We start from the raw sequence: 57,671 nt of genomic DNA on the forward strand, positions 1-57,671 counted from the left end.
AGGCTAATTGCAGTGTTCCTTTAAACTCTACCTTATGACTAATATCAACTCCCGAGGTAATAAGACTTTTGACAATTTCCGCCCGCATCCCGGTGAGGATCGTTTTACAGCCCATCATCGAAAAGCCTTGGATGATTTGGACAAAGTTCCGGGCGGCTTCTTTTTCCATCGATGCCACACCTGAAAGGTCAATAATTAAAGTTTGAATTTGCCGATATTCAATTTCAGCCAGCACTTTATTCTGAATCGTTGAAATACGCAGATCATCAAGTGTTCCAATTAAGGGCAAAATGCAAATCTCTTTATTAATTGGAATAATCGGAACAGACAGGTTTTCGACAAGCTTTCTTTGGTTCTCCAGCAACTCATCCTTATATTTTGTGTACGTGATAAAAAAGTGTGTCAGGAACTGATCAATTAATTCATTAATACTTTTTTCCATTGAAAAAAATGTGATCCTATCAGTCTCCAATTTATTTAAGGCATCAAAGTTATAGAGAAAATCCCACAGTGTTCGGCGGATTGCCTGAATCCATTCCAACTTAAACGCAAGGGTCAAGGAATGCATCGCCCAAGCCATGCCCTCCTGCTTGGCAAATGAGATTAGTTCATGTTCCCTACCTTCAACGACATATAGTACTAACTTATGGGCATTGTTAAGTAAATTAATTCCAACATTATGTATATCATCAATTTTGTCACTTACAGTCGTCGCCTCAGCCAGCAAACGGTCCTCAAATAATTTTTGATTTCCCAAAAAGTATTCCTTTATTGAATATTTATCGTCAAACATAACATCCAATTTTCTCACACCCCGTTGTGTTTTTTGCTGCTGCTGCGGAAGCCTTATCGTAAAAGAGGTTCCTTGATTTTTCTTGCTGTCAACCAAAATCATGCCGCCATGTTGATAAATGACCGAGAACACCTGAGCAAGTCCCATCCCTGTCCCCTGATCCTTGGTCGTAAAAAAGGGCGTGCCTAATAGCGAAAGCTTCTCCTCGGGGATACCAACTCCTGTATCTTGAATCGTCACAATGACTTCATTATTCTTTGTGTAATGTGTCAGAGTAATGGCGCCTTCCCCGTCAATCGCTTCAATTGCATTTTTAATTAAATTAAAGAAAGCCTTTTTAAACTGATTTTTCCTACCATAAATAGCAGCACCAGTATTTTGAAAATCAGTTTGGATGGTAATCTCATACATCTTGTCCTGGAATAAGTTAATGATGGATTCCAATTCGACTGACAAATAAATAGTTTGGAATTCTTCGTCCTCCAGATCAGGCTTAGAAACCTGAAGGAGATTATTTAAAGTTTTCAGGGCGTTATCAAGTTCGGAATGAGCAATTTCTAGGTATTCATTTTTTTGATCCTGCTGCAAAAGCTGTAAAAACCCTTTGACCGCTGTTAATGGATTTCGCACTTCATGGGCAATTCCTGCAGCGATTTGGCCAATCGAAGCCAGCTGGCTTAAATGATTTGTCATTCCACTCTCGGCGTAAACCTTTTCTTCGGTGTTCATCTTTTATAAACTCCTTTCTAACAAAAGGTACATAAGGGTTTATTTAAATAGTTTGAATATTCCCACTCCCTAAATATTAGTTTACTAGAAAAATTTCCAAGGTAAATACTAAGAATTATGCATTCTTTTCCATTTTATATAGTAAAAAAGTATTAATATCCAAAAATAAAAAGCCTTTCTAGGAAGAAAGACTGGTTATTTTAACTGCTCTTTTATTCCTTCTATGATGTCCAAGGGCATGACTCCGTAATGAGAGAGAACTTTTGCTTTTTCTTGTCCGGCCCTTGCATGAAGGTAACTTGCGGCTATCATGGCGTGTAAGGGTTCGGCACCCTGGGCAAGAAATGAAGCAATCAGACCAGTAAGAACGTCCCCGCTGCCTCCTTTTCCAAGGGCATCATGACCGAGTGGATTTATATTGACCTGTCCATCCGGTGCTGCCATAATTGACCGGTGTCCTTTTAACAGTAAGTACACATTGTTTGACTTCGCATATTCCCGGGCGATTTCGATGCGATTTTCCTCCACCTCTTTAACGGTCTTATGGACTAACCTTGCCATTTCACCCGGATGCGGAGTGAAAATGATAGGCCCATTATACTGGTGAACCAAGTCCATCAAGTCGCGAATGAAATAAAGTCCATCCGCATCAATAATCAAAGGCTGATCGCTCAAGGACCCAATCAACGATTTAAGCCACTCCTCCCCTCCAGGAAACCGCCCCATCCCAGGACCAACTGCTATACAGTCAAACTGCTGAAGCTGCGGAATAATTTCATGAACCGCCCTGGCCGCAAAATGACCATGCTCATCAGATAAAGGCATAAATAATGATTCCGGGTTTTGCGCCGCCGCCATCGGATAAATCCCTTCCGGAACTGCCAGCGTTACCAGACCTGCACCGGAATGTAAGGCTGCCTTCGCTGAGAAGATCGGAGCGCCAACATATGGGCGTGATCCTCCGACTATCAAAGCATGACCGAAAGTCCCTTTATGACCGTGCCTTGGCCGTTTTGGCAGCACCTCCCGCACAAAAGGCCCTGTTATCACCCTTGGCATGTCCAGTCCTAATTCGGCCGCGGCCGAGGGCGGTACAGAAATATCAACCGCCTTCCAGTCACCGATATATTTTGGTCCGTCATGTAAAAAGAAGCCTTTTTTCGGAAAAACAAATGTTATCGTCTTATCAGCCCTTATCGCTTCTCCTGCTGCCTTCCCGGTATCACTGCTGACACCTGAAGGGATATCAACAGACAAGACCAATTTCTTTCCGGAAAATTCATTGACCAGTGAAATCACCTTGCTGATGGGTTCCCTGACAGGGCCATTTACCCCAGTCCCCAAAATGGCATCAACAATCACATCCGAAGTGTTCAATTCATTTTTCAAACCCTTAAGTGAATGTTCTTGAAGGTTAAAGACAGGCAGCCCGCGATTCATATACACATCAAAGTGGATTTTTGCATCTCCCTTTAAACGGTCAGGATTGACGAGCAGACACAACAACGCCTTGACTCCTGCATCAATCAGCCTGCGGGCAATGACAAAACCGTCGCCGCCATTATTCCCGCCGCCTGCAAGAACGATGACCCGTGGATTAGGGCAAGGTAAGTCCGCGATAATTTCCTCAACTACCCTTGCACCGGCATTTTCCATTAGGACCACACCCGGTAAACCAATCCTTTCCATCGTATACTGATCCATCCGTTGCATATCCCTTTGCCCTGCCGCAAACATGTCAAACCAGCCCCCTCATCGATTATATCTAGTTTCATTTTACATCTTTTCCTCTAAAAAGAGCCCAATTGACTCGGGACGCCTTTTTAAAAATTTATTCAGACTGAAGTTCTGATTTGTTTACGTACATGATAAAATCAATCATTTCGTCTCCACTATGAAAGGAATTTCCGTTCGTAGTGGCCTTGATGGCCGCTTCTTCCCCAGAGCTTTTATAGGGCGTCCATCCAAAAAACACGTCTCTTGCAGGAAATACATTTTGAAAGAAATTCAGCTGCTTTGCCTTGTTTATTTCATCAAAAGAATCGATAACGGAGCTCCATTCATCCGGAATTCTTAGAACACCATAGGATTTACCGTTAAGGGACGCCGTTGCTTCTAGCTGGATGCCCGGATGATAGGTCTCTATCCCATCCCTTATTAGATAATTCCTGTCTTTCTTTAAATAAAACTTCATATAGCTGACGGCATCATCCGGGTGGATGTTCCAGACAATCGTGTAGATTGAAGAATTCTTTGGGTTAACTCTCCAAACCTTGGGTTCACCGGCATTATCAATATATACAGCCTTCCATTGATGATTTTTCCATGCCCAATAGCTTAATCCATAACGGTTATCCTTTGTTACAAACGGGATAACTTTATGATGTTCATCCACGTGGATTATATCTTGAATGGTGTCAGCTGCCACTTCGGGAAAAACATGATTAATTTTCTCAACCAATTGCTGATTCGTTAAAAATCTATCCGGGTTGGAATAATAAAACCAATATACTGTTACCGAGGACAAGAGCAGAATTACTATTCCGAAAATCATCATCTTTTTTCTCATGTCATTGTCCGCCCTTTAATATCGATTCTTCCGAGCGAAAATAATGCTGCTTTTCCGGTGTCGAAATCAATAACCCTTTTCCTTCGTTTTCAACGTAAACAATAACATTAAGGCCACTACCAAACTTGGGTATGGAACCAATAAGCTGATAAGGGAATCGTTCACTTTTTTTATCGATCTCTTCCTCTGACTCATGGAACCATTCCGTGCTGTGGATGGATTCTTCCATCATTTTTGGGAGCTGTTCTTGCAATGATTTTTTATCCAGGGTGAGGTTTTGTGCAGTAGGGAAGGTACTAATAATAGAGGCTCTCTCGATGTTTGAAATATAGACGTCTGCCTGGTTTTCCGGATAAACAACATGATATAGCGGCATATAAACTAAGGTTGTCACTAGAAAAATATAATTGGCAAAAAAGCCAAGCCAAGCAAAGTGCCGATAAATCTGCCACTGTTCTGTCCTGCCTCTTAACCAGAACAAGAACCAAACTCCTAATGGCAAAATGGCAAGCTTAATGGTCGTTTCAGACATCCTCCAATCGAAGGAAAAAGAAAAAACACCAACGAATAAAATGACAATCACTTTCCATACAGTTATTTTAATAGTCTGTTTTTTATAAATTCGATAGGCGAAATAACCGGTCATTCCCCATCCCAAAATCCTCAGTAAAACAGCGATGAGATTTACATTCTCCATAGAAACTCATCCCTTTTATGTTTCCTTAATTTAACAATAAAGCATAACTCAGAATTTGCACATCCTAACTTAAATAATATTTCACATTTTTGGATATATAGTTTAATTCATGGATCATAAGAAATTTTTTAAGAATTTAAAATATTTATATCTCATCCTCAATGGCATCACTGACTGAGAACAAATTCCCCTAATATTGGGAAAATTATCTAAAAAGAAGAGCCCTCCTTATAAAGAAAGACTCCTTACCTGCAATATTTTTTTAAACGCTGGGAAATTGGATTGTGAAGATGGTCCCCTTATCTATTTTACTTTCTACAAAAATTCTTCCCTTCATTGCTTGGACAATTTGATATGAAATCGTCAGACCAACGCCCGTACCCTTCTCCTTGGTTGTATAAAAAGGCGTTCCCAACTTTTTCAACTGGGCTTTTGTCATGCCCTTTCCACTATCAATCACTTCAATAGAAATAACACTATCCTTTTCATACGCTTTAATTGTAAGATTCCCACCGGTATTCATTGCTTCAATGCCATTCTTGATAATATTGACTAAAACCTGCTTTATTTCGCTCTTGTTACCTCTTATATATAGTGAATCTTGGATGCTTGGCTGAATTGTTATATTTTGAATATTAGAGTAAGAGGTCATAAGGGCAACTGTTTTCATCACTTCATCAGAAATATTGATTGTAGATAACTCTTCAGTATTTGGTTTAGCTAATGAGAGATAGTCATTAATGATTGATTGAGCATGGTCCAATTCACTAAGGGCAATCTTAATATACGATCTTTGAGCCTGTTTCAGATTATCATCATCGGTCATTAGTTGTAAAAATCCGCGGACAGATGTGAGCGGATTCCGAACTTCATGAGCTACCGAAGCGGCTAGCTGGCTGACGACGTTTAATTTTTCATCCTTCTGAAGTCTTTCGCGAATTTCGATTTGCTGATTGACGTTTTCGATGACAAATACAACCATCATTAAGCAAATCCAGGTAATGAAATAGAAGACAAACATAAAATAAAGTTGATTATTTTGGTTATGTGTGAAAAGTGTAAGCATAATCATGAGCGTGTTCGCCCAAAAAACAATACTGACAAATATAAGATTTCTCTTCTTTTGAAAGCGCTGGATTTTTTCGCCCATAAAAATAAGGACTATGCAGGTGATCAAATAGCTGATGAAAACGACATAAAAGCCGTCACCACCGATTATAAACCGGTAAGTCAGCAAAACAGCCCCAGTTATTAAACCTGGTATAGTTCCCCCATATACAAATGAGATAATAAAAGGTATGAGGCGAAAATCATAAATGTACCCTTCGGAAAACTGTACTGGAAAAGACATTGCCAGAACTAAGATGAGTATCAGAATGAAGGTTAGTTTTGAAAGAGGTTTTCGACGGTCACTCGTCTTCTCGTAAAAAAATAAATGATAGACAAAAATCGGAAAGAGAACGATCAGCACTTGATATAAAATAATTTCAATGTCAATAGACATACTAACTCCTCTGAAGGATAGGACCCTCCTTAAAATGATTTTACTGTCAATTTTCCACCTAAAAGCGAAAAAGGACACAAAAAATAAGGAATTTTCTGTATTATTCCCACACATTATATTAAAACGTTTTCTCTTCTAAATCAATTAATATTTAAAGGAAAAATCCCCCATCTGTTAAGATGGGGGATAATCAAAGCTTCTAGTTTATTCGTGTTCTTCCTTTAGTTCATCTATTAGCTGTTTCGTTCTTTTCGCATTTCCTTCCGCAAAGTTTTCAAGGCGTTCCTTTAATTCGTCATCGTCATGAATTCGCTCAGCAGTAACTAAATATGTACGCATTAAATCTTCTTCAATTTCTAGGGAGTTTTTTAAGACTGTTTCGATATTTTCCTTTTCTTCTTTTCCATTAAAAAAACCCATCTGAAATCCTCCTTTTTTTCATAGGATTCCCATTAGGTTATTGTATATCCAACATAAAAAAGGATATGGAGTTAAATCCATATCCTCTACTTCAAAAATTATTTTTTCATCCAAGATGGTTTTCCAAAACCCTTGAATTGGTCATCAATCACTTTTTCAAAATCTGCAGATTCGACAACAGCTTTAATATCTTTTGATAACTGTGAATCTTTGTTGGAAGTTTTTACTGCTACAATATTACGGTAATTGTCTGCCATGTCTTCTAGAGTTAAAGCATCTAACAGATTCATTTTTGCAGCAAGTGCAAAGTTTCCAGGTACTGCAGCTAAATCTGCACTCTCAACAGAGCGTGGAAGCTGGCCTGCTTCGATTGGTTGGAACTTCAAGTTCTTATTGTTTTCGTCGATGTCCTTCTCAGACACTTTTAGCGGATCGGCATCCTTTTTAATCGTGATCAAACCTGCATCACGAAGAGTGTTTAAGGCACGAGCAGCGTTAGTCGGGTCGTTAGGAAGTGTAACAGTAGCACCGTCTTTTACATCGTCAATCGATTTGAATTTGTTCGAATAAATTCCCATTGGTGCTGTTGGCACAGAAATAAGTGCTGTTAAATCCATGTTGTTTTCTTTCGCGAAATTTTGAAGGTAAATCGTGTGCTGGAAAAGGTTTGCATCGATATCGCCATTGTTTAATGCTTTGTTTGGCTGGATGTAGTCACTAAATTCAACAAGCTCAACCTTGTAGCCCTTTTTTTCTAAGCCTGGTTTAATCGCTTTTGTTACCATGTCGCTATATGGGCCGGCGGTCGCGCCTATTTTAATATCTTTTGATTCTGCTGCTTTTTCCTTGCCGCTAGCTGCTTTTTCTTCGGAGTTTCCGCAAGCTGCCAACGCGAATACTACGCATAGTAATATAATGCTTGTTAACCATTTTTTCATTGTAATTTTCCCCTTTTCCTGTTTATCTTTTATCTACAACTTTGGCGATGTAATCGCCAAGAAGCTGAATGACCTGAACTAAAATAATTAAGATTAAAACTGTTGAAATCATGATGGTATTGTCGTACCGGTAATAACCGAAGCGAATCGCCAAGTCTCCAATACCGCCGCCGCCGACTGTTCCGGCCATGGCGGAAAATCCTACTAAACTTATTAATGTTAAGGTTACACCTGAGATGATTCCGGATCTTGCTTCAAGTAATAGGACATCTTTGATAATCATCCAAGGTGTTGCCCCAGCAGCAATGGCCGCTTCGATTACGCCTTTATCGATTTCTCTTAGAGCATTTTCTACGATTCTTGCGAAAAAAGGAATTGCCGCTACTGATAATGAAACACTAGCTGCAGTTGGACCGATGGTTGTGCTGACAAGTAAGTTCGTTAGTGGGAGCAATGCCACCAACAATATAATGAAAGGAATCGACCGGACCATGTTGACGACAAAACCCAAGATATTTTGGACCATACGATTTTCTAGAAATAATCCTTTGTCGGTTATGTAAAGCAGGATCCCAACAGGAAGTCCGATAACTGTTGAAACAACCAACGAGATAGCAATCATATAGATGGTTTGAAAAAATGCTTTATTGATATCCGGAATAAGCTCCATTAGATGTGCAAAATCAAAGCCCATTGCGTAACACCTCCACTTGTGCGGCCCGGTTTTCAATGTATTGAAGGGCTTTTTCGATTTCTTGTTTTTGTCCTTTTAGCTCCATAATAAATATGCCAAGCGGTAATTCTTGAATATATTCAATAGATCCATGTAGGAAATTACCCTTAAGGTTAAATTGTTGAAGGGTATCAGAAATGACTCCTTCTCCAGCAACCTTCCCTCTAAAAGTAACCTTAACGATTGGCCCTTCACAGCCATTTAAAATTACTTCTGGGATTTCAAGGGTTACGACACTCTCAATAAATTCTTTGGTGAGTGCTGCCTGTGGATTAGCAAAAATATCGTATACTGAACCATCTTCTATGACTTTTCCATCCTGCATAATCGCCATACGGCTGCAGATTTCTTTAACAACATCCATCTCGTGCGTGATTAAAACGATAGTGATGTTGAGTTCTTTATTGATTTTTTTCAGCAGATTGAGTATCGACTTTGTTGTCGTAGGGTCAAGTGCTGATGTTGCTTCGTCACATAAAAGCACCTTCGGATTATTTGCAAGAGCCCTTGCAATACCGACCCGCTGTTTTTGACCGCCACTTAGCTGTGACGGATAGACATCACGCTTATCGGAAAGACCAACCATTTTGAGTAGTTCCTCTACTCTCTGCTTTACCTGGTCTTTAGGGTAGTTCGCTGCCTTTAAAGAGAAAGAAATATTTTCATAGACTGTTTTTTGGCTGATTAGGTAAAAGTGTTGAAAAATCATGCCTATTTTTAAACGTGAAGATCGTAATTGCTCGCCTTTTAGGGATGTCAGGTCAGTGCCATCGACCGTTATACTGCCAGAGGTTGGCCGCTCTAAAAGATTGATACAACGAAGCAGCGAGCTTTTTCCAGCACCGGAATAGCCAACAATGCCAAAGATTTCGCCTTCTTTTACGGTGAGTGAAACGTTATCCACACCTTTTACTTCACCTTTTTTTGTTTTGTAAACTTTAGTAAGGTTTTTTATTTCAATCATACTGATTACCTCATTTTTCCGATATCTAAACTAGACTTTATACCCAAATAAAAAGCCCCTTTCATTCTGAAAGGAGCATCGAAATAAACATCTCGGTAGCTTATCTTTCAGAATGAAATCATTCTGCAGGAATTGGCACCTTCCCAATCGGGGGTTGCCGGACGTCATCGGGCCATGTCCCTCGGTCGCTCTGGATAAGAAAATTAAATTAACAAATAATTAAGTTATATTAAGATACTACAAATCTATTCTTATTTTGTCAATCATCTAAATTATAATGCAATTTATCCGACAGCGTTTTCAATATTGCCATATCAACATATTATTTAAAAAAATAATTTTTTTATTAGACTAGAAAAGAGCTTTTCGCATGAAAAGCTCTTTGTATTATTTAACATTACGTTAATGCACCAGCAACACTATAGTTAATTAAATCAATCTCCGTCTGTTTATCAAGTGCTAATTTAGCTAGTTCAGCTCCTAGATAAGGTCCGCTAGTTAGCCCGGAAGAACCTAGGCCATTTGCCACTAACATCCCTTCAAAACTAGGCAATCCACCTATTATGGGAAGAAAACCTGGTGTAAAAGGCCTGAAACCTACCCTAGTTTCCAAAATTGTTCCACCGGCAAGACCTGGTGCAATCGCTAAAGCTTTATTTAAGATTTCTTGGACTCCTCCAGCCGTTACTCGATTATCAAATCCTGCATCATTTTCGTGTGTAGCTCCTATTACTACACGACCATCTGCAAATGAGAGTATATATTGGTCAGATGGCGGCATGACAACCGGCCATGAGTTAGTATCCATGTCTGACAACTGTAAATGAATTATTTGCGCCTTTTGTGGCCTTACCAAAAATTCAACTCCCAGTGGTCCCAAAAGTTCTTTTGCCCATGCTCCTGCTGTGACGATAACTTGATCAGCAAAAAATAATTTTTCAGACACTTTAACCCCTTGGACTTTATTATCGTTACTAATTAATGAGGCATCCCCTTTAATAACTTGGGCCCCATGCTTTACTGCAGCGTTTACAAGTGCATTACGTAAAGCACGGCCATTTACACGTGCCCCGCCACTAACATAAACTGCACCAAATTCCTCGGACAAAGCTGGAAACAGTCGATTCGTTTCGGTTGGAGACAAGATAGTAATCTCACCTATTTCAGGAGCATCCTCCCGGCGGACTCGCGCACGTTCCGCCATTTGTTCTAACTTTTTAGTATCAGAATGAATACTTAATGCCCCAACTCCTTTATAACCCGTATCTTTTTCCCCATCTGCTTCTAACTGTGTAATTAATTCTGGGTAATACCGCGCCCCGCCTTTAACCAACTGATACCAAGCTTTATTACGTCGTTGGGACAACCATGGGCAAACAATCCCTGCAGCTGCGTCAGTGGCTTGCCCATGGTCTTGCCGGTCCACTATGATAACTTCTGCCCCCCATTTGGCAAGGTGATAAGCAGTGGATGCCCCGAGTATTCCTGCACCAATTACAATTACCTTTTGCATAACTCACCTCAAAACAAAAACTCAGTCGTATAGACTGAGCAAAATAGATACTATATATTTTACAACAAATACACTACTGCTTTAAAGTTTCCTTGTGCGCAGCCTTCTCTCCATTACTTGCTCACACACCATATTATACATAACCTCAACACCTTTTTCAGATGCCTCAAAGTTAAAGGCATTTTCAACGTCTATTCCTAAGCTATCCGCTTCCTTCGCAGCATCTATGTTTGCTCCTAAAAAGATAAACTCCCAATTGTATTTCTCCTGCTGATGTCTTAATAGCTCTTTCACTTTTTCATAGGTGAATTCAGAGCTTGCATTCTCCATTCCGTCAGTCGTGATAACAAATATCACCTTGCCAGGCCGCTTATTCTCATCTTTTTTGGATAATCGATATCCTACATCTAGAATTGTTTTCCCCACTGCATCCAACAATGCTGTCATACCTCTTACATAGTAATCCTGATCCGTAAGTTTAGCCTTCTTTGCCTCAATTCCATTCCAAAGTATTTCATATTGGTCATCAAATAACACGGCTGTAACCAACGTGTCACCCTTTAGCTTCCTATGTTTTTCAATAAACCCGTTAAATCCGCCAATTGTGTCACTTTCAAGTCCTGCCATTGACCCGCTACGGTCAAGCAGGAAAATAATTTCAGTCAAATTCGTGTTCATCTCTATCATCCTTTCCATATTGTTTATAAAATAATAATAGAAATTTTCATTTGAAAATTGGTCGCCTTGAAAGCGACATTTCAAGGGAGAGAGAAATATGCTGAATAAACAACTATTAATTGAATTGCAGGAATATGTTGAAAGAAACTTAAACTTCCTTACTTACTCAATGATGGAGTCTAATGAAAAACATAGTATTGGGTTAGAAGATTTTATTAAAAATAAGCGCCAGCCGACCTTCAACCAAACTCTATTCAAATTGATAGATAAAAAAGGAACTGCCGACACAGAAATCTACAAAAAAGCCGGATTGGATCGCAGGCATTTTTCTAAAATCCGCTCGAATCCAGAATACCGCCCACGAAAAAATACAGTAGTAGCCTTGGCGCTTGCCCTTGAATTAAACAAAAAAGAAACCGACAAACTGTTAAGTTCGGCCGGCTATTCTTTATCTGACAGCGATACTTTCGATTTAGTTATTCAATTCTGTTTGGAGAAAAAAATTTATAATGTTCACGATGTCAATCAGGCGCTGGACTATTTCAGCCTGAAGCCGTTTATGGGGGTCCTAGATTAGGTTCACTAAATCAAAAAAACACCCAGTCCAAAAGACTGGGTTTACCCAATATTTAATGTGATACTTTTTCTCCTCTTCTTGAACGAATTCCATGGATTATAAACGTAACCACAAACGCCAAGATAAGGACAACGATAAAGATTTCATTTGCAATATGAATATCAATCAATGTCAATCCCATTTTTACAGCAATAAAGGTAATCAGTACATAAGCCGTTGTTTCAAGCTCCGGCACTCTGTTCATCAGCGAAATGAAGAATGTCGCAACCCCTCGCATCATTAGAATCCCAATCATCCCTCCAAGCAGGATCACCCAAACCTCATCGGAAACCGCAAGTGCGGTAAGGATACTATCAACGGAAAAGGCCAAATCCATGAGCTCAACGCTGATAACAGTCGCCCAGAAGACTCCGAAAGTTTTCATTAACCAGCCTTTTGGCTCCCGTGCTTTTTCCTCGTCTCCATCCTCACTGCTCTTAAATTTGTCAATAAAGAACTTAACCGCAAGCCAAAGCAAATACAACGCACCAATTAATTTAATAAACCAAAGCTTTATCAAAAAAGTTCCCAAACCGATGAAAATAAAGCGGAATAAATACGCTCCCCAAAGACCGTATACTAATGCTTTCTTTTGCTGTTTTTTCGGCAAAGGTTTTACGAACGCCGACAACACTAGCGCATTATCCGCCGATAAGATACATTCCAGTACAGCCAATGAGAGAATCAGCCCCCATGCCTTTGGCGAAGTTAATACTTCTGCCCACATATGCCAATCCAGCATCGAAGCATATGTCGCTAAAATATTTTCTACCATTCAACATTACTCCTTTGTGTTTCTATAGCTAATGTTACTACTATTCCAGATTATTTAAAAATATTTTGCCACGATAATGAAATTGTTACTCGACTTGAATACTTAAGATGATGATAAAAAAAGCATCAGACATAATTGATGATTATGAATGATGCTTTTTTCCTTCTATTCAGTTCTTTGTTCATGGACAATATTGCGCCAGTCTATGTCGCCTCGTTCTAAACCATGAATAAGTATTTCCGCCGTTCCCATGTTGGTGGCTAACGGAATGGAGTACACATCACACAAACGGATTAATGCTGAAATGTCAGGCTCATGCGGCTGCGCTGTCAATGGGTCACGGAAGAAGAACACAATATCCATTTGGTTCTTAGCGATTAGGGAACCTATTTCCTGGTCTCCCCCAAGAGGACCCGAATTAAATCGGTGAATTTTCAGGTTGGTTTTTTCCATGATTCTGCTGCCAGTTGTGCCAGTCGAGTATAATTCATGCTTGCAAAAGATCGGCTCATATGCCACAGCAAAATTCACTATGTCGTTTTTCTTTTGGTCATGTGCTATAAATGCAATTTTCAAAACATACACCTCGTTCTTATTTCAATACACTCTATTTTATATCTTAAACCTTTTCCTACCTTTAAGTCGATAATCTATGTGATTCCCCTCTTATTTTTTTAATATTAAGATGATTTTAAGAAAAATTTAAGATTGGTCCTTTAGAATGAGGGAAATACTAAATTTAAAAGGGAGGGCCAAATGCAAAAGAATATTAAGGTTTATATTCCTATTATCATTACTGTTCTAATTTGCCTAATATTAATCGGATTATTTCTATATTATCAAATTACAACTCCCCACGATGGTCCGGAAAAATTGGCTGGCAAGCCCCGGGAGCGCGAGGACGAAGGCGGAATTTTTAAGCTAATGGGGAACGGCGCGATTTTGGCAGGGGCGTTGAGTTTTTCATGGTTTCTTTTGAAAAAGAAATTGAAATCTCCGTTTCCGATTGTTAAAGTAGGTGCTCGGAAAGCTCACAGCATTCATACGTATACCGGCTGGGCGGCATTGGCCCTTGTTGCCATCCATGGCGGATACTACTTAATTAAGGAATTCACAAAAACAGACAATTTAACGGGCGCTTCTGCCTTTTTATTGCTGCTTTGTTTGGCTATATACGGATATGTACTGGACCGGAAGAAGAAAAAACCGATTCGCTCGGCTCACTTTATTCTAAGTATCCTATGGATTGGCGCTGTTCTTGTTCATGGCGGCGGGTTTGTTATCGGGACCGGAGTGACCATGGCAGTATTATATATTGGTTTAACATGGCTTGAGAAGAAGAACTTAAAGCCTGCAGATGCACGGTAAGAACAAAAGCACAAGCGCCCTGGTCAGCGGCGTATGGCCTGGAGCTCTCCAACCTGAGATAAAGGTAACACGAAGAGCGCAAGCGCATTCGTGCTTGACTTATCGTAGGGCGGAGAGCGAAGGTCACTAGCCGCTAGAGCGTTGGAGCTGGACGTGTCTATCCAGGTAACAAGTTATCAATGACTTAATCTGTAATTCCCTAGACCATAATAAAATGGATCGTCTATCGAAGACGGTCCATTTTTTTTGAGTTAATTTAGCAAAGCTTTGACCATAGTCTGCTGCTGACAGCTTCTGTGCTTCTTTCGATGATCGAGTAGGCTGCATTAGTAATCGCCTGAGCCAATGTTTCCCCAGTTCCCGTTACATCATTGAAGCAAACCTCTGATGGCCCTTTGTTTGTATAGGTAAATCCTAAATTCTCTAATCTGTCAACAATCATCATCGCATGATCAAGGTTGTGCTCAGGTTGAAAGTCTGCGTCATGGATGAACATTCCCTTTTCATAATCGTACCAACGATCCCACCTATTTAACTTCCAACCAAGAATTCTCCGTGCAATTGAATCTACCTTGTTCATCATTTTTTCCCCTTTCGTTCAAATTGTTATATAACAACTTTGGTATTTACAAAGAATTATATAACAGTATTTTTGGAAATGCCACTGTCTTTTTTTAAAAATTTTCTCTACTTTTTTGATTTTTTCCCAACATCAAAATGAAAACCTTTTCTTTTTCATGGCTATTTTTGATAGTAAAATGAATTCACGACCTATCGAGGTAATATGATAGTTTTAAAAATTAATATGTTTTCCAAGGAGGAGTTTTAGTGAAGAAAAAGGTTTTAGCTTTCGGATTGTCAATCGGTCTCGCTGCCAGTGCCATTGCCCCAGCATCATCATTTGCCGCACCGAAAAATGTCCTGTCCAACTACAAATACAATGAGCTAGTTGGATCCCCAGAGTTTATTTCAGGCAAGCTTACAAACCCCTCAGGTAAAAGTGCAGAAGCTATTGTTCTTGATTATGTAAACGCTAACAAAGACAAATTTAAACTTGGTTCCAAATCCGCATTGGAATCGTTCAAAATCACCTCCAGCAATAAAGACAAGCTTGGCGGAACGGCGCTGAGACTCCAACAATTGTACAACGGTGTTCCTGTTTGGGGCGCTGCACAGGCAGCGTTTGTCGCGGAGGACGGAACTCTGAATGTATTCTCCGGAACAGTCACTCCAGACTTGGAAACGAAAAAAGGGCTGAACAAGGAGAAAAAGGTCAATGCCAATCAAGCAATAAAAATTGCGGAAGCAGATCTTGGGCTTTCTCCTGAATACGAGAAAAAGCCATCTGCTGATCTGGTTGTTTTCACACAAGGTAATGATGCTAACTATGCATATCTAGTAAACTTAAATTTCCTAGAACCAAAACCAGGAAACTATAATTATTTTATTGATGCGGCCACTGGGGAAATTTTAAATAAATACAATGACCTTCATGAAGCAAAAACCGGCCCAGGCGTAACAGGTACAAATACAACGGGCAGCGGAGTTGGTGTTTTAGGAGATACGAAGGCCTTAAACATGCTTTTATCCAGTTCAACTTATTATCTGCAGGATAATACAAGAGGAAACGGTGTAATCACATATGATGCGTCCAACCGTTCCCGTACGCCAGGGACACTTTGGACAAGTGTTGACAACCTGTTAAATAGTTCTTATGAGAGTCCTGCGGTTGATGCCCACTATTATGCAGGCAAAACCTTTGATTACTATAAAAATTTCTTTGCCCGCAATTCCTATGATAATAAGGGAGGAGCCTTAAAATCGACGGTCCACTATGGCCGAAACTACAACAACGCCTTCTGGAATGGCAGTCAAATGGTGTATGGGGATGGAGACGGAACTACCTTTATCCCGTTATCAGGTGGTATTGATGTTGTTGCCCACGAGCTGACCCATGCGGTTACAGACACTAGTTCAGATTTAGTCTACCAAAATGAGTCCGGAGCATTAAATGAAGCCATTTCTGATATTTTTGGTACACTTGTTGAATTTTATAATGGGAAAAATCCAGATTATGAGATTGGCGAGGACGTTTATACTCCAGCAAAGGCAAATGATGCCCTTCGTTCGATGAGTGATCCAACGAAATACGGCGATCCGGATCATTATTCAAAACGTTATACTGGAACAAGTGATAACGGCGGCGTTCATACGAACAGCGGCATTATCAATAAAGCTGCCTACCTGCTGGCTGTCGGTGGAACTCATTATGGTGTAACGGTTCAGGGGATCGGCAATGATAAAGTGGGGGCAATTTATTATCGTGCAAATACCGTCTACTTAACAGCCTCCTCTACCTTCAGCCAGGCACGCGCTGCTCTGGTACAAGCTGCTGCGGATCTTTATGGGGCTAGCTCTGCGGAGGTTACTGCAGTTAATAAATCATTTGATGCGGTAGGAGTATATTAAATTTTTTTCATAAAATAAAAAGAAGCTCCAGCCTGGGTTGGAGCTTCTTTTTCAATTCAAATTTCACTGCGCTCATTACATAAAAATAGGAACTCACGACATAATTTTGCTTCTTAACTACAAAATTCAGGAGTCTCACGACAAACTTAGGAATAAAACGGAAACCGACGAAGTTTTCCTTTCCTAATCATGTACCGCAATAAGTTCTGTATGGTTTGTTCGTAACTGCAGGAATTGTACAGTATTCTTCCTGTTCTGGTACGTAGGCAAAAGGGTGCGACAGAGCACTTAGGAGGTTCATCATTACGCTGAAGTCGCCTTGACTGACTGCTGCATCAAGAGCTTCCTCCACTCGGTGGTTGCGCGGGATGACAGAGGGATTGGAATTCCGCATTAACTTTTGGGATTCCTCTGTTGCTTCCTGCTGCATGCCGAGTCTTGCCTGCCAACGCTTATGCCATTCGGAAAATTCCGGTGCATTATACAGCTCCGCTCCCTCCAAACGATTCAATGTTAAAGCTCGGAAGGTATTGGTGTAGTCAGCACGATTTTTTTGCATTAGGCTAAGCAGGTCTTCCACAAGCGATTCATCTTCTGCCTCTTCATTAATAAGACCCAGCTTTGCCCGCATTCCGGCAAGCCAATTTTGGCGGTATAACCCGTCATATTCTGAAATAGCCTCTTGGGCCAATTTAACTGCTTCCTCCTCGTTTTCATGAAGCAGCGGCAATAAGCTTTCCGCAAATCGGGCCAGATTCCACCCGCCAATAAACGGCTGATTGCCATAGGCATAACGTCCCTCCCTGTCGATAGAACTGAATACCGTTGCCGGATCATAGGTGTCCATAAAGGCACAAGGGCCATAATCGATGGTCTCTCCGCTAATAGTCATATTGTCCGTATTCATGACCCCGTGAATAAAACCGACGAGCTGCCATTTGGCAATCAGTGAGGCCTGACGTTTTATGACCTCCTTAAGAAATGACAGGTACTTTTTATTATCATCAGCGACTTCAGGATAATGGCGTTTTATTGTATAGTCAGCCAGAATCCTTAATTCATCCACATTGCCTTTCCCGGCAGCATATTGAAAGGTTCCAACCCTAATATGACTGGACGCAACGCGTGTCAAAATGGCACCAGGAAGCTCGGTTTCACGATAAATGGCTTCCCCTGTAGTCACCACGGCCAGACTGCGGGTAGTCGGAATACCTAGAGCATGCATGGCTTCACTAATGATATATTCTCGAAGCATCGGTCCAAGCGCCGCCCGTCCATCCCCTCCGCGGGAAAACGGTGTTCTGCCTGAGCCCTTTAGTTGAATATCATACCGTTTTCCGTCCGGAGTGATTTGCTCCCCCAGCAGCACTGCCCGTCCATCCCCCAGCATTGTAAAATAGCCAAATTGATGCCCGGCATAGGCTTGCGCAAGCGGCGCAGCACCTTCGGGTATTTTGTTTCCAGCAAACACCTCAACAGCTTCTTCACCCTGAAGAACCTCTGGATTCAACCCCAAAGCAGATGCCAAATGACCGTTAAGAATAACCAATTTTGGTGAATCAACTGGAGCAGGTTTCGTATCAGTAAAAAAAGCTTTCGGGAGTTGTGCATAACTATTATCAAAATTCCAGCCTGGATTACTCATATTTTCTTTATCCCTTCTTTGAAGCATGGGGACGGTTCTTTTGCTTCTGAAGCAAAAGAACCGTCCCTATGCTCTAATTTATATTCAGTTTATCCTAAGATGGTTTAAATTAGCACTTATTTTATACTATGAAAATCTAGTAAATTATTAATGATTAATTAAGCATATTGTTGTAGACTAAAAGGGAGTTATGGGATTAAAGTCGGTGGAAATTATACCGATGTTATTAGGCATTTATGGGGGAAGATTAATGAGTAACACAGAAGTGAATTTGGCTGGCGAAATCCAGAGCAGACGAGGCAAATCGGTCAAACAGCATAAAAGTTGGAAGTTTATCACAGCAGGCAGCACCGTCATTATCGTACTCATTATTGCAGGAGTCAGTTATTACCAGGCAACCCGATTCAATTCGCAGACTACGATTAATGATATAAAAGTCGGTGGGATGACGGCTGATCAAGCATTAAAAAAATTACAAACCACTGTCCTACAAAATAGGGTCTTTGTCGGACAGCAGCAAATTTTAGATGAAGAAGATACAAAGATGGGTTTTGCGGACCAGGATTTGCCTGAGGTTAAGAAAATACTAAAAAGCCAGTGGACATTTTTTCCATCTACAAAGGCAAAAAATTATCATCTGATACCTGAAAAGGCAGACCAATTCCGAAGCGAAACAATGAAAAAACTTGTGGAAGAAAAGCTCCTATCCATGAATAAAAGTTTAAAAGCACCCCAAGATGCAGAGGCGAAGCTTGCGCAGGGCAGTATTGTTATCACCAAAAGCAAGGATGGAGAGCAGTATGACGTCTCAAGCCTATTGAAGGAATACGACAAGCAGCATTATCAGAGTGACATTCATCTTAATCCTTTATACATACAGCCAATCAAAGAAAATAGCGCCATTGTAAAAAATGAACAGAAAAAGCTGCAAGAACTTCTTGGGCAGACTGTTGAGTATAAGGTTCAGGATCAAGTCTTTTCTTTAAAAGCTAGTGAAGTAATTAAAAATGCCTCTGTGACTAAGGATTTGAAAGTTACAATTGACCCGAATGACATAAAAAACAAAGTTGCGGAAATAAATGAGACAAAATCCACATTAAATAAAGACTTCTCATTTAAGACCCACTCGGGTTCGGTCATATCTGTAAAAGGAAAAGGCTACGGCTGGGCATTAGATGTTGACAAAGAAACTGCTCAAATTCAAGCAGCTTTTGAAAAGGGAGAGAATTCCATTGCAGCATCCAATGTTATTGGACACGGATGGAAGGGTGAAGGCTACGGTTACGATACAACCGCGAACAACGGAATTGGCGACACGTATGCTGAAGTATCCCTTGCCGAACAGCGAATTTGGATTTACAAAGATGGTAAATTGGTCATCACAACAAATGTCGTGACTGGAAAACACAGCACTGGCAATGATACTTCAACAGGAGTTTGGTATATTCTCTATAAACGATCTCCTTCCATACTAACAGGCAGGGAACTCGGAGGAAAACCAAGTTATCAAGTACAGGTAAATTATTGGGCTCCTTTTACGAACGATGGACAAGGGTTCCACGATGCCAGCTGGCGGAAAAACTGGGCAAGCAATGCCTATCTTAACGATGGCTCGCACGGCTGCGTCAACACACAACCAGACGATATGAAAGTCGTATACGAAAATCTCAGCACATACGAACCGGTTGTCATATACTGAAACATGGGGACGGTTCTTTTGCTTCAAAAAATGAAGCAAAAGAACCGTCCCCTCTTTTTAATGATCCCTATTAACAATATAGTTCATTAAATGTTTCAAAAAAGTCGTGTTGCGCGGCACTTCCTCTAGTGTGTCCATTGCCAGACAATAATGGTCCCACATCGCTTTTTTTGCATCTTCTGCGCCCAGGATGGATACAAACGTTGAGCTGTTGTTATCAGCATCCTTGCCTGCGGGTTTCCCTAATACGTTCTGATCCCCTTCCAAATCTAGAAGATCATCCTTAATCTGAAAGGCAATGCCGGCATGCCTGGCGAATTTTTTCAAGGCGGACTGTTCGGACGCGTGAGCTTGTGCAAGAATTGCCGGCATGATTAAAGCCGCTTCGAAAGCAATTCCGGTTTTATAAAAGCACATGACATTCAGTTGTTCCAGTGTTAATGGCTTGCCTTTAGATTCCAGGTCCATCGCCTGCCCCTTACACATATCCTCTGTTACCTGGACCGAATATTGAATCAAGCGAAGCACTGTTTCTGCATTGAACGAGGTAAGCGAAGTCTGTTCCTCGATCGCCTTTTGGGTTAAAAAAAGAGCAGTTAGTTCAGCAATGGCGATGTTATAGGTCTTATGCAGAGTTGGCCGTCCCCTGCGGATTGCAGCATTGTCCTGAAACGGAAGGTCATCAAAAATAAGTGATGCCGTATGCATGTATTCTAATGACCGTAAAAGCGGAGTAATGGCGGAACCGTCCAAACCATATCCATCAACACCCATGACCCACGTCATAATGGGCCGCAGCCGCTTCCCGTCACCCTCAAGACTGTAATTGGCGGCATCGCTAATGGGGTCATTCCTTAATGGCACATCTTCAATTTTCAAGGTCCCGTTAATTTGGTCGCGCACCGTTTCGATTCTATCTAAAAAGTCGTCTTGCTCCAAACGGTCATTTTTTAAATTTGTAATAATATGGTCGCGCAGCAGCTTATCAAAGAAATCCACATCGTCTGCCTTCTGAACCATATTTTGAATAACACGATTAAATGTAGGATTGCCCGAAGCAAATAAATCCATCACTTCATTGTATTTGTTTGTTCCTAGACGCACCTTAAATCGTTTCAGGCCGTTTATGGCTCGGTCCAGTATGACCTCGCATGTCTTTGGATCGGAGTGAAAGACATTGTGAATCAAATTAGCAATAACCGCCCAGTACAACTCAAATGGGTTGATAAGGTCATCGCGCTGGTTGTGGTATTTCATATAGTAGGTATACGGCGTGACGGCACCGTCTTTTATGTCATCGAACATATCGGCAAAATCATCCGCCAGTTGATTATAAATGCCGTAAAAGAAGGTCCGGTTGTCAAACCCCTCATCCTCAGGAGCGCTGATGACAGAACGGGCAATTAATCGGGACGAAGACGATTTTAAAATGATCGGTATGTACAGTTCTTCATTGGTGTAATTAGGGTTGGATAAACTTTTAACACGGTCCACTTCTTGAGAATTAAAAAAGATGTAGGCCTGCTCGGAAAAATGCTTTCTCGTTTCCGGATGCTGATGGGACTTAATATAGTCAAAGGCATCGCGGAGTTCAGAATGAATATAACAAATGAGACTGGCATTAGGTCCTATCCAGTTGCCTAAATCAGGAACAGATCCTGTAACAAGGGTGGTCCGGATTAAACTGGAGTATTCCTCTTTTTCTTTATTGGACAAAACATGGGCATCTAGTAGATCGTCAATAAAGGGATAGGTCAGACCGTAGGCATAACCCAGCCTGATGGCTTCATCAAGCCTCTGGCTCCGTTCTTCTTGGGCAGTTTCATCAGCCATTTCTTCATTTACATGCAGGATGACCCCCGCAATGATTTTAATCAATTTTCGTTTGGCATGCTCGGGATCCATTCCCTCCGGAATGTTGTCGGATACGATTTTCAGTTTGTTCATCAGCCAAATAAAGGCGGATTCAATCCCTTCCTTCTGCGCCCAGCGATACAAACCGGCCATGCTGAAAAAATCAGTTTTGTCATCAAGGCTTGTCAGGTGATTTTTTAAATTGGACACAACACTCCGTACCCTGGCCTGTATTTCTGGTGACTCCAGAGATTTGCCGAGGTCCCGCATGTAAAGATAGGAAATGCTTCGATCCAGATAATCGTCCAGTTTACCGGTATAGTCGAGCCATTGAATATATTGGTAGTATCCCCGAAAATCCGGCCTTTGCCTTCTTCGAAATAGGAAGGTTAATAGAGGATGACGAATATGGTTGTGTTTCCACTCTTGGAAATCCGTTGTCAAAGCAGTGACATAGCTTTTTTCTGTGACCAGTTTGTATAGCGTCCGAAAATATTCAGCAGCCTTTTGCTCAGCCTGCTGATAACACTCATCGGCATTTATTAATAACTCTTCGATCATTTGAAGCACAACCTCTGCTTAAGGTTTTTTATCTTGCGATACTTATTAAATTGAGATTAACACAATCCTCTTCATTTTTTCTTAAAAACTAGCAAATATATTAAAATATAGTACTGGAAAAATAACTTTATAACCGGAAAGCTTAATAAGTGCAAAAAGGCAAGCAGACTTGTCCACATTTAGACATCGTCTACTTGCCTGTTTTCGCAACTAGTTCTTTATAAATTTCTTAAACAATTCCAGTTACCATATAAACACCAATTACAAAGAATGCAGCGATTGTTTTGATAATCGTAATCGCAAATATATCGCGATAGGATTGCTTATGTGTCTGACCAGTGATCGCGAGTAATGTAATAACAGCTCCGTTATGTGGAAGTGTATCCATCCCTCCCGATGCCATAGAAATAACACGGTGCATAACTTCTAGTGGAATATCAAATTGATTAGCCAGTTCAATATAGGTTTTACTCATAATACCTAATGAAATGGCAATACCCGCCGATGCAGAGCCTGAAATAGCAGACAGAACGTTTGTCGTTACGGCACCGTTTAATAAAGGATTTTCAAATGCTTTGGAGATGCCGTCTCTTGCAATCGCAAATCCAGGCAAATTTGAAATAACAGCACCAAAACCATATTCAGTAGCAGAGTTCATGATTGCTAGCAGTGCCCCGCCAATCCCGACATTCATGCCAACCTTAAAATTCGTCAGAACAGGTTTTCGATTATACAAAATAGTGGCAAAAATCCCTGCAAGAAGAGCAATTTCAACTGACCAAATACCAACGACTTGTGCCGTTTCAATGTTCGGGAAAGTCGTTAAACCGATCTTCGAAAAATCAAAACCATTTGGATACCATTTTGGAATCACTGTGGTTAACACCTTATTTAACACACCAACTAGGACAACCGGAACAAAGGCAAATATTTTGCGGCCGACGCTTTCTTTTACATCTAAGTCGATTTTAATTTCCTCTTCGGTAATCGTTCCAAAGCTATCATAGCCTTCACCGGCTTTTTCTGCTTTTTTCCGGCGTGAATCTAAATACAGCATCCCGACTGTAAAGATGAAAATGGCCCCGATAATTCCAAGTGTAGGTGCGGCATAAAGGTTTGTTTTAAAAAATGTTGTCGGAATAACGTTTTGCACCTGTGGGGAACCTGGCAGCGCATCCATTGTAAAGGTAAAAGAACCAAGGGCAATCGTTCCCGGAATTAACCGTTTCGGAATATTGGATTGTCTAAACAAATTGGCTGCAAACGGATATACAGCAAATGCCACAACGACTAAGCTTACGCCGCTGTAGGTAAGAATTGCGCACAATAAAACAATAACTAACATGGCACGCTTGCGTCCCACTAATTGAATCAAGGTGGTGGCGATGGAACGTGCTAAACCGGACATTTCTACTACTTTACCAAAAATAGCTCCCAGCAAGAAAATAGGAAAATATAATTTTATATATTCCACCATTTTTCCCATAAAGACATTCGAATAAAACGGGAGAACATAATCTGGATTTGTTAATAATACCGCAAATAATGCACATACCGGTGCAAAAATGATGACTGAAAATCCGCGGTAGGCGATAAACATTAACAACCCCAGCGCTAAGAGAATAATAACTAGTTCCATAAAATTTCTCCTCTATCTTAGATGATCTAACCCTTTGCTGAAAAATGTTAATTGTGCGTATTCTAAGATGTCCAAAAAGACTTAGTTTTTGTTTTTAGCAATTTCCGCTGCTACATCCACGATCATATCCTCTTGACCGCCGACAACTTTACGTTTTCCTAACTCTATTAAAATGTCACGTGAATCGATGCCAAATTTAGTTGCAGCACGTTTCGCATGAAGGGCAAAGCTTGAATAAACCCCTGCATATCCTAGTGTCAGGCTGTCTCTAGTAATTTCCTGTGGTACCGGCAGAATCGGTGCGACGATATCTTCTGCCATATCCATTATTTTATATAAATCGATGCCTGTTTTAATTCCCATCCGTTCACAAACGGCAACCAGCACTTCTGTCTGGGTGTTTCCGGCACCGGCACCTAAGCAGCGAACACTGCCATCGATGCGGGTCGCCCCTTCTTCAATTGCAACAAGCGTATTGGCCATGGCAAGAGAAAGATTGTTATGACCGTGGAAGCCGATATTAATTCCTACAGATTGTTTAAGGGCACGAATCCGTTCACGTACTTGTTCCGGAAGAAGATAACCTGCTGAATCAACCACATAAACAGTATCAGCACCGTAGCTTTCCATTAATTTAGCCTGTTCAACAAGTTTGTCTACTGGTGCCATGTGGTTCATCATTAAGAATCCAACTGTTTCCATACCAAGTTCTTTTGCATAAGCAATATGCTGCGGTGCCACATCTGCTTCAGTAACATGTGTAGCAATACGAGCCATTTTTGCCCCTAAATTAGCCGCTTCCTTTAGCTCATGCAGTGTACCGATTCCCGGTATTAATAAAACAGCAATTTTTGATTTATCAGCAACCGAAACAGCTGCTTCGATTAATTCCATTTCATTTGTTTTTGACAGGCCATATTGTAAAGAAGACCCTGCAAGTCCATCACCGTGTGATACTTCAATAAATGGTACATTGGCATCATTCAATGCTTTTGCTACTTTCAATACTTGCTCGACAGTATATTGATGGGCAATCGCATGGCTGCCGTCCCGTAATGCTACTTCAGTAATGATAATATCCCTGTTGTTTTCCATTGTTTTTTCGGCCCCTTTCTTAAACGGTTTGTTTCTGTAATAAGTTTTTTGCAAATTCTTCTGCGATTTTAACACCTGCAGCTGTCATAATATCTAGGTTTCCAGAGTATTTTGGCAGATAATCCCCTGCTCCTTCTACCTCTAAGAAAATGGTTACCTTATTTCCATCAAAAATCGGCTCTGTACGTAGACGATACCCCGGAACATAGGATTGAACGACCTTAGTCATTTCTGCAATTGATTGTCTGATCGCTTCCTCGTTCATCTTTCCTTCTTCGACAAGCGTATAAACGGTGTCACGCATAAGGATCGGCGGTTCAGCAGGATTCAGGATAATGATGGCCTTTCCTTTTTTCGCGCCCCCAACTACCTCAATCGCACGGGATGTCGTTTCAGTAAACTCATCGATATTTGCGCGAGTCCCTGGTCCGGCACTGCGGCTTGAAATGGTTGCCACAATCTCGGCATATTCAACTGGGCAAACACGATTGACTGCATGCACCATTGGGATCGTCGCTTGGCCCCCGCAAGTAATCAAATTGATATTATCTTTCTCTAAATGCTCTTGAATGTTTACCGCAGCACACACATATGGTCCAACCGCAGCAGGAGTCATATCGATTACTTTCTTTCCTGCTTCCTTTAACACTTTTGAGTTATAGAGATGTGCTTTGGCAGAAGTTGCATCAAAAATGATGTCAGCCAATTCCGGTGTTTTCAGAAACCCATCAATACCATCGCTTATAGTTGTATATCCTAATTCCTTGGCACGGCGCAGTCCATCCGAATTTGGATCAATCCCAATCACAGTGGTTAATTCCAAAATTTCAGAGCGGCCAAGCTTAATCATTAAATCTGTCCCAATATTTCCTGAGCCAAGAATGGCAACTTTTACTTTTTCCACTTCATTTCTCCTCCTAAAAATTAGTTCACGGGTAGTTCACGGGGACGGTTCTCGTGTCCCATTTTATTCAATCCCTATTCCAAAATAGCTGCCAGAACAGTCCCTATCGTTGCATTACACCTTTGTAGCCCAGTGCCTTTGAAATCTCTAATGCAGCTTTCCGGATTCCGGCGATGACCTTTGGAAGACGTTCTTCATCTAGCCTGATTTTAGGGGCGGCACAGCTTATTGAAGCGATTACATTCCCTTGATGGTTAAAGATCGGAGCAGCGATACATTTCAGCCCTAACTCAATTTCTTCATCGTCAACCGCATAGCCGCACTCACGGATGGATTTTAAATGATTTTTAATTTCCTCTTTATCCGTCATCGTGAACTCCGTAAACGACAGCAAATTTTGGATTGACAGCAGCCGATCTACCTCTTGATCGCTTAAGTGGGCCAAAATAGCTTTCCCGACTCCTGTACAATGTACCGGGGCTCTTTTTCCAATATGCGAGTACATCGTCAGGGTTCTCGGTCCATCTTCCTTTTCGATATAAATAATTTCGTTGCGGTTCAATAAAACTAAGTGAACGGTTTCATTTAGTTCATTGACTAAATCCTTGATAATTGGTCGAGCAATGCTTCTTATGTCCAAATGTTTGCCGACAAAATTACCTAGTTCAAAAAGCTTTATACCTAAACGGTATTTGAGGTCATCCGGGTTTTGCTGAAGGTATCCCCTGTGTTCCAAAGTCTTAATAATCCCATGGACAGTACTTTTCGATAGATTTACCTTCTCGCTTATTTCCTTGACGCTTAGCTCTGAATTTGTTGTTAAAAAAATTTCAAGGACATCTGCTGCTCTTTCAATCGATTGAATTAAACGTTCAGACATTATTAATCCTCCATTGCGTTCGATATTGTCGAACACCATTCGATAATATCAACCTACAAATTTATAATATCTTGCATTTTTTATTGTGTCAATATTTTTAGAATTCATAAATTTTAAGTAAACCTGCTTGAAATGGGTGGTTAAAAGCAAAAAAAAGAGCCTAATCCTTGCGGAATAAGCTCTTTGAAAAATTAGATAATCTCAAATTGTTTAAAACCAGTCGTGTCGGGGATAAAATCCAATGTTTTGTTCCTGAAATAATGGCATTCGGATTGGTCAATGATAAACTGAAGTTCATCCAATTTTATTAATTCGTCATTTGCCTGAATGGAATCTTCAAAGGTCAGTTTAGCTTTCATAAAACAACTTTTCCGCATTTGCAAGCGGATAAATGTGTTTGAATTTTGCAATCGGTTTTGTAATTCTGCTTTCGCTGCTTCAGTTAAAATAAACATATAATCATCTCGTTTTTTCGTTTTTTAATCAATCTATAACTCTATTTAAAATTAAGTGGAAATTAATTTCAAGTTTTTATGTAAGCGTTTTTGGTCTAAAACCACCTTTCAATAAATATTTTTGTAGAGAGACAACCCATTAAAAATGAAAGGTGAGGCCCGCCCATGTTTGCAGTTCATTTTCTTGAAAATAAAAATGTTTTATTAACTCAGCTGCTAAAACGTATTCCAGCAGTTGGAGAGGATCTAACCATTAAAGGCCGCAAAGCCAAGGTTTCAAACGTCGAGCATATTGACGAAAAAACGATACATGTGAAAGTGGTTTTAGAAGAAATCAAAAAAGGTAAAGTGGCAGTTGTCGATAATTCTAAGAAGAAAAAGAAATAAGGAACACGGGGACGGTTCTTTTGTTTCAATTTTTGAAACAAAAGAACCGTCCCTATTTATCCTTATTTATCTTCCCTTAACAAATAATCATTGCCGTCCTGGTCATGGAAGGAAAACATCGTTCCGAATGGCATTCTTAACATTTCCCCTACTTTTACTCCATTTTGTTTCATTTTTTCATAAGCAGATTCGATATCGGCCGTGCTGAAGAGGATCGATGGGTGCTGAACCTTTGATGGGTCATGCTGTTCCATCGCAGCTTTTGCATAAAGGACTAAGTTAGTGAATTCATCGCCACTTGGTCCGACTTCTATCCAAGAGAAGTCTGGCCCCATTGGCTGCTCTTCTTTTAGGACAAAGCCGACTTTATTAATCCAAAAATCTTTTGCTTCTTCTTGATCATTTACATAAACAGTAACTTTTGCAACTTTATTAATCATCCTGCTAAAACTCCTTTTCTAAATATACAAAATAAGTTTATCAACCTAATTTTGCAAAAGCAATTTTAAATGAAAACTCGTCGATCGGCGAGTCCGTTAGGACGAAGACAGAGACCTAGTTGAATTTATGCGTTAAGAAAGTGTAAAATTAGGGGGAATTTTACACTTTCTTATTAGCCAAAAAAATGAACTATTTTTGAGTTCCCCCCTGAGGGTCAGATATCAACCCCATAAATAAAATAGTTCCGCTTTCTTCTTCGGTAATCGCCATGAAAAATGGCCGATTTACTTCTATAAAGAAGGGATTATCTATGCTTGCCGACTCTTTTACCATTTGGACAGAGGTTGCCGCAGCCCCTTCTGTCCCTGCTTCATTCACATCGATAAATGTCTTTTGTTTCACTTCACTGATCATTATGGGATCCGTCTCTTTCACCATTTTTGAAAAATTAGCACGAGTGTCAAAAGCGGTCTCCATCCCCAGATTCTTTAATGGGTCATTCAATATCACTTCATACTCCAATTGAAACTTTGGCAGCAGAACGGTCCCCTTTTTTTCGGTAAATTCAGAGTTCCACTTCTCCCAATTTTCAGTTGTCAGCATTTTTTGGAATGCTGCTAAATTGGAACTCTCCCTTGGAAGAAATATCTTCATGCTCATTTGACCATCACCATATGGAAGCGAAACCGCCTGGAAATCTTCGGTTTCCAAATAAGCCAATTTTTCGTTCAGCGTCATAAGCGGCACCTTTTTGGTGGTCCCTTCTGTCAGATAAAAAGTTTGTTCCTTTGTTTGCTCTTTATCAAATTCATATTGCCATTTCCCGTTAAAATAAATCGCGTTAATCAGAACAGCGACTAAATCTGGATCTAAAGGAGCTTCAATAATTTCCTTAATTTTACCATTCGTCGATTTCTTCACCCAATCATTAATCAACGGAACCGATTGGCTATCATTGATATCAATCTCTTTTATTTCTGCATTAAAATAATCTCTGTTGTTCGTTGCAAAATCGTCCTGAAAGTGGAAGTCTTTGTTTAACCAAATGGAGTTTGCGATATTGAGCTGAATTTGCTTTGAATGCTTATGTAACATCGACATCATTGAGGCGTTTGCTTGACTTAACTCACTGGCATCCATTCCGGTCGTTTGCAAAACCTTCGCCATCTCTTCCTTTGTTGCCCCATCGGCCCCGTTGTAGACCATTGACAACGCCATGAATAAACTTGTCGGAGAAATAACCGTATTGCCGCCGTTTCCTGCTCCTATCTCTGTTAACAGTTTCATCCCCAATTGATTATTGGCGGAAACAATTTCCGTATAATCTTCCTTTCCAAAAATAGCGTTAATGGATGGAGCCAAATTTCCGGTTTGTTTCATTCCCATCCCCCACACCATTAGAATAAAGAAAACCACTAGTATAAGCGGAAAAATGAATTTTTTCATCACACCACCACTCCTTTACTAGATTAGACTGCCCACCTAAAATAAAAGTTTCAAAGCAAAGGGACGGTTCTTGTGCTTCAAATTGAAGCACAAGAACCGTCCCCATGTTTCACTTATTCTCCTAGTATCTTAGCGTCCTTAATTAAATCTTCTGTTAGGGTGATGCCTTCTTCAGCAGCGGCTTTTTTGTTGATGACGAGTTCTAGCTTTTCTGGGAAGCCGACTGGAATTTCGCTTGGTTTCTTTCCTTTTAGGATTTCGACTGCCATTTTACCAGTTGAATAGCCAAGATCATGGTAGTTTAGACCATAAGAGGCGAATGTTCCTCGTTTTACAGAATCACCTTCACCAACAAATGTTGGGATATCTTTCGCATTTGCTACAGTAATAACGGATTCAAGAGCAGCAACAACCGTATTGTCCTTAGGAATGTAAAGGACATCCACACGACCAACTAATGATTCAGCAGCCTGCTTCACTTCGGAACCGGCTGTAATAGTTGTCTCAACTGACTCCAGTCCCTCTGCCTCAATCGCTTTCTTGGCATTCTTCACGTTTACAACAGAGTTAGGTTCACCATTGTTATAGATGATGCCGACCTTCTTGGCATTAGGAACAAACTTCTTTATCGCAGCAATCGTATTCTTAATGGCATCTGGGTGCGTATCAGATGTTCCAGTGGCATTGCCGCCTGGCTTATCTAAACTTTTAACTAATTGCGCACCAACCGGATCCGTAATAGCCGTAAATAAAACTGGTATCTCCTTCGTGTTTTTCAATACAGCCTGTGCACTTGGCGTGGCAATTGCTAAAATTAGATCATTCTTGTCCGAAACTAATTTTTGGGCAATTGATAAATTGGTATTCATGTCGCCCTGTGCATTTTGGTAATCAAGCTTCAAGTTCTTTCCTTCTTCATAACCAGCATCCTTCAAGGCCGCGATAAACCCTTCGCGGGCAGCATCAAGGGACGGATGCTCAACGATTTGCGTGATCCCTATTTTTACTTCTTTTTCTTTCTTTTCCCCACTAGTTTCCTTGCTTCCCCCACCACAAGCAGAAAGCAGCAACAATACTCCCATCAAAACAATGGCTAAACTCTTTTTCACCTTTTCTCCCCCTCAGCGGACTATGAACGCAGTAATAACCGCTCTAATTTTTCTGAAAAATAAATAATATTCAGATTTTACCATATATTATTGTTATAGAACAATAGATTTTCGATAAAAATTTTATCACTTTAAACCAAAAAAGCGTTGCTCATTTTTGATAAAGCAAAGGGACGTTTCTTGTGCTTCAAAAATTGAAGCACAAGAAACGTCCCCACGTATCATATTTTTGTAAAAATAATCCCAAGAATCGCAGAGAATATGCCGACAAGCTGGTATCGTTTTAATTTCTCCTTAAAGAACCAACAACCAGCCAGGATGACAACAAGGCAATTCAAGCTGACGATTGGGAAGATAATACTGGCAATACCTTTTTGCAATGCATAGAAATAACAGCTGTACCCGATGACACTGACTAAACCGGCCATGGACCCGACATTCACTTCGGACCTCAGCCAGCTTTCCTTTTCCCTCAAACTGGTCAGGGCCAAATAAATGCTGCCCCCGCCGTACATACAAATTAATGTACTTAGCGAACTAATTTGCAAATAGGATGTTGTTTTCATTAATATTCCCAGAATCCCAAAGGACAGAATTGCCATTACGACCCGATAAATCCATGGACCATAATTTGTGCCGTGACTTTTGCCCGGCGAATATTGAATCATCAGGGCTGAACCGAGTATTACCACAATCCCAATCCAATGGGCCAGACTGATTTCTTCATGAAAAATAATCGCTGCCCCAAGAATCGGCATGATTGCATTGGCGCCAATTAAAGGCGACGTTAGGCTGGCAGGACCCTTTTCGAAGGCCTTGGACATCTGAATATTGCCATTCGCATTTAAGATGCCAATCAGGCCGCCCAAAATGATGGCATAAAGGTTAAACCGTAAATCCCCAACATAAATTCCATAAGCAAGTGTTAAGATAAACGCTACAAAATAAAAGAAAAACTGGATATGCACTTTGGACAAACCACGGCTTGTACTCCATTTAAAAATCGTATTATTTGTACCGAAGCTTAAGGTTGTTACCAATGCTGCAGCAATCCACATGCTGAAACCTTCTTCCCTATCATTTTCCACTCTCATTTTAAATCTATTAGAAAGTCCTAGCAATATATTTTTTTGGGAAAGGAACACGGGGACTGTTCTCATGTTTCAAAACTTGAAACTACCAAAATAAACGTGCTTTCTCCCGGTCAATAGAATTAAATAAAATGAATGACTTCATTCTATTGCACATTAGGTCTATCTATCAATTATTTAAAATTTCATACCTTGGCATTACACCAATAAAGGAACCCAAACTTTACAGGGTTCCTCTACTAAATCAGCTATTCCATTAGGCTGCCTGCTGCTTTGTATCATTCAAGGTTTGTAAGTACGAACTTGCTTTTTCTTTATCAAACTGGCCTTCCCATTTAGACATAACCACTACAGCCAATGAGTTTCCAATGACATTGACAACGGTTCTGGCCATATCGAGAATACGGTCGATACCAGCAATAAACGCAAGTCCTTCCAACGGAATTCCTACTGTTCCGAGCGTGGCCAAGAGAACCACGAACGAAACCCCCGGAACACCGGCAATTCCTTTTGATGTTACCATTAAGACAAGCATCAAAGAAATTTGGTCAGCAATGGATAAATCGATGCCATACATTTGGGCAATAAACAGTGCTGCTAATGCTTGGTACAGTGTTGAGCCATCAAGGTTAAAGGAATAACCCGTAGGAATAACAAAGGAGGTAATCGCCTTTGGACAACCGAACTTCTCCATTTTCTCCATTAATCTTGGCATTACCGTTTCAGAACTTGACGTGGAATAGGCCAAAATTAACTCATCTTTTAGCAGACGGATGATATTAAAAATATTCACGCCTGCTAATTTGCCAACTGCCCCCAGGATAACTAATACAAAGAACAGCATCGTCGCATAGCCAATAATGACTAATTTGCCCAATGGCAGTAATGATTCAATACCGAACTTAGATACCGTCACGCCTATTAATGCGAACACACCGAAAGGGGCAAATTTCATCACTTGATTCGTTACCCAGAACATCGTTTCCGCTGTCCCTTGGAAAAAGGCAATTACCGGTTTTCCTTTATCTCCGATGGCAGTAACGCCTAGTCCAAATAAAATTGAGAAGAAAATGATGGCTAGCATGTTTCCATCAACAATTGCCTTAATAAAATTTGGCGGGACTACGTTCACAAATGTTTCTGCCATCCCATGGCTTTCAACAGTTTCAGCAGTATCTACATAACTGCCAATATCTGTTTTTTGCAATGAACTCATATCAACCCCAGAGCCCGGCTGAAAAATATTCGCTGATAATAGTCCAATAATAATCGCGATAGTAGTAATAATTTCAAAGTAGATAATTGTTTTGCCGCCAATTTTCCCGAGCTTCTTTGTATCACCTACACTGGAAACCCCTACAATTAAACTGGAGATAACGATTGGAATGACAATCATTTTGATTAGTCTTAAGAAGATATCCCCGATTGGCTGTAAGTACTTTGCAACATCAGGATTACCATAGAAAATGGCACCAATCACAATACCAAGGATTAGTCCGATTAAGATTTGCCAAGCTAAACCTAATTTTTTCATTCAAGCACCTCTTTTTAATTTTTTTACGATTTGGTCTTAGAAGAGTTTTTTTCCAATGGATTTCTAGCTAAAATAAAACTATAATTTGAGGCAGCGATTTCCTGAGAGCGTTTTCAGCGGGGCTGCTCTTAATGTAAAATAGTAACTACACAATATAACAAGAAATCTACAAAAACCTACAAATTTTTTTTGCATTAAATGAGAGATTGTTAGGATAAGAGGTTGTGGCGGAAATTGTACATTAAATTTTTTTCAAAAAATGAACTTACCTTACTGGCGGCAATGGCCATTTTGGTTCCGCTTGCTGGGGAGGTAAAATTTTATCCATTTAATGAGGTCTATCGGGTGAGCTTTGGACCCCCTGCCCTTTTTCTCTTTTTATTGGGGCTAAGAAAAGTACCCGCTATTTTGTGCGGCACGCTTGCAGGGGTTTCCGTGCTAGCTTTTCGAATCCTTCTTGATGCTGTTTTTCTCGAACCGTTTGATTGGCTGGTATCCATTCATGCTAACCTACCATCCTTTGTCTACTATTTCGCCTATGCTTTGGTCTTTTTCTTATTGAAAATCCACCAGTTTAACCAGCGGCCTTGGGTGATAGGCCTATTGGGAATTGTAACAGAATTTGCTGCTGGAATGTCAGAGTTGTTTTTCGAAAGGCTTTTATTTGAAGAATTAACAACTATTGATGCCGTCCATAAAATTTTTATTTTCGCTGTATTTCGAAGCTTTTTTGTAGTTGGTCTATTTAGTACTCTTAAATACCATGAATCAAAGCTGAAGGAAACGGAAATCCAAAAGCGAAATGAACATATGATCATGGTCGTTTCGAATCTTTATGAAGAGACCATCCTTTTGAAAAAAACCCTTCAGTTTGCCGAGAAGGTCACCAAACAATCCTACAATCTATACAAGGATTTGCACGAAATCAAGGAGGGACAGAGAGACTTCTCATTGGAAGGGATACCTCAGCAAGCCTTAAGGATTGCTGGTGAAGTTCATGAGATTAAAAAGGATAATCAACGAATTTTATCAGGGCTTTCCAAACTGATTACCGAGGAAAGTTTGCTTGATTATATTGACATTGACTCCCTTTTTTCAATTATTGTAAGGACAAATAAAAAGTATGCTGAGCTGTTGGGGAAAAAAATTGAGTTCGTCTTTTCAATTAGCGGAACACACCCCGATTATCATGCGTACACATTTACCTCCATTGTCAACAACCTTGTTTCCAATTCCGTCGAGGCGATCAATGAAACGGGTAAAATTGAGCTATTGGCTGAACAAAATCAAGATTGGCTGACAATCCGCGTTAAGGATACTGGACCCGGAATTCCCAGCCAATATAAAGATGTCATTTTTAAACCTGGATTCACTTTAAAGTTTGACAGCACTGGCAAATCTTCCACTGGGATTGGGTTGACCTACGTAAAGGAAGTGGTAGAAATGCATGATGGCAATGTTCTGCTGAATAATTCGGAAGATGGCAAAGGGGCAGCTTTCACTGTTCACCTGCCAATGGCAAAAATAACGAGAAAAGAGTGATTTCATGCGATTTTTTATTATTGATGATGATATATCGATTCGTACGATGCTTAGCCATATTATTGAAGATGATGACCTTGGCGAAGTCGTGGGCGAGGCTGCCGACGGTTTCGAGGTTAGCGGAGAACTTTTAGATATGAAGAAGGTTGATATTTTACTAATTGACCTGTTAATGCCGGGTCAAGACGGCATCGAAACGGTCCAAAAAATCAAGCCGGTTTTTAAAGGAAAGGTCATCATGATTTCTCAAGTGGAATCTAAGGACCTGATTGGACAAGCTTACTTAAAGGGGATTGATCATTACATAACAAAGCCGATTAATAAAATCGAGGTCGTTTCGGTTGTAAAGAAGGTTATCGAGCATGCCCGATTAGAGCAATCTATCCAGGATATCCAAAGGTCTATCCAAAATGCGATGAATATTAGCTTTCATAAAACAGAGGGCAATTTACATCGGGAAAAAGGGAAAACATTCTCGGACGCCGGGCGGTTTCTTCTTTCGGAACTGGGCATTGCCGGGGAAAGCGGCAGTAAAGACCTTATGGAGATTATGCAGTTTTTCCATGACTACGAACAGATGCAAACATTCACTAATGGATTTCCTTCACTAAAGGAGACTTTTAGAATCATAGCTTTGAAGAAGCTTGGTGAAGCAGCCAGCGAGGCTGATCTTCAAAGAGAAATCAAAGCATCCGAACAGCGTGTCCGAAGGGCGATTTATCAATCCTTAAACGGCCTCGCCTCACTAGGGCTGACAGACTTTTCCCACCCAAAATTCGAAAATTACTCATCCAAATTTTTCGATTTCACAACCGTCCGTCAAAAAATGAAAGAACTACAAGACAAAAAAAATGTCACACCAGCCCCCATTCGAATCAACATGAAAAAATTTATTCAGGCACTCTATTTTGAAATACACCACAAAATATAACACGGTGACGGTTCTCATGCATCATTCCTTAAAACTGATGCAAAAGGGTGGTGCATGGGGACGGTTCTTTTGCATCATTCTGAAAAATACGGTATAGCCAATTAAAGCTCATGCTATGTATTAGTAATCCCCATAGGAATTCGATTAGAAGCCTCACTAAAGAGAGAAAAAAGCAAAAAGCCCAGTCCCGAAAAAGGACTAGGCTTATTTTTGACCATTTATGATACAGAATAGGCATAGGTATTACCCTTGTGATATATGCAAAATCGAATAAACGACTCCACTCATATCTTTTACATGGCTTAAATCTTTTAAGAAATAAAAAACATCGTACTTCCATCTCTCCGGACTATAAGTAACGAGATATTCCGTCTCTTCTATGATGGGAATGCTTTCTGCAATTTTATCCTTTAGGTTGTTTAGACTTTCTTGCGGTGGTATTTCTGATGTGATTTGAAATAAGTACTTAATCTCAATGATTTTAGATGTAGTGGTATCAATCAGGGGTATTCCGACATCAACTTGCTGCCAACCAAAGGAGTTTAAGATATTGTCATAAAACCCATTAAATAAAAACTTGTTCAGTCCATTATTCCCTTTCCAAAGATATAATGGGCTATAACTGTTTTGCAAATTATTATGGATTCCTCTTTCGGTGGTCAAATAGAGTTTAAACTTCAAATCTTCAAACCCGTCAGTTTTATAGCCATTATTCCTCACTCTGTCTCTGATTATATTCATATTGTAATCGCTCGGCAGTGTAATCTTGTATTGGGTTGCAATCATTTTATATTCCACCTCCACGACACTATTTTATCAATTTTCCTTTAGTTGTTCCTCTACTTCCACCAATTAGTCGGAATCTTTTTTAAATTAATAAACCTCATTTTTTCTTCGGAACGGTTGTCTTCTTTCCAAACGATAAAAAAGAGAAGTTCATCCTCTTTATCATAAAACCCACAGTCATCCTTGCATTCCCAGTGGTAAAAGCCTTTTTCTTTCATGGAAGGGATACCTACTTCATAATGTGGTGGATGGATATTAAAATCCACATACTCGATTGATTTGTTACCTTTATAGCGAACTTTAATACTGTAACTACCATTAAAGCCCACTAACTTTGAGTTTATTTTAATAGACCAATTCGCATCTTCACCCAAATACGTTACTGTTTTTGGTCGAAAATTAAAATCATATATTAAGATCAGCACTACCAATACAATAAGCGTTCGAATCAGTTTCCTTTTCACAAAAATACACCTCTTTATAAGAGATGTACAACATGGGCAAATATGACAGGATATTACCTTTCTTATAGAACCATGAACACAAAATTTACTTTTTCTTTTTCACTTTGTCTTCCGCCTTCTTTAAATTCTCAGCAACTCTAAATTTAACAATTTTGCCGATTAATTCATATGGAATAGGCTTTTCTAGAGGAAACTGAACGGTACCTTTTGACGTTTTATATTCCGATAATTCATGTTGAAAAGCAGCAATACCACTTGAAGTTGGGAAAAAACCTATATGCTTTTTAAAAGCTGCGAAATATACTAGATTGCCATACAAAAAAAACGCGGGCATTTGATAACTTATCTTTTCTTCTGCATTTGGAACCATCTCTTTAATAAAGTTTCTAATACTATTTAATTTTTCCTGAATATCAGGTGGAAATTGTATAATATAGTCATCTATCGATTGAATTGTAGCTTTATTCTTGTCCATGGATTTCTCCTTTTGTTAAAAATACCTTCCATCAATTAATTTTAACACTAGGCCCCATTCTTCAAAAGGTAATTCAAACATATATCAAAGTTATCAGGTCAAACCAAAGATGGAAACACGTATCCATTTAGTGGTATTATTTTTTTAAAAAGCGGAGATGTGGGGAGTTGATTAAATGGTGAAAATAGCCTTTATTTCTGATATTCATGGGAATGCAGTTGCTTTAGATGCGGTCCTTGCTGATATTAAGCAAAAAGATGTAGACAAAATTTACGTTCTTGGTGACATTTGCTATCGAGGACCGGAGCCAAAGCGCTCCCTTGAATTGATTCAGTCGTTAAATACCGATGTCATCAAAGGAAATGCCGATGAGTGGGTGGTTCGCGGTGTTCGTGCAGGAGAAGTTCCGGATCATGCGTTGGAGTTGATGAATACTGAACGACAATGGACAGTTGGGAAACTGGATTCGGCCGATCTCCAATACCTTGAAAATCTGCAAACCCACTTGGACACAAACGTGGACGGAATTACAATTGCTGCCTTCCATGCAACACCGGATAGTTTATTCGAAATCACTCTTCCCAATGCCGATGACGAAACGATCAAGACTAGCTTGATGAAGCCCTCCGATGCAGATGTTTTTGTATATGCCCATATTCATCGGCCCTATATCCGATATATTAATGGAAAAGTAGTCATGAACATTGGCAGCGTCGGCCTCCCATTTGATGGTCTAACAAAGGCCTCCTACGGACTGGTGGAAATCAATCAAGGAAATATCAACACCTCCATCCAGCGGGTCAACTATAATCTAGAAAAAGTCATCCAGCTTTATGAGGAAGTAAACTATCCCAATAAGGATATGATGAAACAGGTTATTCGGAACGGAAAAATTTGATGCACAGGGACGGTTCTTTCGCATCAATAATAATGATGCAAAAGAACCGTCCCCGTGTTACATTAATGGATGGAGGTGGCATTATGGCACGGGAGCGCAAGTTTTCGACGGAGGAATTATTTCAGTACACCAAGCAGCTGCTGCTTGAACATGGATATGAGGGTTTTACTTTCAGTCTATTAGCAGAACGATTGGAGATTTCCCGTGGCGCGATTTACAAATATTTCGAGAACAAGGAAGAATTAATCACCGATTTTATGTTATTTGAGATGAAGTATTTCCTCGCAGAATTAAAGGAAATAGCCGAATTAAATGACTTTGACAGGCAATTTGAATTCCTTTTTGAACTTATTTTTAGAAATAGAGAAATCCACCAACTCATTGAGATAGGCAGACAAATTCCCTCCTCCCTCAATGAAAAGGTTCGGAACAATACGCAAAACCTAGAAAAAATGCACTTGGAAATGTACAGTTATATGCAGAACTTTGTAACACTAGGAAAAGGCGAGAACAAGCTGAAGCCCCATATTCCGGACGTAGTGGTGCTCGGAATAATTTTTCAGACCATTGCCATTCCTAATCACTTCGGCATTCCTCAAGATTTATGGGTTCAGTCGATCAAAGAAATTATTAGTCACGGAATGTTCACAAATAAATAATTGACACATGTGTCACCTTTAAAAGATAATGTTAGTGACAATAGTGTCAATTATTTTTTGCCAAAAGTGACACGAGTGTCACTTTTAGTCGACTTTTGAAAAATAGCCCCTTATAAACTAGTGCAAAGGAGTACCAATATGAAATCATTCTTGCAATCTCTCACAGACCGTGTCTCGACCAAAAAAGGAATGTGGATTACGCTTGGAATCTGGTTTGCGGCCGCGATGCTGCTGGCAGTCTTGGCTCCAGGCGCCAAGGACTACGAAGTGTCAAGCATAAAGTCTATTCCGGAAGATGCCCAGTCGGTCATCGCCCAAAAGAAAGTGGATAAATACTTTAAAGACAATGAAGGAATTCCTGCTATTCTAGTTTTTCAAGCGAAGAAAAGTGAAATCACTTTTCCTCAGCTAGCCAGCATCGTCGACAGCATAGAGAAGGAAAAAATCGATGGTGTCGATCAGATGGTGCCACTATCGAAACTGCCTCCGCAGGCTGCCGCAGATTTCTTTTCTGACGATAAAACCACAGCTATTCTTCCTTTAACCATTGATTCATCCTTAGAGACAAAGGAAATTAAAAAGGTGGAGGAAGCGATTCAGGAAATCGTCAAGAAAAACTCCGATTTAACCTTTTACGTAACTGGTCCTGCAGGTATTGCCACCGATACCCTGGATCTATTTTCAAGAGCAGATATTGTCCTTTTATTATCAACAGTCGGCCTAATCCTTGTGCTATTGATTGTGATTTACCGCTCACCGCTTTTGGCGTTAATTCCGCTACTGGCTGCCGCCTTTGTGTATGAAGTGGTGATGCAGACACTTGGCCTGATGGGCAAGGCAGGGCTGGTAATGAGCAGCCAAACGCTGTCTATCATGACTATTCTTCTGTTTGCGGCCGTGATTGATTATTCTTTATTTGTATTCTCGCGGTTTAGAGAAGAATTGAAAAAACATGAGAATAAATTTGATGCGATGAGGCAGGCGATGCGGGAAGTCGGAACCCCTGTGTTTTATTCCGGCGGTACCGTTCTTGCGGCCATGTTGGTATTATTTTTTGCAAGATTTGGTGATTACCGGAACTTTGCTCCAACATTTGCCACCACCATGCTGATTATCATGATTGCATCGGTGACTTTGGTTCCAGCCTTGTTTGCACTTTTTGGCAGAAAATCCTTTTGGCCGATGATTCCTAAGGTGGGCCAGGATGCTATCAAAACTAATTCGTTATGGAGCCGGATCGGGCACTTTGTTGCTAGAAAACCGGGGCTTTCTGTTGCGGTGCTCGGATTGATTCTAATCGTGTCAGCAAGCAATATGGTGAACATGAAATTTGAATTTGATACGATGAAATCATTTCCGAAAGATATGCCGTCCCGAATGGGCTATGAAATTCTTGAGGAGAAATTTGAAAAAGGCGACCTCGCCCCAACGACCGTTTTATTTGAAGGTTCAGAGCCACTATCTGCCGAACAACAGGATGCATTGAAAAACAAACTTGCTGAACAGGACTTGGTAAGCTCCGTAAGTGTCAATGGTACCGCAGAAGAAGGTAAAGTCGTTCAATACAGTTTAACTTTTGCAGAAAATCCATACTCCGCCAAAACGATGGATGCTTTGGAGGATATGCGGGACAGCGCTGATAAAATCGCTGCCTCGGCTGGTGTGAACGGGGACATTTATTTTGCCGGCGAAACAGCCACGAAAGTCGATGACCGCTCTATTAATGACCGAGACCTAATCTTCATTGTGGCGCTTGAGACGCTTTTGATTTTCGTGATGCTAATAAGTTTGACCAGGTCAATCAAGATGTCGGTTTATATGATTGGGACCATCTTGATTTCATTCCTTGCCGCCCTGGGGCTGGGAATGTTTCTAAGCAATCTGTTCTTTGATATCGATACCATCAGCAACCGCGTTCCGCTGTATTCGTTTGTGTTCTTAATTGCACTTGGGATTGATTACAATATCATGTTGATTTCCCGTTATCAAGAAGAAAGAGCTAAGTACTCGGTTCGAGAGGCAGTCCAAATTGCAGTCGCCAGCACGGGCGGAGTCATTTCTTCCGCAGGACTAATTCTCGCGGCTACCTTTGCCGTTCTGATGACACAGCCAATTCAACTCCTATTCGTTTTCGGCTTCATCGTCGCCATTGGGATCCTGCTGGATACCTTTTTGGTAAGGGGCATCCTCCTGCCGGGACTTATTGTACTATTTGAAAAGGAAAAGGCTTCAGGGAAACAGATGTGAGACAAAGGGACGGTTCTTATGCATCAATTCTAAATGATGTATAAGAACCGTCCCCATGCACTCCATGCACTATCTTTCCTCTATTCTTCCATCCCCATGACGTGCAAATCTGCCATCACTTGGTTCATTGACAGGGTCCATCCGGCCCCATGGCCAGCCGCCGAATTGTGTTCTGCGATAGTCGTTGAAGGCTTCTCGGATTTCCTGTTCTGAATTCATGACGAACGGGCCATGCTGCACGACTGGTTCGCCAATCGGTTCACCTTCAAGAACGAGAATATATGCCTCTTTTTCGCCATTGGTGATTTCGATTTCCTGGTCCCCTGTAAGCTTGGCACGATGATAAGCTTGGACAGTTGTCCCCTCCAGATAGATTTCTTCTCCTTCGTAAAAATAAATGTTACGATTCAATGTTTTGGATACCGCCGGCATTGTAAACACCGCTCCCGGTTCCATCCGAATAAGATAGATTCCGACATGATTATTAGGGTCATTTGCCCATGAAGCAGCAGCCGGATCTAAGCTGTTTTTTCCCTGAAGTTTTCCTGCAATCAGCCGGACTGTCGTTTTCTTCCCATTTGCATCTGCGGATTCTATTTCAGGAATATCTTCAGCCCACAGCATTTTATAATCTGGATTTGCTGTTTTATCCTTAGCGGCAAGATTCAGCCAAATTTGAAAAAGCTCCAGCGGGTTGCCTTTGTCCTTATGGACAAGCGGAAACATTTCCGTATGCAGGCTGCCTTTCCCGGTTGTCAGCCACTGCACATCCCCATTTCCATACCGCCCTCTTGCTCCTGTAGAATCAAAATGATCAACCAATCCTTCCAAAACAATCGTTACTGTTTCAAATCCCTTGTGCGGGTGCGCCGGAAATCCTGGTACCGTTGTGCCATGATACATCCGAAAACCATCTTTAATCATAAAATCCTGACCGAGATTCCTGCCAGCCAATGATGTGCTAGGCCCCTGTTCATCATTTCCCGCTGGATAAGCATCATTATGATGCACGGTCATTAAAAATGGATCCTCCGTCACCCATGGAAAGCCCAACTTCTGTATATTAAGGATTTTCTTATTAGACATTTTATTTACCCTCCTAAATTTTCAAAAAATGTTCTTATTTATCTCAAAACAAAGTTATCTGAATCACACCTTCTTATACTTTCCAAAAGTACAATCGAAATGATTTTAACAAAAACAAAGGAGATGATGCATCTTTGCGGATTTTGAAGCCCGGGGACGGTTCTCTTGCTTCAATTCTGAATGAGGCAAAAGAACCGTCCCCATGCATCACTTATCTTGATTTAGGAGGTTATTTTTTTGTTAAATATTTTGGTTTTTGTGTTGATTGCGGTTACTTTGGTTTTGCTGAGTATTTTTGTGGATGGGCTGATTGAGTTGAATAGGCAGGAGCAGGAGGATAAGAACCATTTTGTAAGAGATGGTTTGGAGGGTTATATGGACCAGACTTTTGGTATTGGTAGATTTAAAGTTTTCAAAACATTGCTTGATAGCGAAGGAAACATTAGATATCTGGTGTATTTGCCGAAGTACGAGTGGCTCAAAGCGCCTACATATCATTGGTATGAAGTTTATGAAGCCCCTAATGGCTACCGTCATATCGCATACGAAAGATAATTTTTCTAAAAAACACCCCAAGTCTATTGAGGTGTTTTTTCCTTTCATTATTATCTTGTATTCTAGGTTAAACTCAATTTACAAATTGGTCATTTCCCCCATGACCCAATTTGTTCGCGCACCTGACTCTCCAGTACTAGGGCACTTGTTGCCATCTCCAGTCAATTCTTCCACTATTGTTTCCACAAGAGGCTGATGAACATGCTGCGGCGGTTCAAAACTCCATTGCTCCGCGCCTTTAGAAGTTGTCAAAACAATAGGTTCCGACCCAAAAGTGGAAAAGGTAATTTTCCCTTTACTACCAACGATTTCGTTGACATCGACATTTTCAAAAACGGAAAAGCACCAAGTTCCTGTGCCATGGATTCCTGATTCGAACATGTATGTACCAGTCACAATATCTTCCGCCCGGTAAAAACCCCCCTGGTTGGAGGCAAATCCGTTAACGTCCTTTATCGGCCCCAGCAGGAAATCAAATAAATCAAGGGTGTGGCTGGCGAGGTCGTAATACAGCCCGCCGCCTGAAATTTCAGGTTGTACTCTCCATGAGAGTTTTTCGGGGTCCTTTACGTCATCTGAAGCTTTTTGATACTGCGCTGTTGAAACAAAACGGACATCTCCGATTGCGTTGTTCTCCAACAACTCTTTAATTTTTAAAAATCGAGGCATTGCCCTGCGGTAGTAGGCAACAAATAATGGAACGCCGGCGGCCTTGCAGGCAGCAATCATTTCCTGGCATTCGGCAAAGTTGAGCGCCATTGGCTTTTCTACATAGACAGGTTTTCCCGCCTGTGCAGCTTTAAGGGTATATTCTTTGTGTGAACCGGGTGGTGTCGCAATGTACACAGCATCCACATCCGGGTCGTTTATAAGTGAATCGGCATTATCGTACCATTTCGGGACATGGTGCCTCTCCGCATAGTCTTTCGCTAGTTCACCGGTTCTTCTCATAACAGCAACTAACTCTGAATTTTTAACTTTTTGAAAAGCTGGCCCGCTCTTTACCTCAGTAACATTACCGCAGCCAATAATACCCCAACGAACCTTTTTGAATTTCATGGTCATAGGTCTCCTTCTTCTTTGTTGTCTCGGATTTATTTAATCTTTCCCAATGATCTAGAAAAGCAGATCACTTTTAATATAAGGCCATTATCTCTAAGTATATTATAAAAATCGGTAAAATCGGTAGAATTTGTTGGGATGCAAGCACCTGGATACGGATGTGGAACGTTCGTCCATATATAGTGAAGCCTCGGCTTTTATTACCATAAACGATTGGACTTAAATGATTAACGGGGACGGTTCTTTTGCATCACTAAACGATGCAAAAGAACGTCCCCATGCTTCACTTGATTAGATTTGCTGGAGTATCGCCTTTTAGGCCGGAAACGAGGTTAGTTGCCGCTGTCATTGCCATTTGAAAGCGGGTTTCATAGGTGGCTGAGCCGATATGCGGCAGAGTTACGACGTTCTTCATTGAAAGTAGCGGATTGTCCATATTGATTGGTTCCTGAACAAACACATCCAAGCCGGCACCGGCAATTTCACCAGTTTGCAGGGCCTTAATTAACTCTTCTTCGTCAACGGTTTTCCCTCTTGACGCATTGATAAAAATCGCCGACTTTTTCATCAGCCCAAACTCTCTTTTTCCGATTAAGTTTTCGGTTTCCGGCGTTAGCGGCGTCAGGAGGCAGACAAAATCGGAGTTCTTCAACAATTCTTCCATTGAACAATAGGTAGCGCCATACTTCTCTTCTGCAGCCATATTTCTAGACCGATTGTGGTATAGAATTTCCATATCAAAGCCACAGTGCGCCCTTTTGGCCACGGTAGTGCCGACTCCCCCCATGCCAATGATTCCTAATACCTTATGATGGACATCTACCCCATACCACTGTTCTTTCAGTTCGGATTTCCACTGCCCGGCTCTCACCCATTGGTCCAATTCCGGAATCCTCCTGGCCGAAGCCAATATTAATCCCATAATCGTATCCGCTACCGTATCATTCAATACTTCTGGGGTATTCGTTGCCATGACTCCACGAGCTGTCAATGCCGCTATATCCAGATTATCGTACCCAACTGACATATTGCTTACAATTTTTAACTGGGGAGCCTTGTCCAATAAATCGGCGTACACTTTCAACCTAGAACCCAATATCCCATCCGCATTTACCAACTCCTGAAAAAATGCAGGATATGTATTTGAATCTAGTTCCTCAAAATAAACGACCTCACAGGTTTGCTGTACAAATTCCAATATTTTAGGATCTACTTTTTTATAAACTATCACTTTTGGTTTCAACTCTACCCCTCCTAATTTACATTGAAACATAGGGACGGTTCTTTTGCCTCACTAAATGAGGCAAAAGAACCGTCCCCATGCATCACAAAATCTTATATTGGTTAACAGGCCGGCCAATTCCGCCATATTCGATGATGATTTCCACTTTTCCGCTTTGTTCGAGATATTCTAGGTACCTTCTCGCGGTGACACGGGCGAGGCCGATGCCTTCGGCGACTGCTTCTGCAGAGATGGCCTGGTCCCGCCCTTTTAAATATTCGATTACCTTTTCAAGTGTCAACATATTCAGTCCTTTTGGCAGCTCGCTTTTGTCCTGCTTGCCTCGCTGAAATAACAAATGATCCAATTCCTGCTGGGAAATCGCATCTTTTTTCAAAAGACTGCTATGATAATTCCGGTAATTCATCAAAGCTTGCTGGATCCTCTCAAATTTAAAGGGCTTCATGATATAATCAACGGCCCCATGCTGCAGAACATCACGGACCGTTTCAATATCACTTGCGGCCGTTACCGCAATTACATCCGTTCCGAGTTCCTCTGACCGAATTTGTTTGATTGTCGTAATTCCATTTTGGTTGGGCATATAAATATCGATAAAAACGAGGTCCGGCTTTTCTTTTTTGATAAGCTCAATCCCCTCTTTTCCATTTGAGGCAATACCAATGACCTTATACCCTTCTACCCTCTCCACAAACTGCCTGTTTATTTCTTGAACCATCGGATCATCCTCTATTAATAGAACCCGAATTAGCCCTTCAGCCATATAACAATCCCCCTTGTTAAATCGTTACAATAAAGGTCGTCCCTTTTCCAAGGTCAGATTCTACCTGAATTGTTCCCCCCGCCCGATCAACGATTTCTTTTATTAAATAAAGCCCAATTCCATGATCCAAGCTGTCCTTGGTTGAAAAGCCCTTTGTAAAAATATGCGGCAGAACGTTTTCAGGAATGCCGCTCCCGTTGTCTTCAACCAGAATCGATAAAATCTCCTCATCATGTTCGATACTAACATAAATATTTTTCTCATCTATTTCCTTGTTCCTATAGGAATCAAACGCATTTTCAATGAGGTTTCCGATAATAATCACAAAATCATGTTCATCCAGTGGTTCTGGGAACGAATGCAGCCGGCTGTTGCGGTCAATATGTAAATGAATGCCCAATTCCTTGGCACGACTAACCTTACTAATCATCAGACCTGAAAGACTTTCACTCTTAATATTCTTCGACAAAAATTGTGTCAGTTCTTCTTGCTCTTCTGCTGTTTGAAATACATATTCAAGCGCTTTTTTCGGGTTCCCAAGCTGCAACAGGCCAGCAATTGTATGGAGCTTGTTCATATGTTCGTGATTTTGCACCCTTAAGGCACTGACAAAAGCTTTAAAGCCGGTTAACTCTTCGGCCAGTTTTTTTACTTCGGTCCGGTCTTGGAATATGGCAAGAGCTCCAATGATTTCATTATTTGCTTTAATCGGAATGCGATTACTGTGTATATTTAAATTTCGAACGGTCAGCTCTTTGTTATAAATTGGCTTCTTGAGCTCGAGAATTTCCGGCAATCTTGTGTCCGGTACTACCTCGGCAATAGACCTGCCAATTACATCTCCTGAAATCCCCATCATTGTCTTTGCTTTATCATTAAAAATCGTAATCTTTTCGTCTTTGTCAATGGCGATAATCCCTTCATGCATGGCATTAAAGGTTTCCGTCCGCTCCTGTACTAATTGAGCAATCTCATGCGGTTCCAAATTAAACATTTGCTTTTTCATTTTAGAAGCAAACAGCCAGGACCCCCAGCCGCCAAACAATAATGAGATAAAGCCGGCAAATAGAATTTCCATCCTTAAATCCCAAATCATTTCAAAAAAAGTAGGAAGTTTATAACCTGCCAGGACTACCCCGACTTGCTGATGCTCCTCATTCATAATCGGCACAAAGGCTCGAATCATCGTGCCTACTTCACCTTTTGCTTTCGTCGTGTAGGTAAGTTCGGCAAATGCCGGTCCCTCATCGCTCCCATTCGACCTTTTTCCGATCAAGCTTGGAAGGGGGTGGGATAGACGGATATGATTCATATCCATTACAACTATATAGTCCGCGTGATGGATGATTCGTAGTGTTTCTACTCGTTTGCGAATCTTTACCCTGTCCTCCATGCTTCCCGTAATATTGGACTTGATTCCTACATCCTCTGCAATGGTTTGTGCCGAAAGTAGAGCCCTTTTTTGTAATTCAGCCTCTTCAGTATTGATGAAATTACTTATAACGATAATTCCGGCAAGTAACAAAGAGAATGAAACAATAAAAAAGATCAGCGCCGTAATCTTGGTTTGTATAGAGAGACGATTCATAGAAGAATTCCTTTCAGATGAAATCTACTAAAATAATTTTAACATGTTAAAATAATAAGGAAAACAAGGAGGAAGTTCTGATGAAGTATTTAATTGCATCAAGCGTGCTTGTCATCACCTTAATAATTGGTTTCTTCTTCTTGCCCGAAAGCTTCCTAAGTGGGAAGGAAATCCCCTATGACGATGAACAGGACGGATTGTCCAAACAAATCGTCATCCGTTTCAGCCACGTTGTTGCTGAAAATACTCCTAAGGGGCTGGCCGCGCAAAAGTTCGCCCGGCTGGTGGAGGAAAAAACAGATGGCTTAGTCAAAGTAGAAGTGTATCCAAATGGAAGTTTGCATACTGACGAAGATGAGCTCGACGCTCTTATTGATAACGATGTCCAAATGATTGCCCCCTCCGTATCCAAACTGACAAACCTGGCACCAGAATGGGGACTGTTTGACTTGCCGTTTTTGTTTGATAATGATCAGGATATTGAAGAGACACTTTCAAGCGAGCTTGGTCATAGGTTTTTATCATTAAATGAGAATAAAGGAATCAAAGGGCTGGCCTTATGGAGCAATGGCTTTAAGCAAATGTCGAGCAATCTTAATCCCCTTTTGTACCCAGATGATTTTAAAGGTCAAAGATTTCGAATTATGCCCAGTCCTATTATAGCTGAACAATTCAAGGCATTAGGCGCTAAGCCTGTCGAGGTTCCTTTTAACCAATTATATACATCGCTTCAGGAAGACCAATTTGACGGTCAAGAAAATACGATTTCAAATATTTATTCCAGACGCATTTATGGTATGCAAAAGTATATGACGGTCAGTAATCATGGATTTTTGGGTTATGCGGTTCTAATGAACAAAGAGTTTTGGGACAAGCTGCCTAAAGAGGTCCAGAGGGATATTCAAGAGGCAATGTCCGAAACCACCTCGTGGATGATTTCCGAATCACAACGGGTAAATGAAGAGCAGCTCAATCTAATAGCGCGGGAATCCTCCATCCAAATTTATCGATTAACGGAGCAGGAAAAAATGGAGTGGTATCAAGCATTAAGACCTGTTTACCAAAAGTTTCTGCAAACTACAAATGACAAGGAAATGAAAGAATTTGTAAAGAAAAGGATGGACCACCTTGAGACACACTAAAGTGTCCCCTATTGAAGAATTCTAATATGACCATTAGAGCCTTGATTTTTTTAAGGCTTTTTTTGTTGATGTTTTTAGAACAGAGGAATGTCGAACATGCGGTACAGTACTAGCATATGTTACTACAAAGGCTCAACATAAATTGTTCGGTCCACCCATTAGGTAATGAAAGGATGGTGAAACTGAGTGGAGTGGTTTGGGGATCAATATGCTAAGTTCGATTTTGAAATGTTTTCATCAAGTCATTTTATCATTATGGGTATCTTCTTGGGTTTTACAGCGGGACTTTATTATATGCGAGGCCGGTTAAAGGACGAAAAATGGAGACACGCAGAAATAGGCTTAGCCATCTCATTGATTATACTAGAATTGATTAACCATTTATGGATGTATGCAAATGGAAACTGGAAAGCAAGTCATTCTCTCCCACTTGAATTGTGCAATATTAGTTTGCTATTAACGATTATTTTCTTATTTTCCAGAAAGAAACTTCTTTATGAAATTTTGTTGTTCACAGGCCTGCTAGGTGCCACGCAAGCTATTTTCACCCCATCATTAAACTACGACTTCCCACATTTCCGCTTTTTTCATTTCTTTATTACCCATATGGTGATCGTTTGGGTACCGCTTTATTTCACATGGGCAAAGGGGTACCGCCCAACGTTTTGGTCCTGTGTAAAGCTGTTTGTATTCATGAATGTTTTGGCGCCGACTGTCTTCCTAATCAATCATCTTGTAGATGGAAATTATATGTACCTAAATCATAAACCCAAACATGCCAGTTTATTAGACGTCTTGGGCCCTTACCCATACTATATTCTTTCACTAGAAGTACTTACCATTATACTTACCCTAAGCGTTTGGTTAGTTTTCAGAGATAAAAAGGGGAAAATAAGATAGCTAGAAAATAGTTGAAATTGGGATTGCCTAGGCAGGCAGTCCCTTTTCTTATTATTAACACTAAATCTACTTTGTCCCCATTCTAAGACCAAAAAGACCAAAAAGACCATTATCACCTAAAATATTAAAATTTTAAATTATCAATTAATATGAATACAAGGAGAAATGAAAACGTTATCAAACAAAGGGGGTAAAAGGAATGAAAATTAATTTTCGCAATTTAACGGTTCAAGTTATTATCGGTATTATTCTAGGTATTGCTGTCGGATTTCTGTTTCCAGAGTTTGGGGCAAAATTAAAGGTATTAGCAGATATCTTTATTAAACTAATAAAAATGGTCATCGCACCAATCATCTTCTTTACTATCGTCATCGGTATTGGAAATATGGGAGATTTAAAGAAGGTTGGCCGTATCGGCGGTAAGGCACTGCTTTATTTTGAAATTGTCACTACATTTGCCTTAGCGATTGGTATTCTAGTAGTTTCTATTATTAAACCAGGGCATGGCTTTAACACGAAAGCTGCTGAAGGGGCAGACGTTTCACAGTACACAAAGGCTGCTGCCGAAACTAGCCATGGTGTGATGGACTTTATCTTAGGAATCGTTCCTGATAATGCGCTGGCAGCTCTATCTGGTGGAACTTTACTGCCGGTTCTATTCTTTGCAGTGATATTCGGAATTGCCGCTGCTTCTTTGGGGGAAAAAGCAGCACCAGTCATTTCATTCCTTGAAAAGGTTTCGGAAATTTTCTTCGCTATTGTAAATATGGTCATGAAGGTATCTCCAATTGCAGCATTCGGCGCAATGGCTTTTACCATCGGTAACTTCGGTATTGGCTCTCTTATCTCATTAGGTAAATTAATGGGTTCCGTTTATATTACGATGTTCCTGTTTATCGTGTTCGTTCTTGGCACTATTGCTAAATTCTATAACTTCAATATCTTTAGTTTCTTAAAATATATTAAAGAAGAAATCCTGCTTGTTTTAGGAACATCATCTTCAGAATCTGCTCTTCCAAAGATGATGGAGAGACTAGAAAAGTATGGCTGTTCAAAATCAGTTGTAGGTCTTGTTGTTCCAACAGGTTATTCTTTCAATCTTGATGGAACCTCCATCTACCTATCCATGGCTGCAGTCTTTATTGCCCAAGCCTATGGAGTCGAATTAACCATTTGGCAGCTAGTAACCCTGCTTGGCGTATTAATGCTTACTTCTAAAGGGGCTGCTGGTGTTACTGGTTCAGGATTTATCACTTTAGCAGCAACTTTAGCAGCTTTCCCAATGATTCCGGTAGAAGGAATGGCACTTATTCTTGGGGTAGACCGCTTTATGTCAGAAGCACGTGCCATTACAAACCTAATCGGTAATGGTGTCGCTACAGTCGTTATTTCAAAAACGGAAAAAGAATTTAACCCAAGTGGTGTAACCCAAACAAAATCTCAAAAAACTTCCATCGCTTCTTAATTTAAAAGCAAAAAAATTAGGACTGGCTCTTCCTGAGCCGGTCCTTTTTTGACTATTCTCCTTTTTTCTTCGGTACTAATTTCACCACTTTATACCCAGGCTTTAATTTAACCCTCCTTGTTTCCTTATCTGTTTTAAGTTGATAAATCGTATATTTACGCGGCTGCTGTTCAACCAAATCAATTTTTTGGATTTGTTCGTTTTTATAATATTTCCGTATTTTCTTTTCCTGCTTCTCTTGTTTTTCTCCATAAAACACATCATATAAAAAAATGAATACATACACGAAAATGGCGCCGACTATTAGCGTATAAAGAATTGAAGACAAAATTGACACATGTGACATCCTTTCTTAATTAGCGGAAATAAAATATATTTTATCGTTTCTTCCGGCCGCTTTCCATTTTTTCTACAATTGTTCTTAGCTTGTTCATTTTTTATTCATATTCATTCTGTACCATAGATTTTATAAATGAAAACTCGCCGATTGGCGAGTCCGTTAGGACGAAGACAGAGGCGTAGTTGAATTTATACTTTCTTATTAGCTAAAAATTTAGGAGTGAAATAATTGAAAAAATGGATTCTTTCAGGATTAATGGTTGGCGCTTTGGCTTTGGCAGGCTGTAGCAGCGGTGCCATCATGAAATCCGATGCAGGAAATATCTCTCAGGATGAATTATATCAAGCGATGAAAGACAAATATGGAACACAAACCCTTCAGCAGCTTGCAGTGGAAAAAGTGCTGGCAAAAAACTATTCCGTTTCTAAGTCTGAAGTGGACGCCCAAGTGAATAAAACAAAGGAGCAGATTGGTGATTCATTTCTCTCCACCCTTCAGCAATATGGCTTTAAAGACGAAAACGACTACCGAAGCTCTGTAAAACTAAATCTGCTGGAACAAAAGGCAGTGTTTAAAACCATTAAGGTAACGGATAAAGAACTGAAGCAGGCATACGATGATTACACACCGGAAATTCGTGCCCGTCATATTTTAGTGAGCGACGAAGCAAAAGCAAATGAAATTGCTGCGAAACTTAAGTCTGGAGCTAAGTTTGAAGATTTAGCGAAGGAATCAGAGGATACCGCCACTGCCTCCAAAGGCGGCGACCTTGGCTGGTTTGGCACCGGCGTCATGGACCCTGATTTTGAAAAAGCAGCCTATGCTTTAGAAAAAAATCAAATCAGCGACCCGATTAAAACCTCTTACGGATACCATATCATCCAGGTAACAGATAAAAAGGAGAAAAAATCATTCGAGGAAATGAAAAAAACCCTTACCGAACAGGTAAAGCAATCAAAAGTCACACAGGACCAGATTGTTAAAGTGTTAAAAGACGAGTTCAAAAAGGCTGATGTCAGCATTTCTGATAAAGATTTAAAAGCGGCAGCCGAGTTCTCTACGACAACTGTTCAATAAGAACAGCCCAAATAAAAAAAGCCGAGAATGCTCTCGGCTTTTTTATATTTTGTCTACCAGGATCTTGGGTATTTGTCTTTGCGTATTTCTATTCCTTCTTAAGATCTTGGATGACATCCAGCAAAGGCCGGATTTTTAATTTTCTTCTATTTCTCTTCGGTTTTTCTTGAACATCTTCGATAATACTTCATACACGATTGGAACAACGATTAAGGTTAATAGCGTTGAACTTGCTAAGCCGCCGATAACAGTAATGGCAAGACCTTTCGAGATTAATCCTCCACCGCCTTCACCAAGTGCCAATGGGATTAACGCTCCAATGGTAGCAATAGCGGTCATGAGGATTGGACGAAGACGTGTCGCTCCGGCCTCCAAAACAGCTTTCCTCATACTCAAGCCATCGCGTTCCATATGAATAATCCGGTCCACCAAGACGATGGCGTTCGTAACAACAATACCAATCAGCATCAGCAGCCCCATCATGACTGAAACGGAAATGGTTTCCCCAGCAATTAACAAACCTACAAAGGAACCAATTACTGCAAACGGAAGCGAGAATAGGATTGCAAACGGTGCAACACCTTCACGGAAAGTAACAACAAGGATGAAGTAGACGATAGCAATCGCTGCAGCCATGGCCGCTCCAAGCTGGGTGAAGGTTTCCGTCATATCCGCTTGGACACCGGCAACGCCAACTGTCACTCCTTTAGGGAGATCCAATTTATCTACTTCTTTACCAATCTTAGCGGTTACTTTCGAAATATCCTCGCCTTTGATTGTGGCTGAAACGGTCGCAAAGTATTCACCTTTACTACGCGCCAACGTATTCATCGTGGTCCCCTTCTTAACAGTAACTAACTCAGAAAGCGGCACATTCGCCCCCACTGCCGTCGGTACCTGTTTAGAAAGCATCTCATCGATAGATTCCGGCTGGGCCGTTTGTTCCTGTTGAACAATGACATCTAAAGCCTTCCCGTCTTTTTCAACAGTTGTTAAAACATCCTTCGTTTTCTGCGGATTTAACATCATCACAAGCTGGCCTGTTGTTAATCCATACTTTAGCAGATGGGCTTGTTCAACCCGGAAGGTATATTCGACATAAGCATCCTCGGCAGTTGAAGTCACATCTTTTAAATCTTTATGTTTCTTCAGTACTGACTCGACTTTTTTCACCGAATCGTTTAATTTGTTTAAATTTTCACTGTAGAACGTATAGCTTACTTCATTGGTCGATCCCGACATGGACGAGAAGTTCTGGCTCTTCCATGTTCCTGATTGGCCAATACCTGTTACATACTTTTCAATCTTCTCCTTAACGGAAGGGAAGTTCTTCGTATCCGGATCAAAAATCAGGTACATTAATCCACCTTTGGAGCCGCCGCCCATCATCGCCCGCTGCGGGTCGCCTTCTTCTGTAATGGATATTTGAACAATATCAATATCTTTACGTTTCATCATTTTTTCTTCAACCGCTTTAACATTTTCCAATGTCTGCTCGTGAAGTTCGCCAGCTTTTGGTGTGTAGGTTAAGTACATGACCTTATCTTCTTCGCTCCCCATAAAGCTGAAACCAATTAATGGCGTTAATGCTAAGCTGCCGGCTAATAACAGTACAGCCAAAATAGAAGCGATGACTTTGTGGTTAAGTGCTTTTTCCAAAAACCATTTATACCATTCGGCGAGCTCCCCGGCATCTTTATGACGAATGGCCGTCTTCTCGCTGTATAATTTTTTCCTAAATAGGAAATGCGAAAGAGCTGGCACGATGGTAATTGCTATGAGTAAGGAAGCCCCGAGTGAAAATGCCATCGTTAAGGCAAACGGTGTGAACAATTCACCAACCATACCGCCTACGAAGATCAGCGGTGCAAAAACGGCGACCGTTACCAATGTCGAGGACATAATCGGTTTGAACATTTCAATGGTCGCTTCGCGGACCAAGGCGCGCCCAGTTAACTTCTCTTCCTTTAGATGCAGGCGTCGATAAATATTTTCCACGACTACTATTGAGTCATCGATAACCCGGCCGATCGCGACTGTTACCGCGCCGAGCGTCATGATATTCAAGGTTATATCCATCCAGTTCAGAATCAGCAGGGCCATAAGAATTGACACTGGAATCGATATGATAGAAATAATCGTCGATTTAAAATCACGTAAGAACAAAAGAATGATTAAAACGGCTATCAAACCGCCAAACACGGCCTTTTCTACCATCGTGTTCACAGATTCCTGAATTGGTTTTCCCTGGTCAAGGGTTACATCGATAGTAAGCCCCTCATATTTGGCCTTTTCATCTTTTATTAGTTTCTTTACCTTATTAACGACATCAACAGTATTAGCCTGCTGGGCTTTGACAATTTGAATAGCAATCGCGTCTTTGCCGTTTGTTCGGGAAATTGATTGCACCTTACCAATTGTCTTAACCTCAGCAATATCGCCAAGTTTCACAATAGGTGATGGATTAGCTGCTGATGGTGTAACAGGAATTAGCATATTATTTAATTCATCCACCGTCATGAACTTTCCATCAATCGCAACAGCCTGCTCCCCTTCTTTAAACTGGTAAAGTCCTAAGGAAACGGCCATGTTGCTTGCTTGAATCATTTGCTTTACTTTATCTTCAGTTAAACCTAACTCAGCCATTTTGGCCTTATTGTACGTAAGGTCTACTTCGTCAATATGCTGACCGGTAATGGTTGCAGATGCTACACCATCGAGTTTCTCGATTTTAGGAACCAAGCTTTCCTCAACGGTTGACGTAAGCTCAACAATATCCTCTTTTGAACTGCTGACACTTAGTGCAACGACAGGCATCATGTTCATGCTGATCGCCGTTGTCGTTGGTTTCTGCGCCCCTTCCGGCAATTTCAAGGAATCCAATGCCGATTTTAATTCACGCTTCGCCTCATCCATATCGATACCATATTCGTATTCCACCTGGATGCTCGCCATATTTGAATAGGAATTGGAATAAACGGCTTTTACGTGGTCAAGGCCCTCCGCCGCTTTTTCAATTGGCATGGAGATGTCGTTCATGACCTGTTCTGGGGTGGCACCAGGATAAACGTCCGTTACCATTAAATACGGAATGGAAATATCGGGAATCATCTCGGTTTTCATTCGTAATCCCGAATAAATACCCGATACCGTAATGATGATAGTCAATAACCAAACTGCTAATTTATTTCTCAAGACAAAATTGACTAACCCTTTCACTATTACACCTGCCCTAAATTGACTTAATGAACTCAATTCCTTATAATAATGACCAATCAGTCATTTGTCAATTAAAGACCATAGGAGCGAGGTCAATAGATGATTAAAAAACAATTAATTATGGAAAAAGCGCTGGAGCTTTTTGCGGAGCAAGGGTTTGAGGCCACTTCGGTACAGCAAATTACGGAGCATTGCGGTATATCTAAAGGAGCTTTTTACCTGTCTTTTAAGTCAAAGGACGAATTGATTATTGCTTTAATCGACCAATTTATGATGCAGGTTGTTACTGACATTGACCGCATAGTCAGAGATACTTGTGATGAGCAGCTTTTATATGAATTTTATTATTCTATTTATCAGTCTTTTCACAAGCATTCAGACTTTGCCAAGGTCCTCATGAAGGAGCATTCGCAAACACTGAATAAAGAACTCATTCAAAAAATGAGATATTATGACAAACTATTAGAGGACATTATCCTATCGATGATTGAACGTTTATACGGGGGGAGAGTCCAAGAGATAAAATATGACTTAATGTATTCGATAAAAAGCTTTATGAATATGTATTCTCATTTATTTGTATTTTACAGCATTCCAGTAGATTTGAAGTTGCTGGCTAACTCCCTTGAGGAAAAAACAAATCTGCTGGCTACCAATGCCACCGTGCCATTTGTTTCTGTGGAGCTTCACCACATGATGCAGCCTATGAATGAAGAAATAACGAAGGAACAAATCCTAGACACTCTAGAACAAAAAATAGCAGAAATAGAAGAGCCAATTGAGAAAGAATCGCTGATTCTGTTAAAGCAGCAGCTAATAGAGCCAACCTTTAGTCTGGCAATTGTGAAGGGGCTGCTAGAGAATATTCGGAATCATCCCCATTGTAAATGGATCTCCTATTTACTTCGCCGGTATTATAAAGTTTAAATTTAGATCCATCGTTTTTATATAAAAAAAGCCGAGATCAGTCTCGACTTTTTTTATATTGCTGGATGACAAGTCTTTTATATTTCTTCGTACCATCAATCCTAAGAATCCAGCTGTACAAGCATTCCAGTTCTAATGGATTCATAGCAAGCCTGAATAGCCCTTGTGTTATTGATTGAATTTTCTGCGGTGTAGGATGGTTCTCCATCCTCTAAAATGACGTTTGAAATATGTTCAACCTCTAATTTATAAATATCGCCGGTAATTTTTTCTTCTCTTTTAACGAATTCCTTCTGAACAATGACCAGGCCTTCTCCACCTTGGTGGTCTGGGCGGAATGCTCGTGGGACTTGAATTTTCCCTTCCGTGCCGATAATTTCATACTCAGCTCTAAATGTCATATCGAAGCTGCAATCAAAATAACCAGTCATTCCGTTTTCCAGTTTCATGTATACGAATGCAGAAGTATCCACCTGATGGTCCGGGTCAATCTTGGCATGAACATGGACTTCGGCTGGTTCTGTTTGCAATACATTGCGAATCGCATGGACGCAGTAGCAACCTACATCATAAATGCTGCCGCCGCCTTTCTGCTTATCCATTTTGATATTTCCTTCGCGCTGAGCAAGTAAAAATGAAAAGCTTGCGCGCATGTATTTCACATCACCGATTTCACCAGAGGCGATAATTTCCCGGACCCGTTCATGCTGCGGATGAAACTGATACATAAAGGCTTCCATAAATTTCACGTTTTTCTCCCGGCAAAACTCCGCCATTTCCCTTGTTTCATCAGGAG

At 40.6% G+C, this 57,671-nt stretch carries 54 protein-coding genes and 1 riboswitch (2 of these 55 cut by a window edge); of the genes, 16 read left to right on the forward strand and 38 right to left on the reverse strand.

Annotated features, from left to right (window positions below; translation table 11 throughout):
- The 11 genes from KHA99_RS13770 to KHA99_RS13820 form a co-directional block, all read right to left on the reverse strand.
- A protein-coding gene (locus KHA99_RS13770) for an ATP-binding protein (RefSeq protein ID WP_213118066.1) crosses the window boundary here: on the reverse strand, window positions 1-1,522 show its 5' portion. 41 nt of this gene lie to the left of the window's left edge; the window shows 1,522 of its 1,563 coding nt (coding positions 1-1,522); its start codon is at window positions 1,520-1,522; its stop codon lies off the left edge, out of view.
- Between the two features lie 195 nt (window positions 1,523-1,717).
- Window positions 1,718-3,259, reverse strand: a complete 1,542-nt coding sequence (locus KHA99_RS13775; RefSeq protein WP_213118067.1) for an NAD(P)H-hydrate dehydratase — start codon at window positions 3,257-3,259, stop codon at window positions 1,718-1,720.
- Window positions 3,260-3,353: 94 nt separating this feature from the next.
- Window positions 3,354-4,091 (reverse strand): hypothetical protein, encoded by a 738-nt coding sequence (locus KHA99_RS13780; RefSeq protein ID WP_213118068.1) that lies wholly within the window; start codon window positions 4,089-4,091, stop codon window positions 3,354-3,356.
- A 1-nt stretch (window position 4,092) separates the two neighbouring features.
- Entirely contained in the window at window positions 4,093-4,788 is a 696-nt protein-coding gene (locus KHA99_RS13785) for a hypothetical protein (protein WP_213118069.1), read from the reverse strand.
- Window positions 4,789-5,050: 262 nt separating this feature from the next.
- Window positions 5,051-6,292, reverse strand: a complete 1,242-nt coding sequence (locus tag KHA99_RS13790) for an ATP-binding protein (protein ID WP_213118070.1) — start codon at window positions 6,290-6,292, stop codon at window positions 5,051-5,053.
- Between the two features lie 204 nt (window positions 6,293-6,496).
- Window positions 6,497-6,712, reverse strand: coding sequence for a hypothetical protein (locus KHA99_RS13795; protein WP_213118071.1), 216 nt, complete (start codon window positions 6,710-6,712; stop codon window positions 6,497-6,499).
- Between the two features lie 98 nt (window positions 6,713-6,810).
- A complete protein-coding gene (locus tag KHA99_RS13800; RefSeq protein WP_213118072.1) occupies window positions 6,811-7,650 on the reverse strand; it encodes a MetQ/NlpA family ABC transporter substrate-binding protein in 840 nt (279 codons plus the stop codon).
- 22 nt (window positions 7,651-7,672) lie between these two features.
- Window positions 7,673-8,344 (reverse strand): methionine ABC transporter permease, encoded by a 672-nt coding sequence (locus KHA99_RS13805; protein ID WP_213118073.1) that lies wholly within the window; start codon window positions 8,342-8,344, stop codon window positions 7,673-7,675.
- Window positions 8,334-9,347: a methionine ABC transporter ATP-binding protein gene (locus KHA99_RS13810; protein ID WP_213118074.1), complete on the reverse strand. Its 1,014-nt coding sequence runs from the start codon at window positions 9,345-9,347 to the stop codon at window positions 8,334-8,336. Before KHA99_RS13810 ends, KHA99_RS13805 begins: the two co-directional genes overlap by 11 nt.
- 97 nt (window positions 9,348-9,444) lie before the next feature.
- A riboswitch (SAM riboswitch) is annotated at window positions 9,445-9,548 on the reverse strand.
- A gap of 196 nt (window positions 9,549-9,744) precedes the next feature.
- A complete protein-coding gene (locus KHA99_RS13815; protein WP_213118075.1) occupies window positions 9,745-10,860 on the reverse strand; it encodes an NAD(P)/FAD-dependent oxidoreductase in 1,116 nt (371 codons plus the stop codon).
- Between the two features lie 81 nt (window positions 10,861-10,941).
- On the reverse strand, window positions 10,942-11,538 hold the full coding sequence (locus KHA99_RS13820) for a vWA domain-containing protein (protein ID WP_213118076.1): 597 nt from the start codon (window positions 11,536-11,538) through the stop codon (window positions 10,942-10,944).
- A gap of 97 nt (window positions 11,539-11,635) precedes the next feature.
- Here KHA99_RS13820 and KHA99_RS13825 point away from each other — a divergent pair, with 97 nt between their 5' ends.
- Window positions 11,636-12,115: a hypothetical protein gene (locus tag KHA99_RS13825; RefSeq protein ID WP_213118077.1), complete on the forward strand. Its 480-nt coding sequence runs from the start codon at window positions 11,636-11,638 to the stop codon at window positions 12,113-12,115.
- A 52-nt stretch (window positions 12,116-12,167) separates the two neighbouring features.
- Here KHA99_RS13825 and KHA99_RS13830 read toward each other — a convergent pair whose 3' ends face one another.
- Together KHA99_RS13830 and mgsA are read right to left on the reverse strand one after the other, a co-directional pair.
- Window positions 12,168-12,929, reverse strand: a complete 762-nt coding sequence (locus tag KHA99_RS13830; RefSeq protein WP_213118078.1) for a TerC family protein — start codon at window positions 12,927-12,929, stop codon at window positions 12,168-12,170.
- 165 nt (window positions 12,930-13,094) lie between these two features.
- A complete protein-coding gene (mgsA, locus tag KHA99_RS13835; RefSeq protein ID WP_213118079.1) occupies window positions 13,095-13,505 on the reverse strand; it encodes a methylglyoxal synthase in 411 nt (136 codons plus the stop codon).
- 180 nt (window positions 13,506-13,685) lie between these two features.
- Here mgsA and KHA99_RS13840 point away from each other — a divergent pair, with 180 nt between their 5' ends.
- The gene (locus KHA99_RS13840; RefSeq protein WP_213118080.1) at window positions 13,686-14,297 is read left to right on the forward strand and encodes a hypothetical protein; all 612 of its coding nucleotides are present in this window, start codon (window positions 13,686-13,688) and stop codon (window positions 14,295-14,297) included.
- A 256-nt stretch (window positions 14,298-14,553) separates the two neighbouring features.
- Here the strand turns inward: KHA99_RS13840 and KHA99_RS13845 are convergent, their stop codons facing one another.
- The gene (locus tag KHA99_RS13845; protein ID WP_213118081.1) at window positions 14,554-14,877 is read right to left on the reverse strand and encodes a BC1872 family protein; all 324 of its coding nucleotides are present in this window, start codon (window positions 14,875-14,877) and stop codon (window positions 14,554-14,556) included.
- 248 nt (window positions 14,878-15,125) lie between these two features.
- Here KHA99_RS13845 and KHA99_RS13850 point away from each other — a divergent pair, with 248 nt between their 5' ends.
- On the forward strand, window positions 15,126-16,766 hold the full coding sequence (locus KHA99_RS13850; RefSeq protein ID WP_213118082.1) for a M4 family metallopeptidase: 1,641 nt from the start codon (window positions 15,126-15,128) through the stop codon (window positions 16,764-16,766).
- Window positions 16,767-16,953: 187 nt separating this feature from the next.
- Here the strand turns inward: KHA99_RS13850 and KHA99_RS13855 are convergent, their stop codons facing one another.
- Complete coding sequence (locus KHA99_RS13855) at window positions 16,954-18,411, reverse strand: protein adenylyltransferase SelO (RefSeq protein ID WP_213118083.1); 1,458 nt, start codon at window positions 18,409-18,411, stop codon at window positions 16,954-16,956.
- 250 nt (window positions 18,412-18,661) lie between these two features.
- Between KHA99_RS13855 and KHA99_RS13860 the strand changes: the two genes are divergently transcribed.
- Entirely contained in the window at window positions 18,662-20,110 is a 1,449-nt protein-coding gene (locus KHA99_RS13860; protein WP_213118084.1) for a L,D-transpeptidase family protein, read from the forward strand.
- Window positions 20,111-20,167: 57 nt separating this feature from the next.
- On the opposite strand, the gene KHA99_RS13865 is transcribed toward KHA99_RS13860, so the two are convergent.
- The 6 genes from KHA99_RS13865 to KHA99_RS13890 all read right to left on the reverse strand — a co-directional run bounded on the left by KHA99_RS13865 (window position 20,168) and on the right by KHA99_RS13890 (window position 27,498).
- The gene (locus KHA99_RS13865) at window positions 20,168-22,525 is read right to left on the reverse strand and encodes a polyprenyl synthetase family protein (RefSeq protein WP_213118085.1); all 2,358 of its coding nucleotides are present in this window, start codon (window positions 22,523-22,525) and stop codon (window positions 20,168-20,170) included.
- Window positions 22,526-22,754: 229 nt separating this feature from the next.
- A complete protein-coding gene (locus KHA99_RS13870; RefSeq protein ID WP_213118086.1) occupies window positions 22,755-24,164 on the reverse strand; it encodes a GntP family permease in 1,410 nt (469 codons plus the stop codon).
- Window positions 24,165-24,245: 81 nt separating this feature from the next.
- Window positions 24,246-25,259, reverse strand: a complete 1,014-nt coding sequence (dmpG, locus tag KHA99_RS13875; protein WP_213118087.1) for a 4-hydroxy-2-oxovalerate aldolase — start codon at window positions 25,257-25,259, stop codon at window positions 24,246-24,248.
- Between the two features lie 19 nt (window positions 25,260-25,278).
- Window positions 25,279-26,163 (reverse strand): acetaldehyde dehydrogenase (acetylating), encoded by an 885-nt coding sequence (locus KHA99_RS13880; protein WP_213118088.1) that lies wholly within the window; start codon window positions 26,161-26,163, stop codon window positions 25,279-25,281.
- A 103-nt stretch (window positions 26,164-26,266) separates the two neighbouring features.
- The gene (locus KHA99_RS13885) at window positions 26,267-27,043 is read right to left on the reverse strand and encodes an IclR family transcriptional regulator (RefSeq protein WP_213118089.1); all 777 of its coding nucleotides are present in this window, start codon (window positions 27,041-27,043) and stop codon (window positions 26,267-26,269) included.
- A gap of 191 nt (window positions 27,044-27,234) precedes the next feature.
- Window positions 27,235-27,498, reverse strand: a complete 264-nt coding sequence (locus KHA99_RS13890; RefSeq protein WP_213118090.1) for an iron-sulfur cluster biosynthesis family protein — start codon at window positions 27,496-27,498, stop codon at window positions 27,235-27,237.
- 165 nt (window positions 27,499-27,663) lie between these two features.
- On the opposite strand from KHA99_RS13890, the gene KHA99_RS13895 reads away from it, so the two are divergent.
- Window positions 27,664-27,885: a hypothetical protein gene (locus tag KHA99_RS13895; protein WP_213118091.1), complete on the forward strand. Its 222-nt coding sequence runs from the start codon at window positions 27,664-27,666 to the stop codon at window positions 27,883-27,885.
- 62 nt (window positions 27,886-27,947) lie between these two features.
- Here KHA99_RS13895 and KHA99_RS13900 read toward each other — a convergent pair whose 3' ends face one another.
- The 6 genes from KHA99_RS13900 to KHA99_RS13925 all read right to left on the reverse strand — a co-directional run bounded on the left by KHA99_RS13900 (window position 27,948) and on the right by KHA99_RS13925 (window position 33,506).
- Window positions 27,948-28,325 (reverse strand): VOC family protein, encoded by a 378-nt coding sequence (locus tag KHA99_RS13900; protein ID WP_213118092.1) that lies wholly within the window; start codon window positions 28,323-28,325, stop codon window positions 27,948-27,950.
- A 190-nt stretch (window positions 28,326-28,515) separates the two neighbouring features.
- On the reverse strand, window positions 28,516-29,706 hold the full coding sequence (locus KHA99_RS13905; RefSeq protein WP_213118093.1) for a serpin family protein: 1,191 nt from the start codon (window positions 29,704-29,706) through the stop codon (window positions 28,516-28,518).
- A complete protein-coding gene (locus KHA99_RS13910; protein ID WP_213118094.1) occupies window positions 29,672-29,878 on the reverse strand; it encodes a hypothetical protein in 207 nt (68 codons plus the stop codon). The genes KHA99_RS13905 and KHA99_RS13910 overlap by 35 nt, the downstream gene beginning before the upstream one ends.
- A gap of 7 nt (window positions 29,879-29,885) precedes the next feature.
- Complete coding sequence (locus KHA99_RS13915; RefSeq protein WP_307852067.1) at window positions 29,886-30,881, reverse strand: ABC transporter substrate-binding protein; 996 nt, start codon at window positions 30,879-30,881, stop codon at window positions 29,886-29,888.
- A 221-nt stretch (window positions 30,882-31,102) separates the two neighbouring features.
- On the reverse strand, window positions 31,103-31,939 hold the full coding sequence (locus tag KHA99_RS13920) for a DMT family transporter (RefSeq protein ID WP_213118095.1): 837 nt from the start codon (window positions 31,937-31,939) through the stop codon (window positions 31,103-31,105).
- A gap of 289 nt (window positions 31,940-32,228) precedes the next feature.
- A complete protein-coding gene (locus KHA99_RS13925; RefSeq protein WP_213118096.1) occupies window positions 32,229-33,506 on the reverse strand; it encodes a cation:dicarboxylate symporter family transporter in 1,278 nt (425 codons plus the stop codon).
- Window positions 33,507-33,740: 234 nt separating this feature from the next.
- On the opposite strand from KHA99_RS13925, the gene KHA99_RS13930 reads away from it, so the two are divergent.
- Both KHA99_RS13930 and KHA99_RS13935 read left to right on the forward strand, forming a co-directional pair.
- Entirely contained in the window at window positions 33,741-35,048 is a 1,308-nt protein-coding gene (locus tag KHA99_RS13930) for a sensor histidine kinase (RefSeq protein WP_213118097.1), read from the forward strand.
- A gap of 4 nt (window positions 35,049-35,052) precedes the next feature.
- Window positions 35,053-35,979, forward strand: a complete 927-nt coding sequence (locus tag KHA99_RS13935) for a response regulator (RefSeq protein ID WP_213118098.1) — start codon at window positions 35,053-35,055, stop codon at window positions 35,977-35,979.
- Window positions 35,980-36,222: 243 nt separating this feature from the next.
- On the opposite strand, the gene KHA99_RS13940 is transcribed toward KHA99_RS13935, so the two are convergent.
- The 3 genes from KHA99_RS13940 to KHA99_RS13950 all read right to left on the reverse strand — a co-directional run bounded on the left by KHA99_RS13940 (window position 36,223) and on the right by KHA99_RS13950 (window position 37,704).
- Entirely contained in the window at window positions 36,223-36,765 is a 543-nt protein-coding gene (locus tag KHA99_RS13940; RefSeq protein ID WP_213118099.1) for a DUF4865 family protein, read from the reverse strand.
- 53 nt (window positions 36,766-36,818) lie between these two features.
- Window positions 36,819-37,229 carry a hypothetical protein gene (locus KHA99_RS13945; RefSeq protein WP_284037332.1) on the reverse strand — a complete coding sequence of 137 codons (411 nt, stop codon included), beginning with the start codon at window positions 37,227-37,229 and terminating at the stop codon, window positions 36,819-36,821.
- A gap of 85 nt (window positions 37,230-37,314) precedes the next feature.
- Window positions 37,315-37,704, reverse strand: coding sequence for an iron chaperone (locus tag KHA99_RS13950; RefSeq protein WP_213118100.1), 390 nt, complete (start codon window positions 37,702-37,704; stop codon window positions 37,315-37,317).
- Between the two features lie 178 nt (window positions 37,705-37,882).
- On the opposite strand from KHA99_RS13950, the gene KHA99_RS13955 reads away from it, so the two are divergent.
- The 3 genes from KHA99_RS13955 to KHA99_RS13965 all read left to right on the forward strand — a co-directional run bounded on the left by KHA99_RS13955 (window position 37,883) and on the right by KHA99_RS13965 (window position 41,508).
- The gene (locus KHA99_RS13955) at window positions 37,883-38,602 is read left to right on the forward strand and encodes a metallophosphoesterase family protein (protein WP_213118863.1); all 720 of its coding nucleotides are present in this window, start codon (window positions 37,883-37,885) and stop codon (window positions 38,600-38,602) included.
- 83 nt (window positions 38,603-38,685) lie between these two features.
- Entirely contained in the window at window positions 38,686-39,261 is a 576-nt protein-coding gene (locus tag KHA99_RS13960) for a TetR/AcrR family transcriptional regulator (RefSeq protein WP_213118101.1), read from the forward strand.
- 138 nt (window positions 39,262-39,399) lie between these two features.
- On the forward strand, window positions 39,400-41,508 hold the full coding sequence (locus KHA99_RS13965) for an MMPL family transporter (protein ID WP_213118102.1): 2,109 nt from the start codon (window positions 39,400-39,402) through the stop codon (window positions 41,506-41,508).
- 69 nt (window positions 41,509-41,577) lie between these two features.
- On the opposite strand, the gene KHA99_RS13970 is transcribed toward KHA99_RS13965, so the two are convergent.
- The gene (locus tag KHA99_RS13970; RefSeq protein ID WP_213118103.1) at window positions 41,578-42,594 is read right to left on the reverse strand and encodes a pirin family protein; all 1,017 of its coding nucleotides are present in this window, start codon (window positions 42,592-42,594) and stop codon (window positions 41,578-41,580) included.
- Window positions 42,595-42,831: 237 nt separating this feature from the next.
- On the opposite strand from KHA99_RS13970, the gene KHA99_RS13975 reads away from it, so the two are divergent.
- Complete coding sequence (locus tag KHA99_RS13975) at window positions 42,832-43,149, forward strand: hypothetical protein (protein ID WP_213118104.1); 318 nt, start codon at window positions 42,832-42,834, stop codon at window positions 43,147-43,149.
- A 78-nt stretch (window positions 43,150-43,227) separates the two neighbouring features.
- On the opposite strand, the gene KHA99_RS13980 is transcribed toward KHA99_RS13975, so the two are convergent.
- The 4 genes from KHA99_RS13980 to KHA99_RS13995 form a co-directional block, all read right to left on the reverse strand.
- On the reverse strand, window positions 43,228-44,208 hold the full coding sequence (locus tag KHA99_RS13980) for a Gfo/Idh/MocA family protein (RefSeq protein WP_213118105.1): 981 nt from the start codon (window positions 44,206-44,208) through the stop codon (window positions 43,228-43,230).
- Between the two features lie 286 nt (window positions 44,209-44,494).
- A complete protein-coding gene (locus KHA99_RS13985; RefSeq protein ID WP_213118106.1) occupies window positions 44,495-45,454 on the reverse strand; it encodes a 2-hydroxyacid dehydrogenase in 960 nt (319 codons plus the stop codon).
- A gap of 82 nt (window positions 45,455-45,536) precedes the next feature.
- Window positions 45,537-46,217, reverse strand: a complete 681-nt coding sequence (locus tag KHA99_RS13990) for a response regulator (RefSeq protein ID WP_213118107.1) — start codon at window positions 46,215-46,217, stop codon at window positions 45,537-45,539.
- Between the two features lie 16 nt (window positions 46,218-46,233).
- Entirely contained in the window at window positions 46,234-47,805 is a 1,572-nt protein-coding gene (locus KHA99_RS13995; RefSeq protein ID WP_213118108.1) for an ATP-binding protein, read from the reverse strand.
- A gap of 80 nt (window positions 47,806-47,885) precedes the next feature.
- On the opposite strand from KHA99_RS13995, the gene KHA99_RS14000 reads away from it, so the two are divergent.
- The 3 genes from KHA99_RS14000 (at window position 47,886) to KHA99_RS14010 (ending at window position 51,312) form a co-directional block, all read left to right on the forward strand.
- A complete protein-coding gene (locus KHA99_RS14000; RefSeq protein WP_213118109.1) occupies window positions 47,886-48,947 on the forward strand; it encodes a DctP family TRAP transporter solute-binding subunit in 1,062 nt (353 codons plus the stop codon).
- Window positions 48,948-49,133: 186 nt separating this feature from the next.
- The gene (locus KHA99_RS14005) at window positions 49,134-49,847 is read left to right on the forward strand and encodes a YwaF family protein (protein WP_213118110.1); all 714 of its coding nucleotides are present in this window, start codon (window positions 49,134-49,136) and stop codon (window positions 49,845-49,847) included.
- 199 nt (window positions 49,848-50,046) lie between these two features.
- Window positions 50,047-51,312 carry a dicarboxylate/amino acid:cation symporter gene (locus tag KHA99_RS14010; protein ID WP_213118111.1) on the forward strand — a complete coding sequence of 422 codons (1,266 nt, stop codon included), beginning with the start codon at window positions 50,047-50,049 and terminating at the stop codon, window positions 51,310-51,312.
- A gap of 52 nt (window positions 51,313-51,364) precedes the next feature.
- On the opposite strand, the gene KHA99_RS14015 is transcribed toward KHA99_RS14010, so the two are convergent.
- On the reverse strand, window positions 51,365-51,649 hold the full coding sequence (locus KHA99_RS14015; protein WP_213118112.1) for a hypothetical protein: 285 nt from the start codon (window positions 51,647-51,649) through the stop codon (window positions 51,365-51,367).
- Window positions 51,650-51,880: 231 nt separating this feature from the next.
- Between KHA99_RS14015 and KHA99_RS14020 the strand changes: the two genes are divergently transcribed.
- Entirely contained in the window at window positions 51,881-52,729 is an 849-nt protein-coding gene (locus tag KHA99_RS14020) for a peptidylprolyl isomerase (RefSeq protein WP_213118113.1), read from the forward strand.
- 135 nt (window positions 52,730-52,864) lie between these two features.
- Here the strand turns inward: KHA99_RS14020 and KHA99_RS14025 are convergent, their stop codons facing one another.
- Complete coding sequence (locus KHA99_RS14025) at window positions 52,865-55,948, reverse strand: efflux RND transporter permease subunit (RefSeq protein ID WP_213118114.1); 3,084 nt, start codon at window positions 55,946-55,948, stop codon at window positions 52,865-52,867.
- 99 nt (window positions 55,949-56,047) lie between these two features.
- On the opposite strand from KHA99_RS14025, the gene KHA99_RS14030 reads away from it, so the two are divergent.
- Window positions 56,048-56,875, forward strand: coding sequence for a TetR/AcrR family transcriptional regulator (locus KHA99_RS14030; protein ID WP_213118115.1), 828 nt, complete (start codon window positions 56,048-56,050; stop codon window positions 56,873-56,875).
- Window positions 56,876-56,976: 101 nt separating this feature from the next.
- Here KHA99_RS14030 and KHA99_RS14035 read toward each other — a convergent pair whose 3' ends face one another.
- Window positions 56,977-57,671 carry the 3' portion of a Gfo/Idh/MocA family protein gene (locus KHA99_RS14035; RefSeq protein ID WP_213118116.1) on the reverse strand. The gene runs 301 nt beyond the window's last position, so the window shows 695 of its 996 coding nt (coding positions 302-996); its start codon lies beyond the right edge, outside the window; it ends in the stop codon at window positions 56,977-56,979.

The sequence above is a fragment of the Neobacillus rhizophilus genome (assembly GCF_018343535.1).
Classification (GTDB): domain Bacteria; phylum Bacillota; class Bacilli; order Bacillales; family Cytobacillaceae; genus Neobacillus; species Neobacillus rhizophilus.

Coding starts and splice junctions, on each gene's coding strand:
- KHA99_RS13775 (WP_213118067.1), bottom strand. CDS start 3,259: ATGTTTGCGGCAGGGCAAAGGGATATGCAACGGATGGATCAGTATACG.
- KHA99_RS13780 (WP_213118068.1), bottom strand. CDS start 4,091: ATGAGAAAAAAGATGATGATTTTCGGAATAGTAATTCTGCTCTTGTCC.
- KHA99_RS13785 (WP_213118069.1), bottom strand. CDS start 4,788: ATGGAGAATGTAAATCTCATCGCTGTTTTACTGAGGATTTTGGGATGG.
- KHA99_RS13790 (WP_213118070.1), bottom strand. CDS start 6,292: ATGTCTATTGACATTGAAATTATTTTATATCAAGTGCTGATCGTTCTC.
- KHA99_RS13795 (WP_213118071.1), bottom strand. CDS start 6,712: ATGGGTTTTTTTAATGGAAAAGAAGAAAAGGAAAATATCGAAACAGTC.
- KHA99_RS13800 (WP_213118072.1), bottom strand. CDS start 7,650: ATGAAAAAATGGTTAACAAGCATTATATTACTATGCGTAGTATTCGCG.
- KHA99_RS13805 (WP_213118073.1), bottom strand. CDS start 8,344: ATGGGCTTTGATTTTGCACATCTAATGGAGCTTATTCCGGATATCAAT.
- KHA99_RS13810 (WP_213118074.1), bottom strand. CDS start 9,347: ATGATTGAAATAAAAAACCTTACTAAAGTTTACAAAACAAAAAAAGGT.
- KHA99_RS13815 (WP_213118075.1), bottom strand. CDS start 10,860: ATGCAAAAGGTAATTGTAATTGGTGCAGGAATACTCGGGGCATCCACT.
- KHA99_RS13820 (WP_213118076.1), bottom strand. CDS start 11,538: ATGAACACGAATTTGACTGAAATTATTTTCCTGCTTGACCGTAGCGGG.
- KHA99_RS13825 (WP_213118077.1), top strand. CDS start 11,636: ATGCTGAATAAACAACTATTAATTGAATTGCAGGAATATGTTGAAAGA.
- KHA99_RS13830 (WP_213118078.1), bottom strand. CDS start 12,929: ATGGTAGAAAATATTTTAGCGACATATGCTTCGATGCTGGATTGGCAT.
- KHA99_RS13840 (WP_213118080.1), top strand. CDS start 13,686: ATGCAAAAGAATATTAAGGTTTATATTCCTATTATCATTACTGTTCTA.
- KHA99_RS13845 (WP_213118081.1), bottom strand. CDS start 14,877: ATGAACAAGGTAGATTCAATTGCACGGAGAATTCTTGGTTGGAAGTTA.
- KHA99_RS13855 (WP_213118083.1), bottom strand. CDS start 18,411: ATGAGTAATCCAGGCTGGAATTTTGATAATAGTTATGCACAACTCCCG.
- KHA99_RS13860 (WP_213118084.1), top strand. CDS start 18,662: ATGAGTAACACAGAAGTGAATTTGGCTGGCGAAATCCAGAGCAGACGA.
- KHA99_RS13865 (WP_213118085.1), bottom strand. CDS start 22,525: ATGATCGAAGAGTTATTAATAAATGCCGATGAGTGTTATCAGCAGGCT.
- KHA99_RS13870 (WP_213118086.1), bottom strand. CDS start 24,164: ATGGAACTAGTTATTATTCTCTTAGCGCTGGGGTTGTTAATGTTTATC.
- dmpG (WP_213118087.1), bottom strand. CDS start 25,259: ATGGAAAACAACAGGGATATTATCATTACTGAAGTAGCATTACGGGAC.
- KHA99_RS13885 (WP_213118089.1), bottom strand. CDS start 27,043: ATGTCTGAACGTTTAATTCAATCGATTGAAAGAGCAGCAGATGTCCTT.
- KHA99_RS13890 (WP_213118090.1), bottom strand. CDS start 27,498: ATGTTTATTTTAACTGAAGCAGCGAAAGCAGAATTACAAAACCGATTG.
- KHA99_RS13895 (WP_213118091.1), top strand. CDS start 27,664: ATGTTTGCAGTTCATTTTCTTGAAAATAAAAATGTTTTATTAACTCAG.
- KHA99_RS13900 (WP_213118092.1), bottom strand. CDS start 28,325: ATGATTAATAAAGTTGCAAAAGTTACTGTTTATGTAAATGATCAAGAA.
- KHA99_RS13905 (WP_213118093.1), bottom strand. CDS start 29,706: ATGAAACAAACCGGAAATTTGGCTCCATCCATTAACGCTATTTTTGGA.
- KHA99_RS13910 (WP_213118094.1), bottom strand. CDS start 29,878: ATGGGGACGGTTCTTGTGCTTCAATTTGAAGCACAAGAACCGTCCCTT.
- KHA99_RS13920 (WP_213118095.1), bottom strand. CDS start 31,939: ATGTGGATTGCTGCAGCATTGGTAACAACCTTAAGCTTCGGTACAAAT.
- KHA99_RS13925 (WP_213118096.1), bottom strand. CDS start 33,506: ATGAAAAAATTAGGTTTAGCTTGGCAAATCTTAATCGGACTAATCCTT.
- KHA99_RS13935 (WP_213118098.1), top strand. CDS start 35,053: ATGCGATTTTTTATTATTGATGATGATATATCGATTCGTACGATGCTT.
- KHA99_RS13940 (WP_213118099.1), bottom strand. CDS start 36,765: ATGATTGCAACCCAATACAAGATTACACTGCCGAGCGATTACAATATG.
- KHA99_RS13950 (WP_213118100.1), bottom strand. CDS start 37,704: ATGGACAAGAATAAAGCTACAATTCAATCGATAGATGACTATATTATA.
- KHA99_RS13960 (WP_213118101.1), top strand. CDS start 38,686: ATGGCACGGGAGCGCAAGTTTTCGACGGAGGAATTATTTCAGTACACC.
- KHA99_RS13965 (WP_213118102.1), top strand. CDS start 39,400: ATGAAATCATTCTTGCAATCTCTCACAGACCGTGTCTCGACCAAAAAA.
- KHA99_RS13970 (WP_213118103.1), bottom strand. CDS start 42,594: ATGTCTAATAAGAAAATCCTTAATATACAGAAGTTGGGCTTTCCATGG.
- KHA99_RS13980 (WP_213118105.1), bottom strand. CDS start 44,208: ATGAAATTCAAAAAGGTTCGTTGGGGTATTATTGGCTGCGGTAATGTT.
- KHA99_RS13990 (WP_213118107.1), bottom strand. CDS start 46,217: ATGGCTGAAGGGCTAATTCGGGTTCTATTAATAGAGGATGATCCGATG.
- KHA99_RS13995 (WP_213118108.1), bottom strand. CDS start 47,805: ATGAATCGTCTCTCTATACAAACCAAGATTACGGCGCTGATCTTTTTT.
- KHA99_RS14000 (WP_213118109.1), top strand. CDS start 47,886: ATGAAGTATTTAATTGCATCAAGCGTGCTTGTCATCACCTTAATAATT.
- KHA99_RS14010 (WP_213118111.1), top strand. CDS start 50,047: ATGAAAATTAATTTTCGCAATTTAACGGTTCAAGTTATTATCGGTATT.
- KHA99_RS14030 (WP_213118115.1), top strand. CDS start 56,048: ATGATTAAAAAACAATTAATTATGGAAAAAGCGCTGGAGCTTTTTGCG.